The organism is Tepidimonas fonticaldi (assembly GCF_001675355.1).
Lineage (GTDB): Bacteria > Pseudomonadota > Gammaproteobacteria > Burkholderiales > Burkholderiaceae_C > Tepidimonas > Tepidimonas fonticaldi.
In genome coordinates, this window is the sequence record NZ_LZDH01000065.1 from 333667 (window position 1) to 388363 (window position 54697).

Genomic DNA, 54697 nt, shown 5'->3' on the forward strand with positions numbered 1-54697 from the left:
TGGGCGAGCGGCCTGTGGCGCGCGCTCGATGCCCTGTGCCCTGCGGTCTGCGAGGTCTGCGGACGCTGGCCCGACGGGCCGCTGTGCCCCGACTGCCGGCACGATCTGGCCCCAGTGCTTGCGCGCTGCCCCGGCTGCGCCCTGCCGCACGCGGACCCGGGGGCGCGCTGCGAAGCCTGCCAGCACGATCCGCCGCCGTGGCGATCGGTGGTGGCGCGGGTCGATTTCGACCATCCCTGGGATGCATGGATCCGGGCGCTCAAATCCACCGGTCCCCCCGGCCTGTCGGGCGCGCTGGCGCGCTTGTGGCTGGACGACCCCACCGTACCGACACTGCTGGCCCATGCCGATGTGTGGCTGCCCATCCCCCTGGCGCCCGCACGGCTGGCGGAGCGCGGCTACAACCAGGCGTGGTTACTGATGCAAGCGCTGGCCCGCCACCTCTGCACCCCGCCGGCGCTGCCGCAGGGCTTGCGACGGGCGCCGGACGCGCCCGTGCTGCATCACCTGGGCCGCCGCGAACGGCTGGCGCAGGCACAGGGGTTGTTTCACGTGCCGCCCGCTATGCGCGCCCGGGTGCGCGGACGGCGCGTGCTGGTGGTCGACGACGTGATGACCACGGGTGCGACTTTGCATGCAGCCACCCACGCCCTGCTGGATGCGGGCGCCACCGCGGTCGATGCGCTGGTCGTGGCCCGGACGCCACCCCCCATGGAATAATCCGCGCCCCATGTTCCGCATCGTCCTGGTCACCCCCGAAATCCCGCCCAACACGGGCAATGTGATCCGGCTGTGCGCCAACACGGGCTGCGCGCTGCATCTGGTGGAGCCGCTCGGGTTTTCCATGGACGACAAGCTGCTGCGCCGCGCCGGGCTGGACTACCACGAGTACGCGACGGTGCGCCGCCATGCCTCGTGGCCGGCTTTTCTGGCGGCCGAGCGCCCCGACCCCCAGCGCTGCTTCGCCTTCACGACGCACGGCACGGCGTCGGCATTCGCCACCGCTTACCAGCCCGGGGATTGGTTCGTCTTTGGCGCCGAGTCGCGCGGTTTGCCTGCCGACGTGTTGCAAGACTTCGACGCGCCCCGCCGCCTGCGCTTGCCCATGCGGCCCGGGCAGCGCAGCCTCAACCTGTCCAACGCCGTCTCCATCGTGGCCTTCGAGGCCTGGCGCCAGCACGGCTTTGCGGGCGCCGCGATGCCGGCCGGCGAAACCCGTCAGGCGTAGTGGCGCACCAGCATTTCCGCCACGCAGGCGGGTTTGGACTGGCCTTCGATCTCGACCGTCGCGTGCCAGCACAGGTGCACGCCGTTGGGCGCGATGCGCTCCAGCGACTGCAATTGCAGCCGCGCGCGGACCCGGCTGCCAACGGGCACCGGCGCGGTGAAGCGAACGCGGTTGGTGCCGTAGTTGACCGACATGCGCACGCCGGCGACGTGCACCGACTCACCCAACCACTTGGACAGCAGCGACAGGGTCAGAAAGCCGTGTGCGATCGGCGCACCGAAGGGGCCGCGCGCGGCCCGCTCGGCATCGACGTGGATCCACTGGTGATCGTCGGTGGCATCGGCAAAGCGATCGACCCGCTCCTGGGTGATCTGCAGCCAGTCGGTGATGGCGACCTCGGTGCCGACGGCGGCCTCGAGCGCGTCGAAGGATTCGAACGTCTTCATGGGGTGTGACTGTAGCGCCACGGGCGGGATGGGCGTGTCCGCCAGCGGACAGGTTGGGACTCAGCCATCGACCCATGCCAGCACGGACTGCCAAGGGGCCAGTTCGCGCTCCACCTGCCGCGGCCGCACGTCGAACAGCGTCAGGCCGTGCGCCGCCAGGTGCCGGTACACCTGCGCCTCGCGCACGAAGCCGGCCACCGGCAGGCCCAGCGCGGCAAAAAAATCCTGCAACTGCCGCGCCGCCAAGGTGCGGTCATCGACGCGCATCCCCACGACCGCCACGCGCAGCCCCTCGCGTCCGCGCTCGCGCACCAGCTGCAAAAAGTCGTGCGTGGCGAACATGTCGAACACCCCCGGCTGCACGGGCACGAGCAGGCGGTCGGCGCGCCGCAGCACCTCGCGCAGGCGCTGGCCGTGCAGGCCAGCCGGCGTGTCCAGCACCACGTGCGTCGTGCCGCGCGGGGGCTTGAGCACATCGTTGCGGCTGGCGTCCCACCCCGCGATCGGGCGCGCGGCGGCGGGCCGCAGCGCCAGCCATCGGGCACAGCTCTGCTGCCGGTCCACATCGCCCAGCATGACGGCGTGTCCGCACCGCGCCCAGTGGCCGGCGATCTGCGTGGCGAGCGTCGTTTTTCCGACGCCGCCTTTGGGGTTGGCGATGGCAAGCACGGGCATGGGCAAACTCCGGCCGGGGTGTGGTCATGGTAGCCCAGCGGCGGCGACAATGCGGGCATGTTTACCCCTTCGCAAGCCGATGTGCGCCGTTTCTTTTGCGGCGCATTCGATAAAGGCCGCCGCGGCCTGCCGCTCGAGCCCCTGGAAACCCTGGCCTACGAGTGGATGCTGCGCCACCCCGAATACCACGCAGAGCTGGCCGACCTGGACGCTGCGCTGCGCGCCATGACGACGGTCGACCCCGCGCGGGACAACCCTTTTCTGCACCTGTCGATGCACCTGAGCATCAGCGAACAGTGCTCGATCGACCAGCCGCCCGGCATCCGCCAGGCCGTGGAGCTGCTCGCCGCCCGGCGCGGCTCGCTGCACGACGCGCACCACGAGGTCATGGACTGCCTGGGGCGGATGCTGTGGGAAAGCCAGGTCCACGGCCGCCCGCCGGATGGGCAGGCTTACCTGGCCGAGGTGCGGCGGCGCGCGACCGCCGATTGACCCCACGGCCCCACCCGGCAAGACCAACCCAGCAAAAAGGCCCCGACGGGCTGCACCCGTCGAGGCCTTGGCACGGGGTTCACCGTGCCAGCCGAGGCAGCGTGGAGGGTCTTGTCACACACTGCCGGAAGCAACGGATTGCTTCCATTGGGGGTTGCCGGGCCAAGGCGTTCGCCGCCAAGGCGGGCCTGTCGGACCAGAAGGGCATCGAAGCCACCGTGTTTCTGATCGCGACGGTTCCACTGTACGCCACGGCACCGGCCCCTGGGCTGAATTTTTTCGATGGCAGCCGCCCCCTCATTGGGCAAAAAATATGACCGGCCTCGCCCGAGGGAAGAGCACCGAAGCCGTCTTATTTATGACTCATGGAAATAAAAATGGCAATCTAAAGTATTGACTCGTCATTACGAGCCCCCTACCATCGCGGCCGTTTCGTTCATCGCAACCCCGAGAAAGGTCGGTGCCACCCGCCACGCAGCGCGCGGCGATGCGGCATCCCGCCAGTCGGCCCCGCCGACGGCCCCTGGATGCCACCGGCCTTTTTCGCAAGCCGCCAGAGCCGGCACGCCGCTGCATCCGTCGCGGCCGTGCCGTGGAGCGCGCCCCAAGGGGCGACTCCGGGTCGGTCCCCGTTGCCCACCGCGGCACGCCCGATCGACCGCCCGACGCAACCCGCCCCGAGAGCGGGACCGCCGGACGGCTTGTTCATTCACAGAAAGGAGTGTGTGCATGACCACCACGTGCATCGACACCCAGGATCGCGCGCCGGCCTGCTCCCCGAGCGGGGCCCCGCGCGTCGTGCCCGCTCAAGGGCTGGTGCAGATCGTGGCGCGCGTCTGGGCGGCCGCTCGCCACGGCATGGCGCTGTTTGGCGTCGCGACCCTGGCCGCCGTCGTGCTGCTGGCCACCCAGCCGCCATTGCGCGCCGAGCTGGAGCGCGGCGCGACCGACTGGCTGCTGGGCCGCCAGGCCGCCACGGTCGAGGACGACGAGCTGGCCGCGCCCGAGCGCGTGCTGGCCGCCAACCTGAAGGATCTGCCGCCGGAGCAGGTGCGCGTGGCGCACTGGCTGGCGCGCAAATACCGCGTGGCCAGCGAACCGATCGGGGCACTGGTCGCCGAGGCCTACCAGCTCGGCCCGCAGTTGCGGCTGGATCCCGCGCTGATTCTGGCCGTGATGGCCATCGAATCCCGCTTCAACCCGTTTGCGGCCAGCCCCGTGGGCGCGCATGGCCTGATGCAGGTGGACACCCGTGTGCATGCCGACAAGTTCGAAGGCTTTGGCGGCACGCTGGCGGCTTTCGACCCTTTGAGCAACCTGCGCGTGGGCGCCGAGATCCTGCAAGACGCCGTGCGGCGTGCCGGCTCGGTCCCGGGCGGTCTGCGCCTGTACGTCGGCGCCGTCACCCACGACGGTCGCGACTACATCGTCAAGGTGCTGTCCGAGTACGAGCGACTCAAGCGCGTCTCGGGCGGGCAGCAGGTGGGTTTTCAGGCCACCATGCCGCTGCCGGCATCGATCGGCCCAGCGACCCCGGTGCTGCCGGGCGAGCCCGCCAGCGCCCCGCAGATCGAGGCGGACGCCGCCCCGCGCGCGACGGACACGCCGGTGGCCGCCCGGGCGTCCTGATAAAATCGCAGCGCGCGCGACTGGCGATAGGCCGCGGGGCCGGCTGTGGCCCCGGCACGATGCAATGGCCGACGTGGACCACCACGGGGGAGCGCGCAGCACACCGTCACCTGCGGTTTGCCGCCTCGCCGTTCGCCTGGGCAGCCCGTGAGGCGTGACCACCGCCGCGGGTCCACCGACCACGTCAGGACTGCCATGTTCAGCCGCCAGACCCTCATCGAACAGACCGACCCCGAGCTGTGGGCCGCCATCCAGGCCGAAAACGCCCGCCAGGAAGCCCACATCGAGCTGATCGCCAGCGAAAACTACGCCTCGCCGGCGGTGATGGCCGCGCAGGGCACGCAGCTGACCAACAAGTACGCCGAGGGCTACCCGGGCAAGCGCTACTACGGCGGCTGCGAGCACGTGGACGTGGCCGAGCAGCTGGCCATCGACCGCGTCAAGCAGTTGTTCGGCGCCGAGGCCGCCAACGTGCAGCCGCACTGCGGCGCCAGCGCCAACGAGGCGGTGTTCCTCGCGTTCTTGAAGCCGGGCGACACCATCATGGGCATGAGCCTGGCCGAGGGCGGGCACCTGACGCACGGCATGGCGCTGAACATGTCGGGCAAGTGGTTCAACGTCGTCTCCTACGGCCTGAACGACCGCGAGGAGATCGACTACGACGCGATGGAGGCCAAGGCGCGCGAGCACCGGCCCCGGCTGATCATCGCCGGGGCCAGCGCCTACAGCCTGCGCATCGACTTCGAGCGCTTTGCCCGTGTGGCGCGCGAGATCGGCGCCATCTTCATGGTCGACATGGCGCACTACGCCGGCCTGATCGCCGCCGGCGTGTATCCGAACCCGGTGCCGCATGCGGACGTGGTCACCTCCACCACGCACAAGAGCCTGCGCGGCCCGCGCGGCGGCATCATCCTGATGAAGGCCGCGCACGAGAAGGCGATCAACAGCGCCGTCTTCCCCGGCCTGCAGGGCGGCCCGCTGATGCACGTGATCGCCGCCAAGGCGGTGGCGTTCCAGGAAGCGCTCAGCCCCGGGTTCAAGGCGTACCAGCAGCAGGTGATCAAGAACGCCCAGACGATGGCCGAGACGCTGCAGCAGCGCGGCTTGCGCATCGTCAGCGGCCGCACCGAAAGCCACGTGATGCTGGTGGATCTGCGCGCCAAGGGCATCACCGGCAAGGAAGCCGAGGCGGTGCTCGGCCAGGCGCACATCACGGTCAACAAGAACGCCATCCCGAACGACCCGGAAAAGCCGATGGTCACGAGCGGCATCCGCCTGGGCACGCCGGCGATGACCACGCGCGGCTTCACCGAGGCCGAGGCGCGCCAGACCGCGCACCTGATCGCCGACGTGCTGGACGATCCGCGCAACCCGGCCACCGTCGAGCGCGTGCGCGCGCAGGTGGCGGAGCTGACGCGGCGCTTCCCCGTCTACGGGTGACGCGATGAAGTGCCCCTTCTGCGGACACGCCGACACCCAGGTGGTGGAGACGCGCGAGTCCGACGACGGGGTGTTCGTGCGCCGGCGCCGCCGCTGCGGCGTGTGCGACCGGCGCTTCACCACCTACGAGCGCGCCGAGGTGACGTTTCCGCAGGTGGTCAAGAAGGACGGCCGCCGGGTCGATTACGACGCGGCCAAGCTGCGCGCCAGCCTGGCGCTGGCGCTGCGCAAGCGGCCGGTCAGTACCGAGCGGCTCGACGCCGCCATCGCCCGCATCGAGGAGCGGCTGCTGGCCGAGGGCGCGCGCGAGGTGCCCTCGCAGCGCCTGGGCGAATGGGTGATGCAGGAGCTGCGCGAGCTCGACCAGGTGGCCTACGTGCGCTTCGCCAGCGTCTACCGCAGCTTCGAGGACGTGGACGCGTTCAGGTCGCTGATCGACGAGGTGCGGGGCTGACCCCCACTTCGGCGCCGGCGCGGATCGGCAAGCGCACCTGGGCGACGAACTCGCCCTCCGACTCGTACACGCGCAAACGCGCCTGCGTGTCGTAGTGCAGCTCGAGCCGCTCGCGCAGGTTGGCCAGTGCCAGGCCGTGCCCGTGGGTCACGGCATCCACGGGCGGCAGCGGATTGCGCACGAACAGCACCAAGTGGTCGTCGTCGCGGAACGCCTCCACCGTGACACACGCCCCCTCCAGGCGCGGCTCCACCCCGTGGCGAACGGCGTTTTCCACCAGCGGCTGCAGGGTGAGCGGCGGCAGCAGTGCATCCGCCGGCGCCGTGTCCACATGCCACGCCACGCGCAGCCGCTCGCCCAGGCGCACCTGCTCCACCGCCAGATAGGCCTGCGCCAGGGCCAGCTCCTCGCGCCAGGGCACCAGCGTGCGCGGCTCGGCCAGCAGGGCGCGGTAGAGTTCCGCCAGATCTTCCAACATGGCTTCGGCGCGCGCCGGGTCGCGGCGGATCAGCGCCAACACGCCATTGAGGCTGTTGAACAGGAAGTGCGGCCGCATGCGCGATTGCAGCGCCTGCAGCCGCGCCTCGGACAAGGCGGGGGACAGGCGGTGGTGGCGCCAGTCGAAGTAGCCCGCAATGCCGCCCCACACGGCCAGCGTGGCCACGACGACGGTGGGCGGCGTGGGCACCGCCAGCCCCCAGCCCTGCAGCAGGGCGCGCCAGGCCAGCGCCACCAACACCGCGACCAGCGCCGTGATCAGCAGCGCCCGCCAGGGGGGGCAACGCCGCAACCACGGCGACAGCAGCGCCAGCGCGGCGGCCACCGACAGCAGCGTCGGCTCGAACAGTGCGCCGGCGGTCAGCCAGCCCTGGAGGGTGGCGTCGGCGGGCGAGGCCTCCAGCACCCACCACAGGGCGCGCAACCCCTCGGCCAGCAGCAGCAGGCGCCATTGAACCCCGAGGTTGCGGAAGTCGGGGATGACAAACCGCGCGGCGGCCATACGATGGGGGATGGATTCCGGGGTCGGCAACGGGAAAGGGTCAGCGGGCCGGGCCATGGCGGCGGCACGCCATTCCGGCCCAGTCGATCCAATGGTAGCGCCCGCCACCGGCGCCGACCACCCCCTGACGAAACTGCGACAATCCCGGACATGTTCACCGGCATCATCACCCGCGTCGGGCGCATCGAGCGGCACCAGCCCCTCGGCACCGGCGCCGACCATGGCCTGCGGCTGCACGTGGCGGCCGGGGCCGACTATCTGGCCGATGTGGCGCTGGGCGACAGCATCGCCATCAACGGCGCCTGCATGACCGTCACGTCGCTGGACCCGGCGCAGGGGGGCTTCACCGTGGACGTGTCGGCCGAATCGCTCGCCCGCACCACGGGGCTGGACCGCCCCGGCCCGGTCAATCTGGAAAAGGCCATGCGCCCGGCCGACCGGCTGGGCGGGCACATCGTCAGCGGGCACGTCGATGGCGTGGGCACGGTGACCCGGCTGGCCGCCGTGGGCGAGTCCTGGAACCTGTGCGTGCTGGCGCCGCCCGCCCTGGCCAAATATCTGGCTTACAAGGGGTCGATCACCGTCAACGGGGTCAGCCTGACGGTCAACCACGTCACGGACCGGGCGGATGGCTGCGAGGTCAGCATCAACCTGATCCCGCACACCATGCAGCACACGGCGCTGGGCACATTGACGGTCGGTGCGCGGGTCAATCTGGAGGTGGATATGATTGCGCGCTATGTCGAGCGGATGCTGTCGCTCGCCGCGGTGCCACCGACCGCCTGACGGCGCCCGCGCGTCACCTGCCCACTCCGCGGCCCGCCGCGCCGCCTCCCCGCCAACCCCCACCATGAGCACTGACCCCAGCGCCACCGATGCGGTGGCCCCCATCGCCTCCGTGGAAGAGATCGTGGCCGAGCTGCGCGCCGGCCGGCTGGTCATCCTGGTCGATGAGGAGGACCGCGAAAACGAGGGCGACCTCGTCCTGGCCGCCGACCATGTGACCCCGGAGGCGATCAACTTCATGGCCAAGTACGGCCGCGGCCTGATCTGCCTGACCTTGACGCGCGAGCGCTGCGAGCAACTGCGCCTGCCGCCGATGGTGCCGCGCAACGGCACCAAAATGGGCACGGCCTTCACCGTGTCGATCGAGGCGGCCGAGGGCGTGACCACGGGCATCTCGGCCGCCGACCGGGCCCACACCATCCGCGTCGCCGTCGCGGCCGGCGCCCGCCCGGACGATCTGGTACAGCCGGGCCATGTGTTCCCGCTGCAGGCGGTGGACGGCGGCGTGCTGATGCGCGCGGGCCACACCGAGGCGGGCTGCGACCTTGCGGCCATGGCGGGCTGCACGCCGGCCGCCGTGATCTGCGAGATCATGAACGACGACGGCACCATGGCCCGGCTGCCGGATTTGCAGCGCTTCGCCGCACAGCATGGCCTGAAGATCGGCACCATCGCCGATCTGATCGAACACCGCAGCCGCACCGAAAGCCTGGTGCGGCGCGTCAGCAGCCGGCCGCTGGCCACCGCCTTCGGCGAATTCACCGCCCACGCCTACCGCGACCAGACCAGCGGTGGGGTGCATCTGGCGCTGATCAAGGGCCAGTGGGGCCCCGACGAGGCGGTGCCCGTGCGCGTGCACGAGCCGCTGTCGGTGCTGGACGCGCTGGAGACCGGCCGCCGCATGCACTCCTGGAGCCTGGAGGCCAGCCTGCGCCATCTGCAGCAGGCCGGCCGCGGGGTGGCGGTGCTGCTCAACTGCGGCGAATCGGCGGATCAGTTGCTGGCCCAGTTCGAGGGCACGGCCCGCTCGGCCCAGGCGCCGGAGCGTGGGCGCATGGACCTGCGCACCTATGGCGTGGGCGCCCAGATCCTGCGCGACTGCGGCATCCACCGCATGCAGCTGCTCGGTCACCCCCGCCGCATGCCCAGCATGACGGGCTATGGGCTGGAGGTGGTGGGCTTTCTGCACCCCCCAACCACGGAAGGAACCCCGACATGATGGGAGCCCACAAGGGCGACGGCCCGGCGCTGGACGGCCGCGGCCTGCGCATCGGCATCGTGCAAGCGCGCTTCAACCAGGGCATCACGGACGCGCTGGCCGCCGCCTGCCGCGACGAGCTGCGGGCATTGGGCGTGGCCGAGGCCGACGTGGCGCTGGAGCAGGTGCCCGGCGCGCTGGAAGTGCCCCTGGCCCTGCAGGCCATGGCCGAGAGCGATCGCTTCGACGCGCTGGTGGCGCTGGGCTGCGTGATCCGCGGCGAGACCTACCACTTCGAGCTGGTGTGCAACGAGTCGGCCGCGGGCATCACGCGCGTGGCGCTGGACCACCACATCCCGATCGCCAACGCCATCCTGACGACCGAGAACCTGTCGCAGGCCGTGGCCCGCCAGGACGAGAAGGCGCGCGACGCCGCCCGCGTGGCGGTGGAGATGGCGGCCCTGCTGCGGCGCTACCCGGCGGACTGATCCGCACGGCGCCCGCGCGGTCTGGGACAATACGGCCCATGACCAAAGCATCCGAAAAATCCGCCCGCACCCGCGCGCGGGAGTTTGCCCTGCAGGGGCTGTATCAGCACCTGGTGGGCCGCAACGACGCGCAGGACATCGACCTGTTCACGCGCGACCTCAGCGGCTTTCACAAAGCCGACAGCGCCCACTACGATGCGCTGCTGCACGGCTGCATCGCCGAAGGGGCCGAGCTGGACGCCCGTCTCGCCCCGCTGCTGGATCGCCCGCTGGCGGAGCTGTCGCCCATCGAGCACGCGGTGCTGTGGATCGGCGCCTACGAATTCCTGCACTGCGTGGACGTGCCGTGGCGCGTCGTCATCAATGAATGCATCGAGCTGGCCAAGTCGTTCGGCGGCACCGACGGGCACAAGTTCGTCAACGGTGTGCTCAACCGGCTGGCGCCGCAAATCCGCGGCGACGAGGTGGCCCGTGACCCCGCCCGCCGCGGCTGAGGCGATGGACGCCACGCCGGTACACGCCTGGCCCATCCGGGTCTATTGGGAAGACACCGACGCCGGCGGCATCGTCTATTACGCCAACTATCTGAAGTTTTTCGAACGGGCGCGCACCGAGTGGCTGCGCGGGCTGGGCCTGGGGCAGCAGGCGCTGCGCGAGCGCACGGGGGGCATGTTCGTCGTCAGCGCCGCCGAGGCCCGCTATCTGCGCCCGGCGCGGCTGGATGACCGGCTGGAAATCCGCACCCGCATCCGGGAACTCGGACGGGCCTCGCTGACACTGCAACAGCAGGCGTGGCGCACCGACCCGGCCCCGACGCTGCTGTGCGAGGGGACGGTGCGCATTGGCTGGGTGGAGGCCGAGGCGATGCGCCCGGGCCGCCTGCCCGCCGAGGTGACCGCGGCCCTGGCCCCGGCCTGGGCATCGAGCCGGCAGGCCGCCTCCGACAAGGACCTTTGCGCATGACGCACGACTTTTCCGTCATCGAGCTGATGCTCAACGCCTCCTGGGTGGTCCAGGCGGTGGTGCTGCTGCTGATCGGCGTCTCGGTCACGAGCTGGGCGGCGATTTTCCGCAAGGTGTTCGCCCTCAAGCGGGTGCGGCGCCTGACGGACGACTTCGAGCGCGAGTTCTGGTCCGGCGGCAATCTGCAGGATCTGTACGCCGCCGCGGCGCGCAACGCGCGCGAGGGCAGCCCGATGGAGCGCATCTTCGCCAGCGGCATGCGCGAATTCCAAAAGTTGCGCGAGCGGCGCATCACCCAGCCCGACGCGCTGCTCGACGGCGCTCGCCGCGCCATGCGCGCCGCTTATCAGCGCGAGCTCGACGCCCTCGAAGTCAATCTGTCCTTCCTGGGCTCGGTGGGGTCGGTGTCGCCCTACGTCGGCCTGTTTGGCACGGTTTGGGGCATCATGCACGCCTTCACCGGGCTGGCGGCGCTGACCCAGGTGACACTGGCCACCGTGGCCCCCGCCATCGCCGAGGCGCTGGTGGCCACCGCGATCGGGCTGTTCGCGGCCATTCCGGCCGTGCTGGCCTACAACCGGTTCGCGCACGACATCGACCGCCTGGCCAACCGGCTCGAGACCTTCATCGAAGAGTTCTCGAACATCCTGCACCGCCACGCCGGCGTGGCACCGGCCGGCCACTGACGCGGGCACCGTTTTTCCGACCGGAGGACCGCCCCGCATGCCCGCCATCGCCCCCCGCGGACAAGGCCGCCGCGCGATCACCGAGATCAACATGGTGCCCTTCATCGACGTGATGCTGGTGCTGTTGATCATCTTCATGGCGACCGCCCCGCTGATCGTGCCCAGCCAGGTCGAGCTGCCCCGCGTCGGTCAGGCGGCACGCCAGCCGGACCGCTTCGTGCAGGTGATCGTGGAGCGCGACGGCCGCCTGCGGCTGCGCGACAGCGCCCGCAGCAGTGGCGAGAGCGATGTGGTCACCCTCAAGGACCTGCCCGCCCGTGTGCAGGCCATTCAGGGCGCGCCGGGGGCGGACGGGTCGGTGAGCGTGCCGGTCATCATCAGCGGCGACAAGCGCGTCGCCTACGAACAGGTAATGCAGGTGATGGATGCCCTGCAGCGCGCAGGCGTCGCCCGCATCGGGCTGTCGGTGCAGACCGACGCCGCGCCCCGTTGATCCGATCCCCGCCATGCAGGCCACGGCCGACGATCTGGACCTGAGCCCGCCGCCCACCCCGGGCGGCTGGGCGCCCTGGGCGCTGGCGCTGCTGGCCCACGGGCTGCTGGCGCTGGCGCTGGCCTGGGGTTTGGCATGGCAGCGCGAGACAACCACGGTCGCCTCGGCCGAACTGTGGTCGGCGCTGCCGCAGGTGGTCGCCCCGCGTGCGCAGGAGCCGCCCCCCGAGCCCCCTGCCCCGCCCGTCACCCGCGCCCGCGCCGCGCCGCCACCGCCCCCACCGGCGGCCGAACCGGCCCGCCGCGACGCCGACATCGCCGTGCAGCGCCAGCGCGAGGAGCAGCGCCGCCGCGAGGAAGCCCGCCGCCTGGCCGAGCAACGCGCCGCCCAGGAGAAAGCCGCCCAGGAGAAAGCCGCCCAGGAAAAAGCCCGGCGGGAGAAAGCCGAACGCGAGAAGGCCGAGCGGGAAAAGGCGGCCCGGGAAAAGGCCGCGCGCGAACAAGCGCAACGCGAACAGGCCGCCAAGGCCAAGGCGGCGCAGGAGAAGGCTGCCCGTGAGCGCGCCGAGCGCGAGCAGGCGCAACTGGAGGCCGAGCGCCAGCGCAATCTGGAACGCATGCTGGGCCAGGCCCATGCCACCGGTGGCGCGCAGGCCCGCGGCACGGCGGAGCGCGACGCCGGCCCCTCGGCCAGCTACGCCGGCAAGCTGGTGGCGCACATCCGCCCGAACATCGTGTTCGCGGACACCGTGCCGGGCAACCCGCGCGCCGAAGTGGAGGTGCGCACCCTGCCCGACGGCACCATCCTGAGCAGCCGCCTGCTCAAGTCCAGCGGTCACCGCGCCTGGGACGACGCCGTGCTGCGCGCCATCGAGCGCACGGCCCGCTTGCCGCGCGACGAAAACGGCCGTGTGCCGCCGACGCTGATCCTGGGCTTCCGGCCCAACGAGTGATCGATCAGTCGTAGACGACTTCGGCCCGCTGGCCGTGGGCCTGGGCCATCCAGCGCGCCAGCGCCGCATCGGTCGGGTAGAAGCTGGCGCGGTCGTCCAGCTGCAGCTCGCAGCGCGCCGTCTCCCGCCAGACCGCCAGCCGCACGGGCAAGGCACGCAGCAGTTCGCCGTGCTCGGTCAGCTCGCGCTGCGGAGGAAAGTCCCGCACCAGGCCGGCGATGTCCGGCGCGCGGCCGTTGACCTCGACACGCAGGTACTTGCCGAAGCGGCAGCGTGCGGTCGGCAGATCCCAGAGCTGCTGCACCTTCAGCCGCAACCCGCCCGAGAAGCGATCCGGCTGCGCCAGCACCTGGGCGATGACCAGCTCGTCGTCCTTGAGCAGGGTGCGGTGGGCCTGGATCAGCCCCTCGTCGGCGGTGGCCTCCAGCACGGCGGTCTTGTCGTCGAGTTTGAAGATGGCCACCTTGCCGCGCTGGCCGTTGATGATGCGCAGGTCCCCGACGATGGCCGCGACCAGGAAGGGCTCGCGGCTGTCGACGACGTCGGCCAGCCGCACCTTGGCGAAACGGCGCACCTCCGCCTCCACCTCGTCGAACAGGTGGCCCGAGAAGTAAAAGCCCAGGGCGGCTTTCTCGTGCGCCAAGCGCTCCTTGACGGACCAGGGCAGCGCCTCCACCAGCGGCGGTGTCTCGGTCGCGGAGCCGTGCCCGCCGTCACCGAAGACGTCGAACAGCCCGCCCTGCTGGGCGTTGGCCTCCTGCGCCGCGGCCCACTCGAAGGCACGGTCGAGCGACGCCAGCAGCGCGGCGCGATTGAGGTGCAGGCGATCGAAGGCGCCGGCCTTGATCAGGGCCTCGACCGTGCGCTTGTTGACGCGCGAGCGGTCCACGCGCGAACAGAAGTCGAACAGGCTGGTGAAGGGCCCGGCCACGTGCCCGTTGGGCCCGACGCCACGGCCCTCGCGCGCGGCGACGATGGCCTCGATGGCCTGCTGGCCGGTGCCCTTGACGGCGCCCAGCCCGTAGCGGATCTCGCGGTCGCCGACCGGCTCGAAGCGGTAGGTGCCGCGGTTGACGTCCGGCCCCTCGAAACGGATGCCAAAGCTCTGCGCGTCCTCGACGAGCACCTTGAGCTTGTCGGTGTCGTCGAGCTCGATGGTCATGTTGGCGCAGAAGAACTCCGCCGTGTAGTGGACCTTGAGCCACGCCGTGTGGTAGGCCAGCAGCGAGTAGGCGGCCGCGTGCGACTTGTTGAAGCCGTAGCCGGCGAACTTCTCCATCAGGTCGAAGACCTCGTCCGCCTTGGCCTGATCGATGCCCTTGCGGGCCGCGCCCTCGCGGAAGATCTCGCGGTGCTTGGCCATCTCCTCGGGCTTTTTCTTGCCCATCGCACGGCGCAACAGGTCGGCGCCGCCCAGGCTGTAGCCGCCCAGCACCTGGGCGGTCTGCATCACTTGCTCCTGGTAGACCATGATGCCGTAGGTCTCGGCCAGCACCGGCTCGACCAGCGGGTGTGGGTACTCCACCGGCTCGCGGCCGTGCTTGCGCGCCACGAAGCTGGGAATCAGGTCCATGGGCCCGGGGCGGTACAGCGCGTTGAGGGCGATCAGGTCCTCCAGCCGGGTGGGCTTGGCGTCGCGCAGCATACCCTGCATCCCGCGCGATTCAAACTGGAACACGGCCTCGGTGCGCCCCTCCTGGAACAGCTGGTAGGTCGGCGCGTCGTCCAGCGGGATGCGCTCGAACGCGAAGTCCTTCTGGTCCGGATGGCGCGCGACGATGAAGTCCTTGGCCAGCTCCAGGATGGTCAGCGTCGCCAGCCCCAGGAAGTCGAACTTGACCAGGCCCACCGCCTCGACGTCGTCCTTGTCGTACTGGCTGACGGTGGAGGTGCTGCCGGGTTGCTGGTAGAGCGGACAGAAGTCGGTGAGCTTGCCGGGCGCGATCAGCACACCGCCGGCGTGCATGCCGACGTTGCGCGTCATGCCCTCGAGCTTCTGCGCGAGTTCGATGAGCTGGCGCACCTCCTCCTCCTTCTGCACGCGCTCCGCGAGCAGCGGCTCCATCTCGATGGCGTAGTTGTTTTTGTCGCCGTCTTTCTTGGGGTTGGGCGGGTACTGCAGCGTGACGCTCATGCCCGGCTTGTTGGGCACGAGCTTGGAGATGCCGTCGCAAAAACCGTAGGCGAAGTCCAGCACCCGGCCGACGTCGCGGATCGCGGCGCGCGCGGCCATGGTGCCAAAGGTGGCGATCTGGCTGACCGCGTCCTTGCCGTACTTGTCCTTGACGTAGTCGATGACGCGGTCGCGGTTGGTCTGGCAAAAATCGATGTCGAAGTCCGGCATCGACACCCGCTCGGGGTTGAGGAAGCGCTCGAACAGCAGGTTGTAGCGCAGTGGGTCGAGGTCGGTGATCTTCAGCGCGTACGCCACGAGCGAGCCCGCGCCGGACCCACGCCCCGGCCCGACCGGGCAGCCGTGCGTCTTGGCCCACTGGATGAAGTCCGACACGATCAGGAAGTAGCCCGGAAAACCCATCTTGACGATGGTGTCGAGCTCGAAGTCCAGCCGCTGCAGGTAGCGCGGGCGCTCGCGGTCGCGCTCGGCCTCGTCCGGGTAGAGGTGTTGCAGCCGCTCCTCCAGCCCTTGGCGCGAGACGTGGCGGAAGTAGGCCTCGGTGTCGAGCTGGCGGCCGTCGACCGGCGGAATCGGAAAGTCCGGCAGGCGCGGCTTGCCCAGCGTCAGCGTCAGGTTGCAGCGGCGCGCGATTTCCACCGTGTTGGCCAGCGCCGACGGCAGATCGGCAAACAACGCCGCCATCTCGGCCGCGGACTTGAAGTACTGCTCGCGCGTGAAGCGCCGCACGCGCTTGGGGTTGGCCAGGATTTCGCCTTCGGCGATGCACACGCGGGCCTCGTGCGCCTCGTAGTCCTCCGGGGCCAGAAACTGGACCGGGTGCGTGGCCACCACCGGCAGGCCCAGCCGCGCGGCCAGCGGTACCACCGCCTGCACATGGCGCTCGTCGTCCGGACGGCCGGCGCGGTGCACCTCCAGGTAAAACCGGTGCGGAAAGGCCTGCGCCAGGCGCAGGGCGCATTCGGCGGCGCGGGCCTCGTCACCGGCCAGCAGCGCATGCCCCACCGGGCCCGCGGCGCCGCCGGAGAGCAAGATCAACCCCTCCGAAAGCGACTGCAACCACGACCAGCGCACGAAGGCCTGGTCACGCACCACCCCCTGGGTCCAGGCGCGGGCCAGCAGTTCGCACAGGTTCAGATAGCCCTGGTGGGTTTGCACCAGCAGCAGCACGCGCTGCACGGCGGGCGTGGGCCCGCCAGCCGGCGGGGGGACGCGGGTGTCACCCTCCAGCCCCTCCAGGTTCACCTCGGCGCCCAGCACGGGCTTGACGCCGGCCGCCCGCGCCGCCTTGTAGAACTTGACGCCCCCAAACAGGTTGTTGAGGTCGGTGATGGCCAGCGCGGGCTGGCCATCCTCGGCGGCGCGCTCGATCGCGTCGTCGATGCGCGTCGTGCCATCGACGACGGAAAACTCGGTGTGCAGGCGCAGGTGGACGAACATGCGCCCGATTGTAGGGAGCGGGCCGCCCCCGGGTCTTCAGCCCCGCAGGCGGGCCGTCACCTCGGCCACGCGCTGGCCGAACAGGCGGGCGGTCTCCAGGTCACCCGGCAGCATCTCCTGCGCGCTGGCGTCCGACGGCGTGGTGGCCATGGCACCGGCCGACGAGCCGACATAGTTGACGTCGTTGCGCTGCGCGGCCTTGGCGTTCGACGGCATCAGGCCGGTGCCCACCCAGATGCCGCCGTGCTGCATGGCCAGCGTGAACAGGTAGTGCAGGGTGGAGAGCTTGTCACCGTTCATGGTCGCGCTGTTGGTGAAGCCGGCAAAGACCTTGTCCTTCCACTTCTGCACGAACCAGGCCTTGCTGGAGGCGTCGGCAAACTTCTTGAACTGCCAGCTCACGTTGCCCATGTAGGTCGGGCTGCCCATGACGATGGCGTCGGCCGCGTCGAGCTGCTCCCAGCCGCCTTCGGGCAGGTTGCCGTCGGCATCGATGGCCAGCAGTTGGGCGCCTGCGCCTTCGGCAACGGCCTGTGCCATGCGTTGGGTGTGGCCGTAGCCGGAGTGATAAACGACGACGATGTGAGACATGAGCAAACTCCTTCAGGACGATGAACGCCCCCCGGTGGGGGCGACGAGCGATCACCCGCGGGTGATCGGAAAAATCGGACACCGGCGCGGGGGCATCAGCGCGCCAGATCGAACAGCAACACCTCGGCATCCTCACCGTTGGCGAGGGTGACGGCCGGCTCGTCGGCCACCATGGCGGCATCCCCGCGGCCAAACGGCTGGCCGTTGATGGCGATGCGCCCGCGCACCACGTGCACATAGGCCAGCCGGCCGGGGGCCAGGGCATGCGTCGCCGACTCCGCCCCGTCAAACAGCCCGGCGTACAGCGCCGCGTCCGCGTGGATGCGCACCGGCGGATCGTCGCCGCCGGCCAGGGCTTCGGCCCGTTGGACCGGCACCGCGATCGGCCACAGCCGCCCGCGCTTGCTGGCCGCGGAAAAGGCCTTCTGCTCGTAGCCGGGGTCGATGCCGCGCACATTCGGCTCGATCCAGATCTGCAGCAGATGCGTCGGGCCCTGGTCGTGGTTGAACTCGCTGTGCATCACGCCGCGGCCGGCGCTCATGCGCTGCACCTCGCCGGCGCGGATGGTCTCGACATGGCCCATGCTGTCGCGGTGTGCCAGCTCACCCCCCAGCACGTAGGTCACGATCTCCATGTCCCGGTGCCCGTGCATGCCGAAGCCCGCCCCCGGCGCGATGACGTCTTCGTTGATCACGCGCAGATTGCCCCAGCCCATGTAGCGGGGATCGAAATAACCGGCAAACGAAAACGAATGGTGGGTCTGCAACCAACCGTGGTCTGCGTAGCCCCGCTCCTGACTGGCGCGCTTGGCGATCATGGCATGCTCCCGATGGGGGTGGCGATGGCTGAACTGTAGGGCGCCCGCCATGGGCCTGCGGCGCACGGGGTTTGATGGCATCATTCAAATCGTTTGAATACCGAACGCCAGATGCGCCCCCAGCCCCCGACCCCGACCGCCCACGCGGCGCGGGCCGCCCTCGGCCCGGACCAGCTCGCCCTGCTGGCGACCATCGCCCGCTGCGGCAGCTTTGCCGCGGCCGCGCGCGAACTGGGCCTGGTGCCCAGCGCGCTAACCTACCGCGTGCGGCAGATCGAGGACGCGCTGGATGTGCTGCTGTTCGACCGGCGCGCACGCCGCGCCCAGCCCACCCCCGCCGGCGAAGAGCTGCTGCGCGCCAGCGAACACCTGCTGCGGGAATGGGACGCGGTGGCGCAACGCGTGCGCCGCGTCGCGACCGGGTGGGAGTCGGAACTGACCATCGCCGCCGATGCCGTCATCGACCCGCGCACCCTGCTGGAGCTGTGCGAGGCCTTTTTTGCGCTGGGCGCGCCCACCCGCTTGCGGCTGCGCAGCGAGACGCTGTCGGGCACGCTGGAGGCGCTGCTGACGGGCCAGGCGGACCTGGCGCTGGGCGTGGCGCTGGACCGGCCCCCGGGCGGCGACGTGCGGATGGAGCTGCTGGGCGAGGTGGCCTTCTGGTTCGTGGTGGCACCGTGCCATCCGCTCGCCAACGCGCCCGAGCCGCTGACACCGCACCTGATCCGGGAGCACCGCATCGTCGCGGTGGCCGACTCGGCCCCGCGCGGCGGGCTGACCTTCGGGCTGCTGCCCGGCCAGGACGTGCTGACCGTGCCGACCATGCAGATGAAGCTGGAGGCCCAACTGCGCGCCCTGGGGTGCGGCTGGCTGCCCCAGCCCCTGGTGCAACCGTATCTGGATGCCGGCCACCTGGTCCTGCGCCAGACCACGCTGCCGCCGCGCACCGCGCGCACCGCCTACGCCTGGCGGGCCGGAGCGGCCCGGCGGGGCGCCAGCCGCCCGGTGGGCCCGGCGCTGCAGTGGTGGCTGCAACGACTGGCCGAACCCGTGACCCGCGAGGCCCTGCTGATGCGCCGACCGCGTGGCTGACCGTGGGGTCCCCCGCCACGGCCAGCCCCCCGCCACGGCCAGCCCCCCGCGCCGGCCGCCGTGGCCCCGCGGTCTGGCCCCGCGGTCTGCTAGATTGCGCCCCATCCCCCATCCGAAAGCCCGCCATGCCCCGCCGCCCCGCTCCCCCCGCCCCCCCGTCGCGCGCCCGGCGCCTGCGCCGACCCGCCGCCCCCGCGCCGGCGGCCCCGACCCCCGCTGCGCCGCGGCATGCGGCGGTGGTGGGGGCAGGGATCGCCGGCATCACGGCGGCGCGCACGCTGGCGCAGGCGGGGTGGCGGGTGACGGTGTTCGAAAAGAGCCGCGGCGCCGGCGGGCGCATGGCCACGCGCCGCACCGCCTTCGGCGGCTTCGACCACGGGGCGCAGTTCTTCACGGTGCGCGACGCGCGCTTTCGGCTCGCCCTCGACGCCACCGGCGCGCCGGTGGCCCCGTGGGACGCCAGCCTGGTGCGTGTGCTCGACGATCTGGGCCGCCACGTCGTCGCCGCACCCCTGTCGCGCGAGACGCGCTGGGTCGCCACCCCGGGGATGAGTGCGCTGGTCAAGGCCTGGGCCGAACCGCTGGTGGACGGCCCGGCCGGGCAGTGTCACTGGGAATCCCGCGTCGTGCGGCTGGAACCCGACGCCATCGCCCCGACGCGCTGGCAAATCCGGGTCGAAGGCCCCGACGACACGCCCGCCGTGCACGGCGGCTTCGACGCCGTGCTGCTCGCCATCCCCGCGCCGCAGGCGCTGGAGCTGCTGCGGGCCAGCGATCTGGCCACCGACTGGCAGGCGCGCCTGGCGCACGACGTCGCCATGGCCCCCTGCTGGACGCTGATGGCAGCCTGGCCGCAGGCCATGCAGCCCGGGCTGGACGGGCTGGGGCCGCGCTGGCACGCCGCCCGCAGCGACCACCACCGCATCGCTTGGGTGGCGCGCGAACCCAGCAAACCGGGGCGCGACCCCGTGGAGCGCTGGGTGGTGCAGGCCAGCCCGGCCTGGTCGGCCGAACACCTGGAGGACGACCCCGACCGCATCACTGCCAAGCTGCTCAAGGGCTTTGCGGAGATCACCGGCATCCACGCCACCCCCAACCACGCCGTCGCCCACCGCTGGCGGTATGCGCAAACCCAGCGGCCCCTGGGCGAGCCCTGCCTGTGGGACGCCCGGCGCGGGCTGGGTCTGTGCGGCGACTGGTGCCTGGGGCACCGGGTGGAGAGCGCATTCCTGTCCGGGCTGGAACTGGCGCTCACCGTGTTGGAGGGCTGAGGGTGCGGCCCGGCACGGCCTATCGCGGACGCTTCGCCCCCTCGCCCACGGGCCTGCTGCACGCCGGCTCGCTGGTCGCGGCCCTGGCCAGTTGGCTGGATGCACGCGCCCACGGTGGTGCTTGGCTGGTGCGCATCGAAGACGTGGACCGGCCGCGTTGCGTGGCGGGGGCCGATGCCGCCATTCTCGAGCAACTGCGCGCCTGCGGCCTGACGCCGGACGAACCGGTGTGGTGGCAGTCTCGGCGAGACGCCGCCTACGCCCACGCGCTGCGGCGCCTGGTCGACGCGGGATGGGCGTACCCGTGCGCCTGCACGCGGCAGGACATCGAGGCCGCCTGGCTCGCCCGCGGCGTGCCGCGCGAGCGCCACAGCGCCCGCCCCTACCCCGGCACCTGCCGGCCGGAGCACGGCGGCCTGCGCGGCCGCGCACCGCGCGCGTGGCGGCTGCACGTCGGGCGGGTGATCGCCGACCGGGGCCTGCCGGTGCCCTTGACCTGGCGCGACCGGCGCCTGGGCCCGCAAGCCCAGGATGTCGAAGCGGCCGTGGGCGACTTCGTGCTCAAACGCGCCGACGGCCTGTGGGCCTATCAGCTCGCCGTGGTGGTGGACGATGCGGCACAGGGCATTACCGACGTGGTGCGTGGCGAGGATCTGGCCGACAACACCCCGCGCCAGATCGTGCTGCAGCAGGCCCTGGGCGTGCCGACGCCACGCTACCTGCACACCCCGCTGGTGCGCGACGCCCGGGGCGAAAAGCTCTCCAAGCAAAACGGCGCGCAGGCGCTGGACCTGCGCGACCCGCTCGCCGCACTCGCGGCCGCTGCCGCCGTGCTCGGGCTGCCGGGTCCGGCGGCCCCCACGGCCCCGCGCAGCCTGCAGGGCTGGATCCATGCCTGGCGGGAGCGCTCTCTACAATTCGGTCCGTGACCGCATCCCCAACCCTCCCGCCCGCGCCCGCCTCTGCGCCCGCAGCCCCGCCCGGTGTGGCCCACCCCAAGACCATCCGCAGCTTCGTGCTGCGGGCCGGCCGCACCACCACCGGCCAGGCCAAGGCGCTGCAGACGCTGGGCCCTCGCTACCTGCTGCCCTATGCCCCGGCACCGCTGGATGCCGACGCGGCCTTCGGCCGCCACGCGCCGCTGGTGCTGGAAATCGGCTTTGGCATGGGCGAGGCCACGGCCCACATCGCGCGTGTGCGGCCCGACGACAACTTTTTGTGCTGCGAGGTGCACGAGCCCGGCGTCGGGGCGCTGCTCAAGCGCATCGGTGAGCAGGGCATCCGCAACATCCGCATCCTGCAACACGACGCGGTGGAAGTCCTCACCCACATGCTGCCCGAGGGGTCGCTGGACGGGGTGCACATCTTCTTTCCCGACCCGTGGCACAAAAAGCGCCACCACAAGCGCCGGCTGATCCAGCCGCCGTTCGTCGCGCTGCTGGCCAGCCGGCTCAAGCCCGGTGGCTATGTACACTGCGCCACCGACTGGCAGCCCTACGCCGAGCAGATGCTGGCCGTGCTGTCGGCCGAGCCGCGGCTGGTCAACACCAGCACCGATCCGGCGCTGGCCGGCTATGCGCCGCGCCCCGACTACCGCCCCTTGACCAAGTTCGAGCAGCGCGGCCTGCGCCTGGGCCATGGCGTGTGGGACCTGGTCTTTGCGCGCCGCCATGGATGAGGCCCGGATCTGGGACGACTTGACCGCGCTGGCCGAGCGCGCCGTGGGCCTGTCGGACCCCAATCCGCGCGTGGCCTGCCGGCTGGTGCTGCCCGATGGCCGCGCCTTCGACGGCCACACCCAGGCGGCTGGCCAAGCCCACGCCGAGGTGATGGCGCTGCGTGCCGCCCAGGCCGCCGGGGCCGACGTGCGCGGTGCGACCGCCTATGTGACGCTGGAGCCCTGCAGCCACCACGGGCGCACGCCACCGTGCTGCGATGCGCTGATCGCCGCCGGCGTGGCGCGGGTGGTCGTGGCCGCCATCGACCCCAACCCCCGCGTGGCGGGCAACGGCCTGCAGCGCTTGCGCGCCGCCGGGGTGGTGGTGGACACACTGCCCGACGACCACCCGGCCGCGCGGGCGACGCGCGAGCTCAACATCGGCTTTTGGCAGCGCATGCGCCACGGCCGCCCCTGGGTGCGCATGAAGGTGGCCGCCTCGCTGGACGGCACCACCGCACTGCCCAACGGCGTCAGCCAGTGGATCACGGGCGAGGCCGCGCGGACCGATGGCCACGCCTGGCGGCGCCGGGCCGGGGCGCTGCTCACCGGCATTGGCACCGTGCGCAGCGACGACCCGCGGCTGGACGTGCGGCACGTGCCCACGGCGCGGCAGCCGCTGCGCGTGGTGCTCGACTCGGCGCTGGAGATCGACCCCGCGGCGCGCATCCTGCAGCCGCCGGGGGCGGTGATCGTCTACACCGCCAGCGACCCGGCCACCGCGGCAGCCCAGGCCGACCAGCGGGCCGCGCTGGCGGCGCTGGGGGTGACGGTGGTCGACCGCCCCGGTCCGCCCAAGACGGCCGGCGGGCCACCCAAGGTCGATCTGGCCGCGGTGCTGGCCGATCTGGCCGCGCGGGAGGTCAACGAGCTGCACATCGAATCCGGGGCCAAACTCAATGCCTCGTGGTGGCGCGCGGGGCTGGTGGACGAGTTGCTGCTGTATCTGGCGCCGCGCCTGCTGGGCACCGGCGTCGGCCTGACCGACCTGGGACCGCTGACGCGGCTGGAGGACGGCTGGCCCCTGACCTTCACCTCGGTCCAGCCGGTGGGGCCAGACCTGCGCGTGCTGGCGCGCGTGCCCGGTCGCACCCCGTTTTGACGTCTGTCCCCCGCGATGGCCCGGCTGCCCAAGAACGCGGACATTCCCATGCGCGACGGAGTTTCGCCCAGTTGCGTCGCGCTACCGCGGCTGCGGCACAGCCCCTGGCCCACGCTGCTGGATTTTCTGGCCGAGCGGCTGCCGCGCATACCACGCGATGAGTGGCGGGCCCGCCTGCGCGCGGGCGAAGTGGTGGACGACGACGGGCGTGCGCTGGACGAGCACACCCCCTACTTGCACGGTCAGCGCGTGTACTACTGGCGCACGCTGGCCGAGGAGCCGCGCATCCCGTTTCGGGAAGCGGTCCTGTTTCGCGACGCGCATCTGCTGGTGGCCGACAAGCCGCACTTCCTGCCCGTCACGCCGGGCGGGCGCTATGTCCGCGAGACGCTGCTGGTACGCCTGAAGCAGGCGCTCGGCTTGCCGGAGCTCAGCCCGCTGCACCGCATCGACCGCGAGACCGCGGGGCTGGTGGTGTTCAGCGTGCGCGCCACCGACCGGGATGCCTACCAGCGGCTGTTTCGCGAGCGCCGGGTGGACAAGACCTACGAGGCCATCGCCCCGTGGCGCGACGATCTGGCCTGGCCGCAGCGCCGCGTGAGCCACCTGCGCGAGGACGAGACGGCCTTCTACCGCATGCGCGAGGCCACCGCCGAAGAAGCCCTGCCGCCCAACAGCGAAACCTGGATCGAGCCGCTGGAACGCCTGGGCCCGGACGGCCGCTACGCCCGCTACCGGCTGCGCCCGGTCACGGGCAAGCGCCACCAGCTCCGGGTGCATCTGCATGCGCTGGGGCTGCCCATCGTCGGCGACCAGTTCTACCCCGTGGCCCGGCGCGGCCCCGACGACCCCGAGGACTACGCGCAACCGCTGCAACTGCTGGCGCAGTCCCTCGCGTTCGACGATCCGGTCACCGGCGAGCGGCGGCAGTTTCAAAGCCGACTGCGGCTCGACGCGAACGCCCTCCTGACCGTTGGCACCCCGGCATGACCCACGCGCGCCAACCCCTGGTCGATGCGCTGAAGGTGCTGGCCGCGCAGTGCATCGTCTGGCACCACCTGTCGGCCTACGGCCCCCTGTCGGACGCCCTGTGGACCCAGGCGCCAGCCCTGGCCGACGCCCTGTACGACCACGCCCGCAAGGCGGTGCAGGTGTTTTTGGTGGTGGGCGGCTTTTTGGCGGCGGGCACGCTGCTGCGCGCCACCGATGGGCGGCTGCTGCGAACCGCGGTGCTCCAGCGCTACCGGCGTCTGGTGCCGCCATTCCTGGTCGCGATGGCGCTGGCGGCGGGAATGGCCACCCTGCTGCACCCCTGGCTGTCCGACGACCTGCGCTTGCAGTCGGCCACGCCGGGCACCTGGTTGGCCCACGCGCTGCTGCTGCACGACATCGTCGAGGTACCGGCCATTGCCGCCGGGGCGTGGTATGTGGCCATCGATTTTCAGCTCTACGCGCTGGTGGCGGGGCTGGCCTGGATCGCCACCCAACTGGCGCCCGCGCCGCGGCGCAACGCCCTGGCCCTGGCGCTGCTGATCGGCTGCATCGCCGTGTCGCTGCTGCACGTCAACCGCCACCCGGATCTGGATCTGTGGGCGCTCTACTTCATCGGCAGCTACGGGCTGGGGGTGCTGGCGGCCCAGGCGGTGCGCGGGCCGCGTTGGCCATGGTCGATGGCGATCGTCGCCATCGGTGCCGCGGCCTTGGCCGTGGAGTGGCGCGACCGCATCGCCCTCTCGCTGGGGGTGGCCGTGCTGCTGGCGGGGTGGGCGCGCCCGGGGACACCCCGCCCGGCTTCAACCGATCCGGCATCGCTCGCGCCGCGCAGCCAAGCGTCCGGCGTGGCGTCCAAGTGGGCGCGCGGGTGGGCCGCCCGGCTGACCGCCGCGCTGGCCGCTGGGATGGCCACCTGGGCGGACCGCTCGTATGCCCTGTTCCTCACCCACTACTCGATGGTGCTGGTCGGCAATGCGGCACTGGCGCGCTGGCCGATGCTCGCCGCGCACGCCTGGGCGTTGGCCGCAGCGTGCTGGGGCGCCAGCCTGCTGCTGGCCTGGGCGTTCGAGCGCGCGGTGGAGCGTCCGCTCGCTCGGCGGCTGCGCTGACCGCACGCGCAGCGCCACCGCCCGGGCGCGTCACTGCCCCTGGCCCAGCGCGTAGCCGCGCTCGCCGTCGAAGGTGCAGAGGTTTTCGGTCTTGATGACGTCGATGCCGCGCGCCGTCAGCGCCTGCAGCAGGCCGATGATGTCGGCATGGGTCACGGCCTGGCCCTGCGGCGCCACGAAGCGGCAGCGCCAGTGGTCGGTACAGAAGGTCTCCGGAAAACCGCCCGGCCAGACCTTGACACCGCGGTTGGTGATCATCTGCAAGGCAAACGGCGGGGTGAGCAGCGCGCTCAACTGGCCCGCCAGAAAATCCGCGCTGATGCCCGCCCCATGCACGAACACATCCACCCCCACCATCGCCTTGACCGCAGGCGCGCGCCGGGTCACCGCCACAGGGGGGGTGCTCGGCGCCGGCGCGTCGCGGTCCGTGTCGCCGTAATGCACGGCGGCCAGCTTCTCCGGCCGCTGACCCAGGCGGTCGATCACCGCGTCGGCGAAGTCCATGCTGCCGAACGGCCGGCCGATCGACAGCGTGCCGTGCAGCTCGGCGGTGTGCACGCCGTCCTCGATCGTGCGCAGCCAGGCGTTGTGGATCGTCTCGGCCACCGCCGGCTGGCCGATGTGCACCAGCATCAGCACGGCGGCCAGCAGCAGGCCCGACGGATTGGCGATGCCCTTGCCGGCGATGTCCGGCGCGCTGCCGTGGATGGCCTCGAACATCGCCACGTGGTCGCCGATGTTGGCGCTGGGCGCCAGCCCCACCGAGCCGGTCAGCTCCGCGGCGATGTCGGACAGAATGTCGCCGTAGAGGTTGGGCGTGACGATGACGTCGAAGCGCTCCGGCCGCGTGGCCAGCCGCGCCGCGCCGATGTCGATGATCAGATGCTCGGTCTCGATCTCCGGGTACTGCGGCGCGATCTCGTCGAAGACGCGATGGAACAACCCATCGGTCATCTTCATGATGTTGTCTTTGGTCATGCAGGTGACCTTCTTGCGACCGTGGCGGCGCGCATACTCGAAGGCGTAGCGCACGATCTTCTCGCAGCCCGGGCGGGTGATGAGCTTCAGGCACTGGAACACCTCGTCGGTCTGGCGGTGCTCGATGCCGGCGTAGAGGTCTTCCTCGTTCTCGCGCACGATGACCAGGTTCATCTTCGGGTGCAGCGTGCGCACGAACGGCGCGTAGCTCACGCACGGGCGCACGTTGGCGTACAGGCCCAGCGTCTTGCGGATGGTGACGTTGAGGCTCTTGAAGCCGCCGCCCTGCGGCGTGGTGATCGGGCTTTTCAGGAAGACGCGGGTGCGGCGCAGGCTGTCCCAGGCCTCCGGCGCGATGCCGGAGCTGTGGCCGGCCAGGTACTGCTGCTCGCCGATCTCGATGAACTCCGGCGCGATGCGCGCGCCGGCGGCCTGCAGCACGCGCAGCGTGGCGTCCATGATCTCGGGGCCGATGCCGTCGCCGCGCGCGACGGTGATGGGGACCAGTTCGCTCATCTCGATTCCTTGTCGAGGGGGTTGACGATGGGCGCAGTGTGGCCAATCATGTCATCGACTTCAAATCATCATTTTTGATTTTTTACATAGACGTTTTTCGATGAACAAAATCCGCCCCCCGCGCGTCACCTTCCACCAATTGCGCACCCTGGAGGCCGTGGTTCGACTGGGCTCCATCACCCGCGCGGCGGGCGAGCTGCACCTGACGCAGCCCACCGTATCCGCCCAAATCCACGAGCTGCAATCGGCGCTGGACACTGCGCTGGTGGAGCCGGCCGGGCGCGGCATCCGCCCCACCGAGGCCGCGCGCCTGCTGCAGGAGACGGCGCTGGACATGTTTGCGCGCTGGCAGCGCTTCGAGGAGGACCTGCAGGCCCTGCACGGCCTGGAGCGCGGTCTGCTGCGCATCGCCGGCGTGACGACGACGGAGTACTTCATCGCCCGCTGGCTGCGCCGCTACACCGACAGCCACCCGGGCATCGAAATCGAGCTGGCCGTGGACAACCGCGACGCGGTGGTGCGCCGCCTGCGCCAGGACGAGACCGAGCTGGCCGTGATGATGATGCCGCCGGACAACCTGCCCCTGCAGAGGGTGCCCCTGATGCGCAATCCGCTGGTGCTGATCGGGCCGGCCGGGCATCCGTGGGCCGGCGCGCGGCGCGTGCCCCGCAAGTCGCTGGACGGCCAGCCCATGCTGATGCGCGAAGCCGGCTCCGGCACCCGTCTGGCGACCGAGGCCTACCTGCGCACGCACGGCCTGACCCCGGCGCTGCGCGCGACGCTGGGCAGCAACGAGGCCATCAAGCACGCCGTGGCCGCGGGCCTGGGGCTGGCCGTGCTGTCGCGGCATGCCCTGGCCGAAGACCCGGCCCAGGACGGCGTGGCCGTGCTGCCCGTGGCGGGCTTTCCGATCGAGCGGCGCTGGCTGCTGGTCTGGCGCAGCGACCGGCGCCTGTCGCTGGCGGCGCGGCGCTTCGTCGAGCATGTGCAGGACCACCCGCCCGACGCGGACGCTGCCTCAGCAGGCAAAGGCCGAGCAGGCGACGATCGGGCGGGCTAGACCCCGCTGCCGCCGTCAGGCGCGCTCGGCCACCCAGGCCGCGACGCCCGCAAGCGCCTCGCCCAGCCGGCTGGCGTCGGTGCCACCGGCCATGGCCATGTCGGGCTTGCCACCGCCCTTGCCGCCCACCTGCTGCGCCACCGCATTGACCAGCTCGCCCGCCTTCAGCCCCCGGGCCACCGCGTCGGGAGTCACCCCCGCGGCCAGTTGCACCTTGCCGGCCTCCACGCTGGCCAGCACCACCACGGCGTGGCCCAGCTTGTCCTTGAGCTTGTCCACGGTCTCGCGCAGGGTCTTGGCATCGGCGCCTTCCAGGCGCGCGGCCAGCACGCGGATGCCCTTGACCTCCACCGCCTGCGCGGCCAGCTCGTCGCCCTGGGCCGACGCCAGCCGGCCCTTGAGCGCGGCGACTTCCTTCTCCAGCGCGCGGATCTGCTCCAGCGACTGGCCGATGCGGCCGACCAGATCGGGCACCGGCGCCTTGAGCGTGGCGGCGGCCTCGTGCACCTGCGCCTCCAGGCCCTGCAGATAGGCCAGCGCGTTCTCGCCCGTGACGGCCTCCACGCGCCGCACCCCGGCCGCCACCCCGCCTTCGGCGACGATCTTGAACAGACCGATGTCGCCCGTGCGCCGCACATGCGTGCCGCCGCACAGCTCGCGGCTACTGCCGATGTCGAGCACGCGCACGGTCTCGCCGTACTTCTCGCCAAACAGCATCATCGCGCCGGCGGATTTGGCGGACTCCAGGTCCATCACGCGCGCCTGCGTGTCGGTGTTGGCCAGAATCTCGGCGTTGACGCGCGCCTCGATCGCGCGGATCTGCTCGGCGGTGAGGGGCGCGTTGTGCGCAAAATCGAAGCGCGTGCGCTCGGCATTCACCAGCGAGCCCTTTTGCTGCACATGCTCGCCCAGCACCTCGCGCAGCGCCTTGTGCAGCAGGTGGGTGGCCGAGTGGTTGCGCATCGTCGCTGCGCGCCGCGCCAGATCCACCTGCGCCTGCACATGGTCGCCCACCGCCAGCGTGCCCTGCTCCAGCGTGCCGTGGTGGCCGTACACATCGGCCTTGATCTTCTGGGTGTCGGCGACCGCAAAGCGCGCCGAGCCGCTGGTGATGACGCCCGCGTCCCCAACCTGACCGCCGCTTTCGGCGTAGAAGGGCGTGGTGTCCAGCACCACGACGCCGCTTTGGCCGTGCTTGAGCTCCGCCACCGGCGTGCCCTCGACGTACAGCGCCACGACCTTCGCCGGGGCGTGCAGCGACTCGTAGCCGACGAAGGCATTCGACGGCCCCGCGTAATCCAGCACGCGGTCCATCTTGAACTTGCCCGCGGCACGCGCCTGCGCCTTCTGACGCTCCATCGCCGCCTCGAAGCCCGCCACGTCCACGCTCACCCCGCGCTCGCGGCACACATCGTTGGTCAGATCCAGCGGAAAGCCGTAGGTGTCGTGCAGCTTGAACGCTACCTCGCCCGGCAGCGTCCCTTGGCCACCGGCCAGCGCGCCGTCCAAGATCTCCATGCCGTGGGCCAGGGTCTCGAAGAAGCGCTCCTCCTCCGCCTTGAGCACCTCCACCACCCGCTGCGCGTTGGCGGCCAGGTTGGGGTAGGCCTCGCCCATCTGCGCCACCAGGTCCGGCACCAGCTTGTGGAAGAAGGGCGCCGTGCAGCCCAGCTTGTAGCCGTGGCGGATGGCGCGGCGGATGATGCGCCGCTGCACATAGCCGCGCCCCTCGTTGCTGGGGATGACGCCATCGGCCACCAGAAAAGCCGTGGCGCGGATGTGGTCGGCGATCACGCGCAGGCTGGGGCTGTCGAGGTCACGGGTGCCGGTGGCGCGCGCGGCCGCGGCGATCAGCGCACGGAACAGGTCGATCTCGTAATTGCTGTGCACGCCTTGCAGGATGGCGGCCAGCCGCTCCAGCCCCATGCCCGTGTCCACGCAGGGCGCCGGCAGCGGCCGCACCGAGCCGTCCGGCTGCATGTCGAACTGCATGAACACGTTGTTCCAAATCTCGATGTAGCGGTCGCCGTCGGCGTCGGGGCTGCCGGGCGGGCCGCCGGGCACCTCGGGGCCATGGTCGTAGAAGATCTCCGAGCACGGGCCGCACGGGCCGGTGTCGGCCATCATCCAGAAGTTGTCGCTCTGGTACTTGCCGCCCTTGTTGTCGCCGATGCGCACGACGCGCTCGGGCGGCAGGCCGATCTCCTGGGTCCAGATGTCGTAGGACTCGTCGTCCTCGTGGTAGACCGTCGCCCACAGACGATCGGGCGGCAGACGGAACACGCCGGTCAGCAGCTCCCACGACCACTTGAGGCTCTCGCGCTTGAAGTAGTCGCCAAACGACCAGTTGCCCAGCATCTCGAAGAAGGTGTGGTGGCGCGCGGTGTAGCCGACGTTTTCCAGGTCGTTGTGCTTGCCGCCGGCGCGCAGACACGCCTGCACCGAGGCCGCGCGCACATACGGGCGCTTGTCGGTGCCCAGGAACACGTCCTTGAACTGCACCATGCCCGAGTTGGTGAACATCAACGTCGGGTCGTTGCCCGGGACCAGCGGGCTGGAGGGCACCACCGTGTGCCCGCGCTGGGCAAAGAAGTCCAGAAACGTGCGCCGGATGTCGGCGACGGAAAAGAACGGTCGGTCGGCGGCTTGGCTCATGTCGGTCGGGAAGCGTTGGGGTAACCCTTCATTTTACGGGGCCCAGCCCGCCGCGAGGGCCCGGGTCAGATCCGCCGCAGGCTGCGGGCGGCACAGCGGCGCCGCCTGCCCCGCCCACAGCGGCGTCCAGTCGTCGCGCCCGGCCGCCTCGGCCTGTGCGCGCAGCGGTGCCAGCCCATGGGCGGCGAGCGGAAAGGCCGGCGCATCGGCACACCACCCCACCGCGCCGTCGGCCAGCGCGCGCATCGCGCGGTTGACGATGCCGCGCGCCGGCCGGCCGGTAAAGACATTGGTCAGCGCCGTATGCGCCGCGCCCGGCCCCTGCAGCGCGGCGCGGTGCAGCGGATGGGGCGAGGCCTCCGGGCACAGCAGGTAGGCGGTGCCGACCTGCACCGCGGCTGCGCCCAGCGCCCGCGCCGCCGCCACCCCGGCGGCGTCCGCTATGCCACCCGCGGCGATCACCGGCACCTGCACGGCCCGCACCACCTGCGGCAGCAGCGCCAGGGTCCCCAACTGCGTGGACGGGTCGTCGGTCAGGAACATGCCGCGGTGGCCGCCCGCCTCCAGCCCCTGGGCGATGATGGCGTCGGCACCGTGCGCCTCCAGCCAGCGGGCCTCGTCCACCGTAGTGGCCGACGACAGCACCACCGCGCCCCAGGACTTGACCCGGGCCAACAGATCCGGCGCCGGCAGGCCGAAGTGAAAGCTCACCACCGGCGGCCGGTAAGGCGCCACCAGCTCCGCCACCGCGGCATCGAACGGCGCTCGCGCGGCCACGGCCGGCCCGGCCGGTGGGGCCAGCCCCGCGGCACGGTAGTGCGGTGCCAGCCGCGCCATCCACGCGGCCTCGCGCGCCGCATCGTGCCCCGGCGGCGCGTGGCAAAAGAAGTTCACCGCCCACGGCCCGCGCGCCCCGTCGCGCAGCCGCCGCAGTTCCGCGCGCAGCGCGTCGGGTGACAGCGTCGCCGTCGGCAACGAGCCCAAGCCCCCCGCCGCCGTGACCGCCAGCGCCAGGTCGCTCCCCTGCGAACCCGCCATCGGCGCCTGGATGATGGGCAGGCGCAGGCCCAGCCGGTCGAGCAAATCGTCCATGGCCCGATTGTGGGGCACACGCTGGGGCACACCGAGGTCACCGAGGGCACACGGCCACCCACCGCCGGCCCGCCCTGGCTGCGGTATGCTGCCCGGATGCACACACCGCGCAACGCCTTCAAGCAGGCCCTGGCCGCCGGACAGCCGCAGATCGGGCTGTGGCTGGGTCTGGCCGACCCCTACAGCGCCGAACTGCTGGCGAGCGTCGGGTACGACTGGCTGCTGATCGACGGCGAACATGCCCCCAACGATGTGCGCCGCACGCTGGCGCAGCTTCAGGCCATCGCCAGCGGCAGCGCGGCCCTGCCCCCGGGACGTGCCGTGCCCCACCCCGTGGTGCGCGTACCGATCGGCACGGGGGACGTCGGCACCACGCTGATCAAACAGTATTTGGACATCGGCGTGCAGACACTGCTGGTGCCCATGGTGGACACCCCGGAGCAAGCCGCCCAGGTCGTGCGGGCGGCCCTCTACCCGCCGCAGGGCGTGCGCGGCATGGGCAGCGCGCTGGCGCGGGCTTCGCGCTGGCAGGACTACCCCGCCTATGTGCACGAGGCCAACGAGCAGATTTGCGTGCTGGTGCAGGCCGAGACGGTGCAGGCCCTGCACCACTTGGACGCGATCGCCGCCACCCCCGGCGTGGATGGCGTGTTCATCGGCCCGGCGGATCTGAGTGCGAGCATGGGCCACCCCGGCCACCCGGACCATCCCGAGGTGCAGGCGGCCATCGCCCAGGGCATCGCCCGCATCCGTGCCGCGGGCAAGGCCGCTGGCATCATCGCCCCGCCGCCCGAGGCGGCACGGCGCTGGCTGCAAGCCGGCGCCTGCTTCGTTGCCGTGGGCGTGGACGCCCTGCTGCTCAAGGCGGCCGCCGCCGCGGCGCTGGCGCCATTTCGAACCTGAACGCGCCCCTGAACGCGCGCGCCGCCATGCGACTGAACCTGATCCTCGCCCGGGCCGCCAACGGTGTCATCGGCTGCACCCGCGACGGCCACCCCGCAATGCCCTGGCACCTGCCGGAGGATCTGGCGCACTTCCGCCGGCTGACGCAGGGCTGCCCGGTCATCATGGGGCGCACGACGTGGGCATCGCTGCCGCCGCGCTTTCGCCCGCTGCCGGGGCGCGTCAACCTGGTGCTGACGCGCGACGCGGCGCGCGCGGCGGAACTGGCCGCCGCCGGCGCGGTGCCGGTGGAGAGCCTCGAGGCGGCGCTGGCGCACTGCCGCACGCTGCGCGGGCCGCACGGGCAGCCGCCTGCGGAGGTGTGGGTGATCGGCGGCGCGCAGGTCTATGCGCAGGCCGAGCCGCTGGCGCGCCGCGCCGTCGTCACGGAAATCGAGCGCGCCTTTGACGGTGACGCCTTCGCCCCGACGCTCGGCCCCGGCTGGCGCGAGACGGCGCGAGAGGCGCACGTCAGCGCCGACGGGCTGCCATTTGCTTTCGTGACCTACGAGCGGGATTGAAGCGCATCCGCATCACGCCTTGGGCGGCGGGCGCAGGTAGCGCTCGTCGGACCAGGTGGCCAGCCACTGCGGGGCAAACGCCACGAACACCGCGGCAAACAGCCCGGTCAGGAAGGCATCGCCCCAGGCCATCAGCCAGCGCGCCACCAACGCCTCGTGCACGGTGACGCCTTCCATCAGGTGGTGGATGCCCTCGTACAGCGCGCCGGAGGCAAACAACGCCACCGCGGTGCCCAGAAAGCCGCGCCCCAGCGTATAGAGGAACACATTGGGCGGCAGCCAGCGCCGCAGCGCCCAGCCGATCAGCAGGGCCAGCGTGGCCGGCACCAGCCCGACCCACACCCACTGCGACAGCACCGCCTCCCAGCCGGCGTGGCCCAGCAACCACACGGCGACCGCCACACCGCCCAGCACCGGCACGGCCAGCGGCCAGCCGAGCATCAGCACCAGCAGACTGGCCCCGGAAAACTGTACCGCCATGCCCTGCGGCAAATGCTGCGGCAACAGCCAGCACCACGGCAGCAGCGCCGCCGACGCCAGGGTGGGCGTGAGCAAGGGGCCGCGCAACAGCCGCCAGGGCCGCACGGCCAAGGCGGCCACCAGCGCCACCCCCGTCAGCAGGAGTTCGATCGTGACCACAGCGGTCGCATCCTACGCCGCCGAACGCCGGCGGGGCTTGCGATGGATCAATGGCCCTGCCCGCGCCCGCGAACCCGCCCCGCAGTCACAGGCCTGGCAGTCCGCCGGGCAGGCCCTTCATGCCGCCCAGGCGCTTCATCATCTTCATCAGGCCGCCGCCCTTCATCTTCTTCATCATCGCCTGCATCTGCTCGAACTCCTTCAGCAGGCGATTGACCTCCTGCACCTGCACGCCGGCGCCGGCGGCGATGCGGCGCTTGCGGCTGGCCTTGATGAGCTCGGGGCGGCGCCGCTCCTCGGGCGTCATCGAACAGATGATGCCCTCTTTGCGGCGGATGTCCTTCTCGGCGCGGTCGAGGTCGGCGTCGCCGGCCTTGGCCGCCAGTTGCGCCGGCAGCTTGTCCAACAGGCTGGACAGCCCCCCCATCTTCTTCATCTGCCGAATCTGCTCGAGGAAGTCCTCCAGGTCGAAGCCGCCGCTCTTGACCTTGGCGGCGAGCTTCTGCGCCTGCTGCAGATCGACCCCGGCGGTGACCTGCTCCACCAGCGCGACGATGTCGCCCATGCCGAGGATGCGCCCGGCGTGGCGCTCGGCGTCGAACAGCTCCAGCCCGTCGATCTTTTCGCTGACGCCCGCAAACTTGATCGGCGCGCCGGTGACGGCGCGCACCGACAGCGCCGCCCCGCCACGCGAGTCGCCGTCGAGCTTGGTCAGCACGATGCCGGTCAGCGGCAGCGCCTCCTTGAACGCGCGCGCGGTGTTGACCGCGTCCTGCCCCTGCATCGCGTCGACGACGAACAGCGTCTCGACGGGCTTGAGCTCGGCGTGCAGCGCGCGGATCTCCTGCATCATCGCCTCGTCGATCGCCAGGCGCCCGGCGGTGTCGACGATCAGCACGTCGAAGTAGTGCTTGCGCGCGTGGTCCAGCGCCGCGCGCGCGATGTCCAGCGGCTTCTGGTCCGGCGAGCTGGGGAACCACTCCGCCCCGGCCTGCTTGGTCACCGTGCGCAGCTGCTCGATCGCCGCCGGGCGGTAGACGTCGCCGCTGACGGTGAGCACCTTCTTCTTGCGCCGCTCGATCAGCCACTTGGCCAGCTTGGCGGTGGTGGTGGTCTTGCCGGCGCCCTGCAGGCCGGCCATCAGGATCACCGCCGGCGGCTGCGTGGCCAGGTTGACGTCGGCCACGCCCTCGCCCATCGTGGCGGCCAGTTCCCGGTGGATGATGCCGACCAGCGCCTGCCCGGGCGTCAGCGAGCCGACCACCTCCTGTCCCAGCGCCTTGTCCTTGACGCGGGCGATGAAGTCGCGCACCACCGGCAGGGCGACGTCGGCCTCCAGCAGCGCCATGCGCACCTCGCGCAGCATGTCCTGCACGTTGGCCTCGGTGATGCGGGCCTGCCCGCGGATCTGCTTGACCAGGCGCGACAGTTTTTCGGTAAGGGCGGATGCCATGGCGGGGCTTCGTTACACTAAGCGGATGATTGTACCGGTCAGCCCCTGGTGGACGGTGGCGCCCGCGCTGGGCGCTGCGGCGGGCTACGCCGCGCTGGCCGCCGCAGCGGCCCGGCTGGGCCGCTCCGCCGTCGCGTGGCTGACGCTCGGCACCGTGCTGCTGCACGGGCTGGCGCTGGCGGCGGCGTTCTCAGCCACGCCGGTGCGCTTTGGGTTTGCGCTCACCCTGTCGGTCACGGCGTGGCTGGTGCTGGCGGTCTATGCGGTCGAGACGCGGCTGTATCCCCAACTGGGCACCCGCTGGACGCTAGCGGGGCTGGGGGTGCCCGCGGTGCTGCTGGCGCTGATCTTTCCCGGCACGGCCTACCCGGCGCTGGCGTCGCCCTGGCTGCCGCTGCACTGGGCGCTGGGCTTTGCATCCTACGGGCTGCTGGGCGCGGCCGTGGCCCACGCCTGGATGATGCAGCGCACCGAGCAGGCCATCCGCCGCGGCCGGGGGCAACCCACGGCGCTGCCCCTGCTGGCGCTGGAGCGGCTCACCTTTCGCTTCGTGACCGGCGCCTTCGTGCTGTTGACACTGACGCTGCTGGCGGGGTGGTACTTCACCGAGCTGCTGCAGCCGACCGCCGGCTGGATCACCCACAAAACCGTCTTTACCGCGCTGTCGTGGGCGGTGCTGGCGGTGCTGCTGTGGGGCCGCTGGCGCTGGGGCTGGCGCGGCCGGCTGGCGGTGCGCATGCTGTACGCGGCGGGGGGGCTGCTGCTGCTCGGCTACGTCGGCTCGCACTTCGTGCTCGAGGTCATCCTGCGCCGCGGCGGCTGACCCCGGCGCCCGATCCCATGTTCAAGTGGCTGCTCGTCATCGCCGTCGTCGTGCTGGGGTACGTGTGGTGGCGACACCAACGCCAACTGGCGGCACACGAACGCGCCGCTGAACGGAACCGACAGACCAGCGCCCGCCCCGGCGCGGCACAGCCCGACACCATGGTCCGTTGCCGCCACTGCGGCGTGCACCTGCCGGCCGCCGACGCCGTGCGCGGCGGGCTCGGCCCCTATTGCAGCGATGAACACCGCCGCCTCGCCGAAGGCTGAGGACACCGACAGCCCCCCCTTCGCCCCGTCGTGGTACGCGCCGGCGGGCCCGGACGCCGCGATACACCCGTGGCCCCCTTCTGCGACGGGGGAGGACGGCCCCGTCTCCCCCCGGCTGTGGCGGCTGCTGATGGGCGCGCGGCTGCTCGTGGCCGCAGCGTTGCTCCTGCTGCAAGCCGCCGCCTGGTGGTACGGCAACGGCCCGGGCTGGATCGTCGCCGTGTGCGGCGCGCTGGTGCTGATCAGTGCGGCCGCCGTCGCCCTGCCGCCCGTGTCGGCGCGCGGCGGGGTCGGTGCGCCGCGCTGGCTGCTGACCGTCTGGGCCGATCTGGGCGTATTCGCGGTTCTGCAGGTCTTCGCGCCGGGCAACCTCAATTTCACGCCCTTGTTCGTGTGGCCGGTGCTGTTGGCCGCCGTCATCGGCCCGCGGCTGCTCGCGCTGGGGTGCGCCGCCGCCGGCACGCTGACGCTGCTGGCGGCGGCCTGGCACGACGGCCGCGGCGCGCTGGCCACCGCCGAATGGATGCAGGCGGGCGTGACCGGCAGCGGCCTGTTCATCGTGGCGTGGCTGGCCAGCCACCTGACCGCGCGCCTGGTCGGCGAGCACGACGCCGCACGGCGCAGCCAGCAACTGGCCGATCTGCACCGCCAAATCAATCGCCTGATCGCCACCGGTCTGGGCGAAGGCATCGTCGTCATGGCGGCGGGCGGCGCCATTTGGTACGCCAACCCCGCGGCCGCGCGCATGGTGGGAGTGGACCTCCCGGCATCCGACCCCACACGCGAAGCCGACGACGCCACGGGCGCCGGGCGCTGGCTGCGCCAAACCCCGGCATGGCCGCCGCTGGCCGCCTGGGCCCGCGCAAGGCTGCGCCGGCTGTCGGGCCCTGCCCCCAGCGGTCGGCCCGTCCCGTCGAGTGAACTCACCCTGCCCCTGCCCAGCGGCGCGCAGAGGCGCGTGCGGGTGCGCTTGCACCCACTGGGCGCGCCCCAGCGGCCGGAGGCGGCCGTGCTGTTCCTGGAAGACCTGCACGCCATCGAGCAGCGCGTGCGCACCGAAAAGCTCGCCGCCATGGGCCGCATCTCCGCCGCCGTCGCGCACGAAATCCGCAACCCGCTGGCCGCCATCGCCCAGGCCAGCGCCCTGCTGCATGAGGACGAGGCCACGCCGGCCCAACGGCACCTCATCGGCTTGATCGAGCAGAACGTGCGGCGCCTCAACCGCACCGTGGACGATGTGCTGGAGACCGCGCGCATCCCCTGGCCCGACCACCAGCCGCCCCTGCCCGCGCTGCCACTGGATCAGGCGGTGGACGACGCCTTGGCGGACTGGCTGCGCCAGCGGCCCCAGGGGGCGCGGCTGCAGCGCGACGCCCGGGCGGGTGAGGCCACCATCGCCTTCGACCCGGAACACCTGCGGCGCGTGTTGGTCAACCTGCTGGACAACGCAGACCGCCACGCCAGCGCTGCCGCAGGCGCCATCCGGGTGGAAACCGCGGTCGATGGGGGACAGGCCCGCCTGACCGTCTGGAGCGACGGCGACGACATCCCCGCCCCGGTGCGCGAGCACCTGTTCGAGCCGTTTGCCTCCTCCTACAGCCGCTCCAGCGGGTTGGGTCTGTACCTGTCGCGGGAGCTCTGCCAGCGCTACCATGCCGACCTGAGCCACGAACGCAGCCCGCGCGAGGGCCGCCCCGGCAATGCCTTCGTGATCCGCCTGCCCGCCGCCGACGCCACCGCATGACCCCCCGCGAGGCCCCCACCCTGCTCATCGTCGAGGACGAACCCGACCTGCGCCAGTTGTACGAGTTGGCGCTGGTCAAGGTGGGCCTGGCCGTCGACGCCGCGGGCGATCTGGCGCAGGCGCGCGCCCACCTGGCCCAGCGGCGCTACAGCGCCGTCGTGACCGACATGCGGCTGCCCGACGGTACGGGGCTGGACCTGCTGCGCGACCTGGCGCGTGACGGCCGCGGGGAGCGCGCCATCGTCATCACGGCCTACGGCTCGGCCGACAATGCGGTGGAAGCGCTCAAGGCCGGCGCCTTCGACTACCTGACCAAACCGGTCGCGCCCGCCCGGCTGCGGCAGGCCATCGCCACCGCCCTGGCCGCCGCTCAACCGGGCGGGGGCACCCTGGGCACGGCCAACCCGGCAGAGCGCCCCGCGGGGGCGGCGGGGGGCGAGGCCGTCCTACCCCCCGGTGACGGTCCGGCCGCGCTGCAGCGCCTGATCGGCACTTCCCCCGCCATGCAGGCGGTGCGGCAGACCATCCAGCGCGTCGCGCGCACCATGGCGCCGGTGCTGGTGACGGGCGAATCCGGCACCGGCAAGGAGCTGATCGCCCGCGCCCTGCACGCCTGCAGCCACCGCGCCGGCGGCCCGTTCGTCGCCGTCAACTGCGGTGCGATCCCGGCCGACCTGCTGGAGAGCGAACTGTTCGGCCACCGCCGCGGTGCCTTCACCGGCGCAAGCGCCGACAAGCCCGGCCTGTTCCAGGCCGCCGCGGGCGGCACCCTGTTTCTGGACGAGGTGTCCGACCTGCCGCTGCCCATGCAGGTCAAGCTGCTGCGCGCCCTGCAGGAGCGCGCCGTGCGCCCGGTCGGCGCCACCGCGGAAGAGGCGGTGGACGTCCGCATCGTCAGCGCCACCCACAAGGATCTGGCCCGGCTGGTGCAGACGGGACAGTTTCGGCACGACCTGTACTACCGCCTGAACGTCATCCCCATCCACGCCCCGGCGTTGCGCGAGCATCGCGAGGACCTGCCGGAGCTGGCCGCCGCCCTGCTGACCCAGTTGGCCCAGCGCGACGGTCTGCCCCAAACCCCCAGCCTCACCCCCGCGGCGCTGCAGCGCCTGCAGGCGCACCCCTTCCGCGGCAATGTGCGCGAGCTGGAAAACCTGCTGGAGCGAGCGCTGGCGCTGCACCCCGGCCCCACGCTGGACGCGCCGGCGTTCGACCTGGAGGCCGCCGCGGACCCCTTTGGGGCTGACCCCGGCCCTCACCCCCCACCACCACCCGGCACCGACCCCGCCCCCGACGGCGAAGCGCCCCTGCCGCGCGCGCAACTGGAGGCCCTGCTGCACCGCAACCGCTGGAACCAATCGCGCACCGCGCGCGAGCTGGGCTGGACGCTGGCCAAGCTGCGCTACTGGATGCAGCGCATGGGGTTGGGGTGATCCGGCCATCTTTGACGAACCCGCGCCAGGACGCCCATGACCTCTCCCCTCGAAGGCCGCCTCGTCGTCGCCATTTCCTCCCGCGCGCTGTTCGACTTCGAGGCCGAAAACCGCGTCTTTGAGGAGGGCGACGACCGCGCCTACATGCAACTGCAACTGCAGCGGCTGGACCAGCCGGCCGCGCCGGGCGTGGCGTTTTCGCTGGTGCGCAAGCTGCTGGGCTTCAACGACGCGCGGGCGCAGCGGGTGGAGGTGGTCATCCTGTCGCGCAACGATCCGGTGTCGGGCATGCGGGTGTTTCGCTCCGCCACGCACTACGGGCTGCCCATCCAACGCGGTGTATTCACGCGCGGCGCGCCGCCGTGGCGCTACCTGCGCCCGCTGCGGGCCAACCTGTTCCTGTCGGCCAACCTGGACGATGTGCGCGCGGCGCTGGACGCGGGCGTGCCCGCCGCGCAGGTGTATCCGCACGCACAGCGCGCGTCGGAGGCGCACCCGCACGAGGTGCGCATCGCCTTCGACGGCGACGCGGTGCTGTTTTCCGACGAGGCGGAGCGGGTGTTTCAGGCCCAGGGCTTGGACGCTTTTCAGGCGCACGAAAGCGCCAAGGCCACGCAGCCGCTGCCGGGCGGGCCGTTCAAGCCGCTGCTGCAAGCGCTGCACCGGCTGCAGCAGGAGGGCACCGACACCATGCGCATCCGCACGGCGCTGGTCACGGCGCGCAGTGCCCCGGCGCACGAGCGCGCCATCCGCACGCTGATGGATTGGCACATCGAGGTGGACGAGGCACTGTTTCTGGGCGGCTTGCCCAAGGGCGAATTCCTGCGCGAGTTCGAGCCGGACTTCCTCTTCGACGACCAGACGCGCCATGTGCACAGCGCCGCCGAGCATGTGCCGGCCGGTCATGTGGCCGCGGGCGTGGCGGGCGGCATCGCGGTGGGATAATGCCCGCATGATCACCTCGGTTCTGGCCATTGCCGCCGGTGCCAGCGTGGGGGCCCTTGTGCGCTGGAGGCTGGGGCTCGCGCTGAATGCCGTGCTGCCGCACCTGCCGCTGGGCACGTTGACCGCCAACTGGATCGGCGGCTATGCCATCGGGGTGGTGGCGGCGTTTTTTCTGCACCACCCGGACATCGCGCCGGCGTGGCGGCTGTTCGCCGTCACGGGCCTGCTCGGCGGGTTGACGACGTTTTCCAGCTTTTCCATCGAAATGACCTCGCTGCTGCAGGACGGCAAGCTGCTGTGGGGGCTGGCCGGCATCTGCCTGCACGTGGGGGGATCGCTGGTGCTGACGGCGCTGGGCATGGCCACCTACGCCTGGTGGCGCGCCGTGTGACCAGACCCGCCCCGACCTTCGCCCGTTTTTCGCGATGACGACCTCCTCCCCCTCCCCCGACCCGCTGGCCCAGCGCTTCGTGCAGTTTGCGCTGGAAGCCGGCGTGCTGCGCTTTGGTGAGTTCAAGACCAAGGCCGGGCGCCTGAGCCCCTACTTCTTCAACGCCGGCTTGTTCGACGACGGTGCCAAGCTCGGGCGGCTGGCGGAGTATTACGCCGAGCGCATTCTGGCCAGCGGCGTGGCGTTCGACATGATCTTCGGCCCCGCCTACAAAGGCATTCCGCTGGCCGCGGCGGTGGCGGTGGAACTGGCGCGGCGCGGCCACAACAAGCCCTTTGCCTTCAACCGCAAAGAGGCCAAAGACCACGGCGAGGGCGGCACGCTGGTCGGCGCCCCGCTGCGCGGGCGGGTGCTCATCATCGACGATGTGATGAGCGCGGGCACCGCGGCGCGCGAGTCGATCGCACTCATCCGTGGCGCGGGCGCCACACCGCACGCCATGGCGATCGCGCTGGACCGGCAGGAGATGGCCACCGAGGTCGGCCCCGATGGCACCGTGCGCGACGTGCCCTACAGCGCCGTGCAGTATGTCCAGCGCGAGCTGGGCCTGGCGGTGTGCGCCATTGCCAAGTTGGACGATTTGCTCCAATATCTGCTGCAGCAGGACGACTCTGCCGTGCGGGCCCACCGCGAACGGGTACAGGCCTACCGCGCGCGATACGGCGTGGCGTGATCCGGCGCGCCGTCGGCGGGATCGGCCCCTTTCACCCGTTTGCACAAAGATAACGGGGTAGCACCCCGCCCGCCGATCATGCCCATGCCCCGTCCGCCCTGCCCGGTCCGCGTCCGCGCCCCCCACGGTTGGTTGATCGCCGGGGCCGTGGCGTTGGGGGTGCCGTGCGAAGCAGGGGCGCAAAGCACCGCGCCCCGGCCCGCCTCCGGGGCCATTTACACCTGCATCGACGCACAGGGCCGGCTGCTGTCGTCGGACCGGCCGATTGCCGAGTGCCGCGACCGCGTGCAACGGGAGCTGACCCCGACCGGCACGGTGCGGCGGGTCATCCCGCCCCCGCCCACGCCCGAGGAGCGCGAGCGCGAGGCCGCGCGTCAGCGCAGCGAGGCCGAGGCCGCCGCACGCGCGGCGGAAGAACGCCGGCGCGAACAACTGCTGCTGGCGCGCTACCCGGACGAAGCCACGCACCAACGTGCCCGCGCCGCCGCCTTGCAGCAGGTGCAGGCCGTCATCGACAGCGCCCGGCAGCACACCGCGCAGCTCGAGCGCGAAAAACAGCGGCTGGACGAGGAACTGGAGTTCTACCGCCGCGACCCGGCGAGCGCACCGCCGGCGCTCAAGCAGCGCATGGCGCAAAACGCCGAGCAGCGGCAACTGCAGGCGCAGTTTCTGGCCGATCAGGAGCGCGAGAAGACCCGCATCGAAGAACGCTACGACGCCGAGCTGCGCACCCTGCGCCGGCTGTGGGCCGCCCCCGATGCAGGCCCCTCTGCGCCCGCCGCGAGCGGGCCGGCGCAGGGGCCCGCCCCAACCCCTATCCGCTGATCCCCGCTCGGCACCGTCGGCCGCCGCCCGGCGTCACCCCAGCGCGCGCTTGAGCAGTTCGTTGACCTGCTGCGGATTGGCCTTGCCCTGGGTGGCTTTCATCACCTGCCCGACCAGCGCGTTGAAGGCCCTGTCCTTGCCGGCGCGGTATTCGGCCACGTTCTTCTCGTTGGCGGCGATCACCTGGGCAATGATCGCCTCCAACGCGCCGGTGTCGTTCATCTGCCGCAGGCCCTTGGCCGCAATGACCGCATCCACCCGGGCCAGCGCCGCCGATCCATCTTGCACGCCCACCGGCTCGGCCCAGAGCGCATCGAACACCTGCTTGGCCGCATTGTTGGACACCGTGCCGTCGCTGACGCGCTGCAGCAGCGCCCCCAGCAGCACCGGCGCCACCGGACAGGCCTCGATGCCGATCTCCGCCGCGTTGAGCCGGCGCGAGACCTCGCCCATGATCCAGTTGCTCGCGGCCTTGGGCGCGGCGCCGGCGCGCACCGTGGCTTCGAAGTAGGCCGCCATGGCCGGGCTCTGGGTCAGGGTGGTGGCATCGTAGTCGGGCAGGCCGTGTTCGCGCACCAGGCGCTCGGCCATCGCCCGCGGCAGCTCGGGCATCTCGGACTGCACACGGGCCACCCAGTCGGCAGGGATCACCAGGGGCGGCAGGTCCGGGTCGGGGAAGTAGCGGTAGTCGGCCGCATCCTCCTTGGTGCGCATGGCGCGCGTCTCGCCCGTGTCGGGGTCGAACAGCACCGTCGCCTGCTCGATGGCATGGCCATCCTCCAGCTGCTCGATCTGCCAGCGCACCTCGTAGTCGATGGCCTGCTGCATGAACTTGAAGCTGTTGAGGTTCTTGATCTCGCGGCGCGTACCCAGCGGCTGGCCGGGCTTGCGCACGGACACGTTGGCGTCGCAGCGGAACGACCCCTCCTGCATGTTGCCGTCGCAGATGCCGATCCAGGTGACGATTTTGTGCAGCTCTTTGGCGTAGGCCACGGCCTCGGCGCTGGAGCGGATGTCCGGCTCGGTCACGATCTCCAGCAGCGGCGTGCCGGCGCGGTTGAGGTCGATGCCGCTCATGCCGTGGAAGTCCTCGTGCAGCGACTTGCCGGCGTCCTCCTCCAGGTGGGCGCGCACCAGGCGCACGGTGCGCAGCTCGTCGCCCAGGTAGAACTGGATCGCCCCGCCCTGCACCACGGGGATCTCATACTGGCTGATCTGGTAGCCCTTGGGCAGGTCCGGGTAAAAGTAGTTTTTGCGCGCGAACACGCTGCGCGGCGCCACATGCGCCCCGACCGCCAGGCCGAAGCGGATCGCGCACTCGACGGCGGCGCGGTTCATGACCGGCAGCGTGCCCGGCAGCGCCAGATCGACGGCGCAGGCCTGGGTGTTGGGCGCGGCGCCAAAGGCCGTGGCGGCGCGGCTGAAGATTTTGCTGCGCGTGGCGAGCTGGGCATGGGTCTCGAAGCCGATGACGACCTCGTAGCCCTGGACGAGAAACGATGCGCTGGTCATGGATCAGGCCTGACGCGAGAGGGTGACGCTGGCCGGGGCACGGGTGTGCCAGTCGGTCGCGCGCTGGAACTGATGGGCCGCGTGCAGCAGGCGCGACTCGGCCAGGTGCGGCCCGATGAGCTGCAGGCCCACCGGCAAACCGCCCGCGCCAAAGCCGGCCGGCACGCTCATGCCCGGCAACCCCGCCAGCGACGCCGGCAGGGTATAGATGTCGGCCAGATAGGCCGACAGCGGATCGTCCGCCTTGTCGCCGATGGCCCAGGCGACGGTGGGCGCCACCGGCCCGGCGATCAGGTCGCATTGCTCGAACGCGCGCAGGAAGTCCTCCGCGATCAGGCGGCGGATCTGCTGCGCCTTGAGGTAGTAGGCGTCGTAGTAGCCGTGGGAGAGCACATAGGTGCCGATGAGGATGCGGCGCTGCACCTCGGCCCCGAACCCCTCGCTGCGCGAGCGGCGGTACATGTCGAGCAAATCGGTGTACTCGGCCGCGCGGTGGCCATAGCGCACCCCGTCGTAGCGGCCGAGGTTGGAGCTGGCCTCGGCCGGGGCGATGATGTAGTAGGCCGGGATGGCCAGTTCGGTGCGCGGCAGGCTGACGTCCACCAGCGTCGCGCCCAGGCGCTCGAACTCCGCCAGCGCGGCGCGCACGGCGGCCTGTACATCGGCGCTGCAACCGGCACCAAAAAACTCCGTCGGCAGGCCGATGCGCAACCCCTGCAGCGGGCGGCCCGCGCTGGCCCCGGGCAGCGGCTCGTCCAGCCCACGGGTGTAGTCCTCGGCCGGGCGATCCAGGCTGGTGGAGTCGCGGTCCGGGTCGGGCCCGGCCATGGCCGACAGCAGCAGCGCACAGTCCAGCGCCGAGCGCGCGATCGGCCCGGCCTGATCCAGGCTGGAGGCATAGGCCACCATGCCGTAGCGCGAGCAGCGGCCGTAGGTCGGCTTGATACCGGTGACGCCGCAAAATGCGGCCGGCTGGCGGATCGAGCCGCCCGTGTCCGTGCCCGTCGCACCCGGCACCAGCCGCGCGGCCACCGCGGCGGCCGAACCGCCGGACGATCCCCCCGGCACGCGCGCGGGATCCCAGGGGTTGCGCGCCGGGCCGAACGCGGAATTGTCGTTGCCCGAGCCCATGGCGAACTCGTCGCAGTTGAGCTTGCCCAGCGTCACCGCGCCGGCGCCGGGGTGCCCGTCGGCACCCCCGCCCAGCCGGGCCACCACGGTGGCATCGAACGGGCTGCGGTAGCCGGCCAGCATGCGGCTGCCCGCCGTGGTCGGGAAGTCGCGCGTGACGAAGACGTCCTTGTGCGCGATCGGCACGCCCAGCAGCGGGGTGTGCTCGCCGCGCGCGCGCCGCTCGTCGGCCTGGCGCGCCTGGGCGAGACTGGCCGCCTCGTCCACGGCCAGGAAAGCGCCCAGCCCCTCGTGCGCGCGCACGCGCTGCAGCAGCGCCTGGGTGGCCTCGACGCTGGAGACCCGGCCCGCGGCCAGCGCGGCCGCCAGCTCGGCCACGCCCATCTGGTGCAGATCCATGCTCATTCGATCACCCGGGGCACGAGGTACAGGCCGTCCTCGACGGCGGGGGCGCTGGCCTGGTTGGCCTCGCGGCGGTCGGGCTCGCTCACGACGTCGTCGCGCAGCCGCAGCGCCACGTCGGTGAACACCTCCACCGGGTGCGCGAGCGGCACGACGCCCGTGGTGTCCACGGCCTTCATCTGCTCGACGATGTCGAAAAACGCATTGAGCTGGCCAAGCATGCGCTCGGCCGTCGGGCCGTCGAGCGCCAGCCGCGCCAAATGCGCGAGGCGGTCGACATCCTGTAAGGTCAGTGACATGGTGTAACGCGGCGCGTTGGTAAAGCGGGTGAGAAGTGCCTTGCGGTATTATCTCGGGTTTCACGATACGGCCTGCCCGCTTCCTGGCGCCCACCCCTTGCAGGCAGGCTGCACAGGACCTCACACACCATGTTCGAATCCCTGCGTCGGCATTTTTCGACCGACCTTGCCATCGACCTGGGCACGGCCAACACGCTCATCTATGTGCGCGGCAAGGGCATCGTGCTGGACGAGCCTTCCGTCGTGGCCATCCGCCACGAGGGCGGCCCCACCGGCAAAAAGACCATCCAGGCCGTCGGCAAAGCCGCCAAGGCCATGCTTGGCAAGGTGCCGGGCAACATCGAAGCCATCCGCCCGATGAAGGACGGGGTCATCGCCGACTTCACCGTCACCGAGCAGATGCTCAAGCAGTTCATCAAGATGGTGCACCCGCGCTCCATGCTCAAGCCGAGCCCGCGCATCATCATCTGCGTGCCGTGCGGCTCCACCCAGGTGGAGCGGCGCGCCATCCGCGAGTCGGCGCTGGGCGCCGGCGCCTCGGAGGTCTACCTGATCGAAGAACCGATGGCCGCGGCCATCGGCGCCGGGCTGCCGGTGGCCGATGCGGCCGGCTCGATGGTGGTGGACATCGGCGGCGGCACCACCGAGGTCGGCGTCATCAGCCTGGGCGGCATGGTCTACAAGGGCAGCGTGCGCGTCGGCGGCGACAAGTTCGACGAGGCCATCATCAACTACATCCGCCGCAACTACGGCATGCTGATCGGCGAGCCCACCGCCGAGCTGATCAAAAAGACCATCGGCAGCGCCTTCCCTGGCTCCGAGGTCAAGGAGATGGAGGTCAAAGGCCGCAACCTCTCCGAGGGCGTGCCGCGCAGCTTCACCATCAGCTCCAACGAGGTGCTGGAGGCGCTGACCGACCCCATCAACAACATCGTCAGCGCCGTCAAGACCGCACTGGAGCAAACCCCGCCGGAGCTGGGCGCCGACATCGCCGACCGCGGCATGATGCTGACCGGCGGCGGCGCGCTGCTGCGCGACCTGGACCGCCTGCTCAACGAGGAGACCGGCCTGCCCGTGTTCGTGGCCGAGGACCCGCTGACCTGCGTGGTGCGCGGCTGCGGCATGGCGCTGGAGCAGATGGACCGGCTGGGCCACAGCATCTTCACCAGCGAGTGACGGACCGCTCGCGGCCCCCGTCGCCGACCGCCGCTTAGCCATCCGCCATGCCGCTGGGCACCGTCGACCGCACGCCGCCCCCCTTCTTCAAGCAGGGCACACCGGCTCTGACGAAGCTGCTCGTCCTGAGCGCCCTGGCGGTGCTGCTGATGGTGGTGGACGCCCGGCTGCGCTGGGCGGCCCCCTTGCGCGCGGGGGTGGCGACGGTGCTCTACCCCGTACAATGGCTGGCGCTGCAGCCCGTGCGCGCCGTGCAGTGGGTGGGGCAGCACTTCGCGTCGCTGCAGGCCGCCCAGCGCGATGCCAGCGAGGCGCGCGCGCAGCTCGCGCAGCAGGCCGAGCGCGCCGGCTTGGTCGAACACCTGGCTCAGGAAAACCGCGAGCTGCGTCGCCTGCTCGGCCTGCGCGAGCGCGTCTCGCCATCGGCCCAAGGGGCCGAAATCCTGTACGCGCTGCCGGACCCCTATGTACCCGCCGTGGTGATCGACCGCGGGGCGCTGCAGGGCGTGCGCGAGGGGGCGCCGGTGATGGACGGCTTTGGCGTGCTGGGGCAGGTCACGCGCGTCTACCCCGGCACCAGCGAGGTGACGCTGCTGGCCCACCGCCAGCTCGCCATCCCCGTGCTCAACACCCGCACCGGCGAGCGCTATCTGGCCTACGGCAACGGCAGCCGCGACGAGCCCGGGCTGAGCCTGCGCTTCGTGCCGGTGCAGACGGCCACCCGAGCCGGCGACGCGCTGGTGACCAGCGGCATCGATGGCCTGTATCCGCCGGGGCTGCCGGTGGCGACCGTCAGCACGGTCAGCACCGAGGGGCATGAGGGCTTTGCCCAGGTATTGGCCGAGCCCGCCGCCCGCATGCGCGACGCGCTGCACGTGCTGGTGCTGCAGCCGGCGCAGGGGGATGCGCCGGCCCCGACGACGGAGCGCCGTCCATGATCCTGCCGCGCGGACAGGCGCTGCTGCTGCCGGCCAACCCGGTCTTCATCTGGGGATCGCTGGCTGCGGCGTTTTTGCTGCAGGTGCTGCAGGGGCAGCTCACGGCCGCGGCGTGGCTGCCGGACTGGGTGGCGCTGGTGCTGGTGTTTTGGACCATCCACCAGCCGCTGCGCATCGGCGTGGGCGTGGCGTTCGTCGCCGGGCTGTGCGTGGATGTGCACCAGGGGGTATTGCTGGGCCAGCATGCGCTGGCCTACACCGCCATGGGCTATCTGGCCGTGACGCTGCACCGGCGGGTGCTGTGGTTCGACCTGCGCGGCCAGACGCTGCATGTGCTGCCGCTGTTTGCGGTGGCGTTTGGTTTGCAGGCGCTGGTGCGGCTGCTCGCCGGCCACGGCGATCCCCCCGCGCTGGCCTGGATCGCCCCGCTGCTGACGGCCGCGTTGTGGATGCCCGCGACCTGGATCCTGCTGGCCCCACAGCGTCGCGCGCACGACCCGGACGAGACCCGTCCCCTCTGACCACCCTCACCCCCTGCCAGCGGCGATGACCGAGTACCAAGACGCCGATATCCGCATCGCGCGCTTTCGCTGGCGCGCGTGGGTGGCGCTGGCGGCGGTGGTGGGGGCGTTCGGTCTGCTGGCGCTGCGCGCCTGGCATCTGCAGATCCGCGAGCACGAACGCTACGCCGCCCAGGCCGAGGGCAACCGCACGGCGGTGCTGCCCATCACCCCCCCGCGCGGGCGCATCGTCGATCGCAACGGCATCGTGCTGGCCGAAAACCTGCCCGTCTATGCGCTGGAGATCGTGCCCGCCCGCACCCCGGATCTGGACGGCACGATCGAGCGCTTGAGCGAATGGGTGTCGATCACGCCGCGCGACGTGCAGCGCTTTCGCCGCCTGCTCGCGGAGTCCAAGCGCTTCGATTCCATCCCGCTCAAAACCCGCCTGAGCGAGGAGGAGATGGCCCGGATCGCCGCCCGCCTGTGGATGCTGCCTGGGGTGGAAATCCAGGCCCGGCAACTGCGGCGCTACCCGCTGGGCCCGACGGCGGCGCATGTGCTGGGCTACATCGGCCGCATCAGCCAGCGCGACCGCGAAGCGATGGACGACTGGCCCGAGGACAAGGTGGCCAACTACCGCGGCAGCACGCACATCGGCAAGCTGGGCGTGGAGCTGGCGCAGGAGGACCGGCTGCACGGCCGCACGGGGTTCGAGCGGGTGGAGACCTCTGCCTCGGGACGCGCCGTGCGCCGCCTGGACGTGACCCCACCCCAGGCGGGCGAGACCGTGCGGCTGTCCATCGACGTGCGCCTGCAGCACCTGATCGAGCGGCTGTACGGCGAGCGCCGCGGGGCGCTGGTGGCGCTGGACACCCAGACCGGCGAGGTGCTGGCCCTGGTCAGCATGCCCAGCTTCGACCCCAACCTGTTCGTCGATGGCATCGACGTCGACAACTGGCGCGCACTCAACGAATCGCTGGATCGCCCGCTGCTCAACCGGGCGCTGCGCGGCACCTATCCGCCCGGCTCCACCTACAAGCCGTTCATGGCGTTGGCGGCGCTGGAGCTGGGCCTGCGCACGCCGCAGACCGCGATTCACGACCCCGGCTACTGGATGCTGGGCAACCACCGCTTCCGCAGCCACGGCGAGCACGCGCTGGGCATGGTGGACCTGCGGCGCAGCATCGTCCTGTCCAGCAACGTCTACTACTACACGCTGGCGCACGAAATGGGCGTGCAAGCCATCCACGACTTCATGGCGCCGTTGGGCTTTGGGCAGCTCACGGGCATCGACCTGCCTGGCGAGGTGCGCGGCATCCTGCCCAGCCCGGCGTGGAAGCGCGCCACCTACCGCACGCCCGAGCAGCAGCGCTGGCACCCGGGCGAGACGATCTCGCTGGGCATCGGCCAGGGCTACAACAGCTTCACCATGATGCAGCTCGCCACCGCCATGGCCGCGCTGGCCAGCGGGGGGACGCGGCAGACGCCGCACGTCGTGCTGGAGACGCTCGCCCCCGGACCGGACGGGGGCGTGACCTCGTCGCGGGTGCAGCCGCCGGGCCGGCCGCTGGGCTACCGGCCCGCGCATGTGCAGACCGTGCTGGACGCCATGGCCGCCGTGACCACCGAGGGCACGTCGGCGCGGGTATTCGCCGGCGCGCCGTACCGCAGCGGCGGCAAGACGGGCACGGCACAGGCCGTTACCATCGGCCAGCGCGAGAAGTACGACGCCCGCCGGCTCGCCGAATTCCAGCGCGACCACTCGCTCTATGTCGCGTTCGCGCCGGCCGAAGCGCCGCGGGTGGCGCTTGCCGCCATCGTGGAAAACGCTGGCTTTGGCGCGACCCACGCCGCCCCCATCGCGCGCCGGGTCTTCGACTACCTGCTGCTGGGCCTGTACCCGAGCGAGGAGGACATCGCAGCCACGCAGCGGGGCCAGAGCGCCGCGCCCATCGGCGTGCCGCGCCGCATCCAGGACGTGCCCTGGCCGCCCGCGGATCAGGGCGCGGCGCCGTAAGCGTCCCAGGTGGTTTTGGCAATCAGGACGGCGACCACGGTGATGAACACCCCGCGCACGAAGCCCGTGCCGTGCTTGAGCGCCAGCCGCGTCCCCAGCAGGCTGCCGGCCACGTTGGCGACGGCCATGGCCAGGCCGTAGTGCCACCAGACGTGCCCCTTCCACGCAAACAGCGCCACCGCCGCCACGTTGGACGTGGTGTTGAGCAGCTTGGCCGAGGCGCTGGCGCTCAAAAAATCGTAACCCAGCCAGCGCACGAACAAAAACACGAAGAAGCTGCCCGTGCCCGGGCCGAAGAAGCCGTCATAGAACCCGATGGTGCCGCCCACCGCACACGCGGCCAGCGTCTCGGCCCGGCCGGCGTAGCGGGGCCGGTGGTGCAGGCCCAAATCCTTTTTGGCCAGGGTGTAGAGCAGCACGGCCCCCAGGATGAAGGGCAAGGCCCGCCGCAGCAGCTCCGCCGAGACCTGCGTCACCACCCACGCGCCCAGCCAGGCGCAGACCAGGCACACCACCGCCGCGGGCAGCAGGGCCGACCAGCGCATCTGCACCCGCCGCGCATAACGCCACGTGGCGGTCGCCGTGCCCCAGACCGAGGCGCTTTTGTTGGTGCCCAGCAAGGTCGCCGGCGGCGCGTGCGGAAACACCGCAAACAGCGCCGGCACCAGAATCAGCCCGCCGCCGCCCACGATGGAATCCACAAAGCCAGCCAGCAGCGAGGCGCTCGTCAAGATCAGCCATTCCATCCCCCCGATTGTCGCCTGCGCCCCCGCCGCCCCCTGTCGCACACACCATCGCGCGCACAAAAAAGGCCCGGGTGCCTGTGGCAGCCCGGGCCCAACCCCCAGAGACGATGGGTGTCTGGCGAGACGATATCGATCAGCGGTTGTAGGCCGACTCGCCGTGGCTGGTGATGTCCAGACCCTCGCGCTCTTCCTCTTCGGTGACGCGCAGGCCCAGGATCATGTCCACGATCTTGTAGGCGATCACGGCCACGACCGACGACCACACCATCGTGATGATCACGCCTTCGGCCTGCACCCAGAGCTGGTGCGCGATGCTGAAGTCCTCGGCCCCGGTGCCGCCCAGGCCCGGCGCGGCAAACACGCCGGTCAGCAACGCGCCGACGATACCGCCCACCCCGTGCACGCCGAACACGTCCAGCGAATCGTCCGCGCCCAGCATCTTCTTGAGGCCCGTCACGCCCCACAGGCACAGGAAGCCCGCGGCCAGACCGATCACGATGGCACCCATCGGGCCCACCGAGCCGCACGCCGGCGTGATCGCCACCAGGCCCGCCACCGCGCCGGAGGCCGCGCCCAGCATCGAGGCCTTGCCCTTCAGCAGCGCCTCTCCGATCGCCCAGGCCAACACCGCCGCGGCCGTGGCCACCAGCGTGTTCAGGAAGGCCAGCGCCGCACCGGCGGACGACTCCAGGTTGGAGCCGGCGTTGAAGCCGAACCAGCCCACCCACAGCAGCGAGGCGCCCACCATCGTCAGCGTCAGGCTGTGCGGCGGCATGGCCTCACGGCCGTAGCCGATGCGCTTGCCCAGCATGTAGGCGCCCACCAGGCCCGCCATGGCGGCGTTGATGTGCACCACCGTGCCACCGGCGAAGTCCAGCGCGCCCTTGCCGAGCAGGTAGCCGCCCGGGCCCCAGACCATGTGCGCGATCGGCAGGTAGCTGAACGTGAACCAGATGGCGCTGAACAGCAGCACCGCGCCAAACTTGATGCGCTCGGCAAACGAGCCCACGATCAGCGCGCAGGTGATGCCCGCGAACGTGGCCTGGAACGCGACGAAGATCAGCTCGGGGATCTTGACGTTCTCGGTGAAGGTGTCGGCCAGCGACGCCGTCGTCACCCCTTTGAGGAACACCTTGTCCAAGCTGCCGATGATGGCCCCCTCGCCGCCAAAGGCCAGGCTGTAGCCGTACAGCGCCCACAACACGGTGATCAGCGAGAACACCATCAGCACTTGCATCAGCACCGACAGCATGTTCTTGCTGCGCACCAAGCCGCCGTAAAAAAGCGCCAGGCCCGGAATCACCATCATGATGACCAGCAAGGTCGAGGTCATCATCCAGGCCACGTCGCCCTTGTCCACCGTCGGCGCGGCGGGGGCCGCGGGCGCCGCCTCGGCCGCGGCGGGGGCCGCTTCCGCAGCCGCCGGTGCGGCGGCCGCGCCATCGGCCGGCGCGGCCTGGGTGGCCACCGGCGCATCTTTGGGCGCCTCGGCCGTTTGGGCCAGCGCAGCGCCGCCCCACATCAGTCCGAGGCCTAGACACAGGCTCATCAGCAGTTTTTTCATGGGAATCCCCTTGAGGCTTTGGGAACGTGAGGGTTCGGTGGAATCAGAGGGCGTCGGCGCCGGTCTCGCCGGTGCGGATGCGGATGACCTGCTCGATCGGGAAGACGAAAATCTTGCCGTCGCCGATCTTGCCGGTGCGGGCGGCCCCTTCGATGGCCTCCACCACCCGATCGACGAGGGTGTCGGCCACGGCCGCCTCGACCTTGACCTTGGGCAGAAAGTCGACCACGTACTCCGCGCCGCGGTACAGCTCGGTGTGGCCCTTTTGGCGACCGAAGCCCTTGACCTCGGTGACGGTGATGCCCTGCACGCCGATGGCCGAGAGCGCCTCGCGCACCTCGTCCAGCTTGAAGGGCTTGATGATGGCGGTGACCAGTTTCATGGCAGTCCTTTCCTTGGGGTTGCTCGCCTTGCTGCTTGGCTCCGCAACCCGTCAAGCACAAGCCGTGCCAACCACCGAACGCCCGCCGGTCACCGGTGCCGTGGCATCATGTCGATGAGCAGCGATCGAACGGACAGGGAGGACGACCGACCATGGGTTTGTGCGTGGTGCGCAGCCGCACCCTCGTGGGGCTTGCGGCGCAGCCGGTGCATGTCGAGGTGCATCTGGCCAATGGCCTGCCCAGCTTCACCCTCGTGGGGCTGGCCGACACCGAGGTCAAAGAGGCGCGCGAGCGCGTACGCTCCGCCATCCAGAACAGCGGGCTGGAGTGGCCCTCCTCCCGGCGCATCACGGTCAACCTGGCGCCGGCCGATCTGCCCAAGGAGTCCGGCCGCCTCGATCTGCCCATCGCCCTGGGCATCCTCGCGGCCAGCGGCCAGCTCGATCCGCAAGCGCTGGCCCACCACGAATTCGCGGGGGAGCTGTCCCTCAGCGGCGCCTTGCGCCCCGTCCGCGGCGCGCTGCCCATGGCACTGGCGCTGCGCACCGAGATGGCCCGTGGCGCCCCGGAGGCCGCGCTGGTCCTGCCCGCGGCGAGTGCGGAGGAGGCCGCGCTCGTCCCCGGGGTGACCGTCTACCGGGTGGAGCATCTGCTCGACGTGGTGCGGCGCTACCCGGCGGCCGGCACCCCCGCGGTGGACGGCACCGGGTTGGGGTGGCAGCGGGCCGCCCGATGCACCACATCAGTGCATGACGACGCCCCAGTCCCGGATCTCGCGGACATCAAGGGCCAGGCGGCGGCCCGCCGCGCGCTGGAGATTGCCGCCGCCGGTGGCCACAGCCTGTTGCTGTCCGGCCCGCCGGGGACCGGCAAGTCCATGCTGGCGCACCGGCTGGCGGGTCTGCTGCCGCCGCTGAGCGACGACGAGGCGCTGGAGACCGCCGCGATCGCCTCGCTGGTGGGGCGGTTTCGGCCCGAGGCCTGGCGCCGTCGCCCGATGGCTGCCCCGCACCACAGCGCCAGCGCCGCGGCGCTGGTCGGCGGCGGCTCGCCGCCGCGGCCCGGCGAAATATCGCTCGCCCACCACGGCGTGCTGTTTCTGGACGAACTGCCGGAGTTTGCGCGCGGTGCGCTCGAAGCCCTGCGCGAGCCGCTGGAAACCGGCACGGTGCGGCTGTCGCGCGCCGCGCGGCAGGTCGAATACCCGGCGCGCTTTCAGCTCGTGGCCGCCATGAACCCCTGCCCCTGCGGCTACCTGGGGTCCACCACCCGCGCCTGCCGCTGCACGCCGGATCAGATTCAGCGCTACCGCAACCGGCTCAGCGGCCCGCTGCTCGACCGCCTCGACCTGCAGGTCGAGGTCCCGGCGCTGCCCGCCGACGTGCTGCTGTCCGCGCCCCCGGGCGAGCCGTCGGCCACCGTGCGCGAGCGGGTGCGCGCCGCCCGCGACCGGGCCCAGGCGCGCCAGGGCCACCCCAACCACGCCCTGCAGGGCGATGCGCTGCTGCGCCACGCCGCAGCCGACGAGGCCGCCCGCCGGCTGCTGCAACAGGCGGCCGCCCGGCTGGGCTGGTCCGGCCGGGCCACGCACCGCGCGCTGCGCGTGGCGCGCACCATCGCAGATTTGGCCGGCTGCCCGCAGGTGGAGCCCGCCCATGTGGCCGAAGCGCTGCAGTACCGTCCTGCCGCGGCGGGAATGCCGCCATAATCGCTCGCACCGCCTCGACCACGCTGCCGCCCCATGCTTGCCGCCGCCTCGGCCGACCCCGCCCCCCAACCGACTGCCGCCGACGGCAAGCCCCTGCCTCCG

The 54697-nt window shown here is 71.5% G+C and carries 55 protein-coding genes (2 of these 55 running past the window's edge); 38 read left to right on the top strand and 17 right to left on the bottom strand.

Annotated features, from left to right (window positions below):
- Together A9O67_RS11820 and trmL are read left to right on the top strand one after the other, a co-directional pair.
- Positions 1 to 720: the 3' portion of a ComF family protein gene (locus A9O67_RS11820; protein ID WP_068610706.1), read on the top strand. 24 nt of this gene lie to the left of the window's left edge; only the last 720 of its 744 coding nucleotides appear in the window; its start codon lies off the left edge, out of view; it ends in the stop codon at positions 718 to 720.
- 10 nt (positions 721 to 730) lie between these two features.
- A complete protein-coding gene (gene trmL / locus A9O67_RS11825) occupies positions 731 to 1228 on the top strand; it encodes a tRNA (uridine(34)/cytosine(34)/5-carboxymethylaminomethyluridine(34)-2'-O)-methyltransferase TrmL (protein WP_068610506.1) in 498 nt (165 codons plus the stop codon).
- On the opposite strand, the gene A9O67_RS11830 is transcribed toward trmL, so the two are convergent.
- Together A9O67_RS11830 and A9O67_RS11835 are read right to left on the bottom strand one after the other, a co-directional pair.
- Positions 1219 to 1674: a MaoC family dehydratase gene (locus A9O67_RS11830; protein WP_068610508.1), complete on the bottom strand. Its 456-nt coding sequence runs from the start codon at positions 1672 to 1674 to the stop codon at positions 1219 to 1221. The genes trmL and A9O67_RS11830 overlap by 10 nt on opposite strands.
- 60 nt (positions 1675 to 1734) lie before the next feature.
- Positions 1735 to 2349, bottom strand: a complete 615-nt coding sequence (locus A9O67_RS11835; RefSeq protein ID WP_068610510.1) for a ParA family protein — start codon at positions 2347 to 2349, stop codon at positions 1735 to 1737.
- 57 nt (positions 2350 to 2406) lie between these two features.
- On the opposite strand from A9O67_RS11835, the gene A9O67_RS11840 reads away from it, so the two are divergent.
- The 4 genes from A9O67_RS11840 (at position 2407) to nrdR (ending at position 6364) form a co-directional block, all read left to right on the top strand.
- Complete coding sequence (locus A9O67_RS11840; protein ID WP_068610512.1) at positions 2407 to 2841, top strand: DUF1841 family protein; 435 nt, start codon at positions 2407 to 2409, stop codon at positions 2839 to 2841.
- A 729-nt stretch (positions 2842 to 3570) separates the two neighbouring features.
- Positions 3571 to 4470: a lytic transglycosylase domain-containing protein gene (locus A9O67_RS11845; protein ID WP_068610514.1), complete on the top strand. Its 900-nt coding sequence runs from the start codon at positions 3571 to 3573 to the stop codon at positions 4468 to 4470.
- 195 nt (positions 4471 to 4665) lie between these two features.
- Positions 4666 to 5910, top strand: a complete 1245-nt coding sequence (gene glyA, locus A9O67_RS11850; protein ID WP_068610516.1) for a serine hydroxymethyltransferase — start codon at positions 4666 to 4668, stop codon at positions 5908 to 5910.
- Between the two features lie 4 nt (positions 5911 to 5914).
- Entirely contained in the window at positions 5915 to 6364 is a 450-nt protein-coding gene (gene nrdR / locus A9O67_RS11855) for a transcriptional regulator NrdR (protein WP_068610518.1), read from the top strand.
- Here the strand turns inward: nrdR and A9O67_RS11860 are convergent.
- A complete protein-coding gene (locus tag A9O67_RS11860) occupies positions 6333 to 7364 on the bottom strand; it encodes a sensor histidine kinase (RefSeq protein ID WP_068610520.1) in 1032 nt (343 codons plus the stop codon). The genes nrdR and A9O67_RS11860 overlap by 32 nt on opposite strands.
- 150 nt (positions 7365 to 7514) lie before the next feature.
- Here A9O67_RS11860 and A9O67_RS11865 point away from each other — a divergent pair, with 150 nt between their 5' ends.
- From A9O67_RS11865 to tolA, 8 genes are all read left to right on the top strand, one after another.
- Positions 7515 to 8150, top strand: coding sequence for a riboflavin synthase (locus tag A9O67_RS11865; RefSeq protein ID WP_068610522.1), 636 nt, complete (start codon positions 7515 to 7517; stop codon positions 8148 to 8150).
- A gap of 64 nt (positions 8151 to 8214) precedes the next feature.
- Positions 8215 to 9369 carry a bifunctional 3,4-dihydroxy-2-butanone-4-phosphate synthase/GTP cyclohydrolase II gene (ribBA, locus tag A9O67_RS11870; RefSeq protein ID WP_068610524.1) on the top strand — a complete coding sequence of 385 codons (1155 nt, stop codon included), beginning with the start codon at positions 8215 to 8217 and terminating at the stop codon, positions 9367 to 9369.
- Complete coding sequence (gene ribH, locus A9O67_RS11875) at positions 9366 to 9836, top strand: 6,7-dimethyl-8-ribityllumazine synthase (protein ID WP_068610526.1); 471 nt, start codon at positions 9366 to 9368, stop codon at positions 9834 to 9836. The genes ribBA and ribH overlap by 4 nt, the downstream gene beginning before the upstream one ends.
- 38 nt (positions 9837 to 9874) lie before the next feature.
- A complete protein-coding gene (gene nusB / locus A9O67_RS11880) occupies positions 9875 to 10330 on the top strand; it encodes a transcription antitermination factor NusB (RefSeq protein ID WP_082955559.1) in 456 nt (151 codons plus the stop codon).
- A 4-nt stretch (positions 10331 to 10334) separates the two neighbouring features.
- The gene (gene ybgC, locus A9O67_RS11885) at positions 10335 to 10799 is read left to right on the top strand and encodes a tol-pal system-associated acyl-CoA thioesterase (RefSeq protein ID WP_068610710.1); all 465 of its coding nucleotides are present in this window, start codon (positions 10335 to 10337) and stop codon (positions 10797 to 10799) included.
- Positions 10796 to 11485, top strand: coding sequence for a protein TolQ (tolQ, locus tag A9O67_RS11890; protein ID WP_068610527.1), 690 nt, complete (start codon positions 10796 to 10798; stop codon positions 11483 to 11485). Before ybgC ends, tolQ begins: the two co-directional genes overlap by 4 nt.
- Positions 11486 to 11522: 37 nt before the next feature.
- Positions 11523 to 11978 (top strand): biopolymer transporter ExbD, encoded by a 456-nt coding sequence (locus A9O67_RS11895; protein ID WP_068610529.1) that lies wholly within the window; start codon positions 11523 to 11525, stop codon positions 11976 to 11978.
- Between the two features lie 13 nt (positions 11979 to 11991).
- On the top strand, positions 11992 to 12930 hold the full coding sequence (gene tolA, locus A9O67_RS11900; protein WP_068610531.1) for a cell envelope integrity protein TolA: 939 nt from the start codon (positions 11992 to 11994) through the stop codon (positions 12928 to 12930).
- Between the two features lie 4 nt (positions 12931 to 12934).
- On the opposite strand, the gene dnaE is transcribed toward tolA, so the two are convergent.
- From dnaE to A9O67_RS11915, 3 genes are all read right to left on the bottom strand, one after another.
- Positions 12935 to 16504: a DNA polymerase III subunit alpha gene (dnaE, locus tag A9O67_RS11905; RefSeq protein ID WP_068610532.1), complete on the bottom strand. Its 3570-nt coding sequence runs from the start codon at positions 16502 to 16504 to the stop codon at positions 12935 to 12937.
- Positions 16505 to 16540: 36 nt separating this feature from the next.
- Positions 16541 to 17095 (bottom strand): flavodoxin family protein, encoded by a 555-nt coding sequence (locus tag A9O67_RS11910; RefSeq protein WP_068610534.1) that lies wholly within the window; start codon positions 17093 to 17095, stop codon positions 16541 to 16543.
- A 95-nt stretch (positions 17096 to 17190) separates the two neighbouring features.
- Complete coding sequence (locus tag A9O67_RS11915; protein ID WP_068610536.1) at positions 17191 to 17913, bottom strand: pirin family protein; 723 nt, start codon at positions 17911 to 17913, stop codon at positions 17191 to 17193.
- Between the two features lie 111 nt (positions 17914 to 18024).
- On the opposite strand from A9O67_RS11915, the gene A9O67_RS11920 reads away from it, so the two are divergent.
- From A9O67_RS11920 to A9O67_RS11950, 7 genes are all read left to right on the top strand, one after another.
- Complete coding sequence (locus tag A9O67_RS11920; protein WP_068610538.1) at positions 18025 to 19005, top strand: LysR family transcriptional regulator; 981 nt, start codon at positions 18025 to 18027, stop codon at positions 19003 to 19005.
- A 125-nt stretch (positions 19006 to 19130) separates the two neighbouring features.
- Entirely contained in the window at positions 19131 to 20276 is a 1146-nt protein-coding gene (locus tag A9O67_RS11925; RefSeq protein ID WP_082955560.1) for an NAD(P)/FAD-dependent oxidoreductase, read from the top strand.
- 2 nt (positions 20277 to 20278) lie between these two features.
- Positions 20279 to 21205: a tRNA glutamyl-Q(34) synthetase GluQRS gene (gene gluQRS / locus A9O67_RS11930; RefSeq protein ID WP_068610540.1), complete on the top strand. Its 927-nt coding sequence runs from the start codon at positions 20279 to 20281 to the stop codon at positions 21203 to 21205.
- Complete coding sequence (trmB, locus tag A9O67_RS11935; protein ID WP_231960343.1) at positions 21193 to 21954, top strand: tRNA (guanosine(46)-N7)-methyltransferase TrmB; 762 nt, start codon at positions 21193 to 21195, stop codon at positions 21952 to 21954. Before gluQRS ends, trmB begins: the two co-directional genes overlap by 13 nt.
- On the top strand, positions 21947 to 23095 hold the full coding sequence (gene ribD / locus A9O67_RS11940) for a bifunctional diaminohydroxyphosphoribosylaminopyrimidine deaminase/5-amino-6-(5-phosphoribosylamino)uracil reductase RibD (RefSeq protein ID WP_068610542.1): 1149 nt from the start codon (positions 21947 to 21949) through the stop codon (positions 23093 to 23095). The genes trmB and ribD overlap by 8 nt, the downstream gene beginning before the upstream one ends.
- A 15-nt stretch (positions 23096 to 23110) precedes the next feature.
- Positions 23111 to 24085: a pseudouridine synthase gene (locus A9O67_RS11945; protein ID WP_068610543.1), complete on the top strand. Its 975-nt coding sequence runs from the start codon at positions 23111 to 23113 to the stop codon at positions 24083 to 24085.
- A complete protein-coding gene (locus A9O67_RS11950) occupies positions 24082 to 25197 on the top strand; it encodes an acyltransferase family protein (RefSeq protein ID WP_068610546.1) in 1116 nt (371 codons plus the stop codon). The genes A9O67_RS11945 and A9O67_RS11950 overlap by 4 nt, the downstream gene beginning before the upstream one ends.
- Positions 25198 to 25227: 30 nt before the next feature.
- Here the strand turns inward: A9O67_RS11950 and A9O67_RS11955 are convergent, their stop codons facing one another.
- Complete coding sequence (locus A9O67_RS11955; RefSeq protein ID WP_068610549.1) at positions 25228 to 26691, bottom strand: NADP-dependent isocitrate dehydrogenase; 1464 nt, start codon at positions 26689 to 26691, stop codon at positions 25228 to 25230.
- Between the two features lie 100 nt (positions 26692 to 26791).
- Here A9O67_RS11955 and A9O67_RS11960 point away from each other — a divergent pair, with 100 nt between their 5' ends.
- Positions 26792 to 27751 (top strand): LysR family transcriptional regulator, encoded by a 960-nt coding sequence (locus A9O67_RS11960; protein ID WP_068610551.1) that lies wholly within the window; start codon positions 26792 to 26794, stop codon positions 27749 to 27751.
- A gap of 15 nt (positions 27752 to 27766) precedes the next feature.
- On the opposite strand, the gene alaS is transcribed toward A9O67_RS11960, so the two are convergent.
- Together alaS and A9O67_RS11970 are read right to left on the bottom strand one after the other, a co-directional pair.
- On the bottom strand, positions 27767 to 30406 hold the full coding sequence (alaS, locus tag A9O67_RS11965; RefSeq protein WP_068610553.1) for an alanine--tRNA ligase: 2640 nt from the start codon (positions 30404 to 30406) through the stop codon (positions 27767 to 27769).
- A 33-nt stretch (positions 30407 to 30439) separates the two neighbouring features.
- Positions 30440 to 31498, bottom strand: coding sequence for an NAD(P)H-dependent flavin oxidoreductase (locus tag A9O67_RS11970; protein WP_068610555.1), 1059 nt, complete (start codon positions 31496 to 31498; stop codon positions 30440 to 30442).
- 96 nt (positions 31499 to 31594) lie between these two features.
- On the opposite strand from A9O67_RS11970, the gene A9O67_RS11975 reads away from it, so the two are divergent.
- On the top strand, positions 31595 to 32401 hold the full coding sequence (locus tag A9O67_RS11975) for an aldolase/citrate lyase family protein (RefSeq protein ID WP_068610715.1): 807 nt from the start codon (positions 31595 to 31597) through the stop codon (positions 32399 to 32401).
- A 26-nt stretch (positions 32402 to 32427) separates the two neighbouring features.
- Positions 32428 to 32961: a dihydrofolate reductase gene (locus tag A9O67_RS11980; RefSeq protein ID WP_068610557.1), complete on the top strand. Its 534-nt coding sequence runs from the start codon at positions 32428 to 32430 to the stop codon at positions 32959 to 32961.
- A 12-nt stretch (positions 32962 to 32973) separates the two neighbouring features.
- On the opposite strand, the gene A9O67_RS11985 is transcribed toward A9O67_RS11980, so the two are convergent.
- Both A9O67_RS11985 and ffh read right to left on the bottom strand, forming a co-directional pair.
- Entirely contained in the window at positions 32974 to 33600 is a 627-nt protein-coding gene (locus A9O67_RS11985) for a hypothetical protein (protein ID WP_068610559.1), read from the bottom strand.
- Positions 33601 to 33685: 85 nt separating this feature from the next.
- Positions 33686 to 35053, bottom strand: coding sequence for a signal recognition particle protein (gene ffh, locus A9O67_RS11990; protein WP_068610561.1), 1368 nt, complete (start codon positions 35051 to 35053; stop codon positions 33686 to 33688).
- A gap of 25 nt (positions 35054 to 35078) precedes the next feature.
- Between ffh and A9O67_RS11995 the strand changes: the two genes are divergently transcribed.
- The 8 genes from A9O67_RS11995 (at position 35079) to A9O67_RS12030 (ending at position 42216) form a co-directional block, all read left to right on the top strand.
- Positions 35079 to 35876 (top strand): cytochrome C assembly family protein, encoded by a 798-nt coding sequence (locus A9O67_RS11995; RefSeq protein WP_068610563.1) that lies wholly within the window; start codon positions 35079 to 35081, stop codon positions 35874 to 35876.
- A 17-nt stretch (positions 35877 to 35893) separates the two neighbouring features.
- Positions 35894 to 36145 carry a PP0621 family protein gene (locus A9O67_RS12000; protein WP_068610565.1) on the top strand — a complete coding sequence of 84 codons (252 nt, stop codon included), beginning with the start codon at positions 35894 to 35896 and terminating at the stop codon, positions 36143 to 36145.
- Entirely contained in the window at positions 36117 to 37889 is a 1773-nt protein-coding gene (locus A9O67_RS12005) for a two-component system sensor histidine kinase NtrB (protein ID WP_156682313.1), read from the top strand. Before A9O67_RS12000 ends, A9O67_RS12005 begins: the two co-directional genes overlap by 29 nt.
- Entirely contained in the window at positions 37886 to 39322 is a 1437-nt protein-coding gene (locus tag A9O67_RS12010; RefSeq protein ID WP_068610568.1) for a sigma-54-dependent transcriptional regulator, read from the top strand. Before A9O67_RS12005 ends, A9O67_RS12010 begins: the two co-directional genes overlap by 4 nt.
- 36 nt (positions 39323 to 39358) lie before the next feature.
- Entirely contained in the window at positions 39359 to 40267 is a 909-nt protein-coding gene (locus tag A9O67_RS12015) for a 5'-nucleotidase (protein ID WP_068610570.1), read from the top strand.
- A gap of 7 nt (positions 40268 to 40274) precedes the next feature.
- Positions 40275 to 40658, top strand: a complete 384-nt coding sequence (gene crcB, locus A9O67_RS12020) for a fluoride efflux transporter CrcB (RefSeq protein ID WP_068610572.1) — start codon at positions 40275 to 40277, stop codon at positions 40656 to 40658.
- A gap of 34 nt (positions 40659 to 40692) precedes the next feature.
- Positions 40693 to 41391 carry an orotate phosphoribosyltransferase gene (gene pyrE / locus A9O67_RS12025; protein WP_068610574.1) on the top strand — a complete coding sequence of 233 codons (699 nt, stop codon included), beginning with the start codon at positions 40693 to 40695 and terminating at the stop codon, positions 41389 to 41391.
- Between the two features lie 84 nt (positions 41392 to 41475).
- Positions 41476 to 42216 (top strand): DUF4124 domain-containing protein, encoded by a 741-nt coding sequence (locus A9O67_RS12030; RefSeq protein ID WP_143969527.1) that lies wholly within the window; start codon positions 41476 to 41478, stop codon positions 42214 to 42216.
- Positions 42217 to 42249: 33 nt separating this feature from the next.
- Here the strand turns inward: A9O67_RS12030 and gatB are convergent, their stop codons facing one another.
- From gatB to gatC, 3 genes are read right to left on the bottom strand one after another with little or no spacing between them, the layout of a single operon-like run.
- A complete protein-coding gene (gene gatB / locus A9O67_RS12035) occupies positions 42250 to 43728 on the bottom strand; it encodes an Asp-tRNA(Asn)/Glu-tRNA(Gln) amidotransferase subunit GatB (RefSeq protein ID WP_068610577.1) in 1479 nt (492 codons plus the stop codon).
- 3 nt (positions 43729 to 43731) lie between these two features.
- Positions 43732 to 45264, bottom strand: a complete 1533-nt coding sequence (gene gatA / locus A9O67_RS12040) for an Asp-tRNA(Asn)/Glu-tRNA(Gln) amidotransferase subunit GatA (protein WP_068610579.1) — start codon at positions 45262 to 45264, stop codon at positions 43732 to 43734.
- The gene (gene gatC, locus A9O67_RS12045) at positions 45261 to 45560 is read right to left on the bottom strand and encodes an Asp-tRNA(Asn)/Glu-tRNA(Gln) amidotransferase subunit GatC (RefSeq protein ID WP_068610581.1); all 300 of its coding nucleotides are present in this window, start codon (positions 45558 to 45560) and stop codon (positions 45261 to 45263) included. The genes gatA and gatC overlap by 4 nt, the downstream gene beginning before the upstream one ends.
- Before the next feature lie 129 nt (positions 45561 to 45689).
- On the opposite strand from gatC, the gene A9O67_RS12050 reads away from it, so the two are divergent.
- Genes A9O67_RS12050 through mrdA form a run of 4 tightly spaced genes read left to right on the top strand, consistent with a single transcriptional unit; the run spans position 45690 to position 50194 of the window.
- Entirely contained in the window at positions 45690 to 46736 is a 1047-nt protein-coding gene (locus A9O67_RS12050) for a rod shape-determining protein (RefSeq protein WP_068610583.1), read from the top strand.
- A 47-nt stretch (positions 46737 to 46783) separates the two neighbouring features.
- Positions 46784 to 47674: a rod shape-determining protein MreC gene (mreC, locus tag A9O67_RS12055; protein ID WP_068610584.1), complete on the top strand. Its 891-nt coding sequence runs from the start codon at positions 46784 to 46786 to the stop codon at positions 47672 to 47674.
- Positions 47671 to 48195 (top strand): rod shape-determining protein MreD, encoded by a 525-nt coding sequence (mreD, locus tag A9O67_RS12060; RefSeq protein ID WP_068610587.1) that lies wholly within the window; start codon positions 47671 to 47673, stop codon positions 48193 to 48195. Before mreC ends, mreD begins: the two co-directional genes overlap by 4 nt.
- Before the next feature lie 25 nt (positions 48196 to 48220).
- Complete coding sequence (gene mrdA / locus A9O67_RS12065) at positions 48221 to 50194, top strand: penicillin-binding protein 2 (protein WP_068610589.1); 1974 nt, start codon at positions 48221 to 48223, stop codon at positions 50192 to 50194.
- Here the strand turns inward: mrdA and A9O67_RS12070 are convergent.
- From A9O67_RS12070 to A9O67_RS12080, 3 genes are all read right to left on the bottom strand, one after another.
- The gene (locus A9O67_RS12070; protein WP_068610591.1) at positions 50176 to 50940 is read right to left on the bottom strand and encodes a TSUP family transporter; all 765 of its coding nucleotides are present in this window, start codon (positions 50938 to 50940) and stop codon (positions 50176 to 50178) included. The two genes, mrdA and A9O67_RS12070, sit on opposite strands and share 19 nt — an antisense overlap.
- Positions 50941 to 51073: 133 nt before the next feature.
- The gene (locus A9O67_RS12075; protein WP_068610593.1) at positions 51074 to 52504 is read right to left on the bottom strand and encodes an ammonium transporter; all 1431 of its coding nucleotides are present in this window, start codon (positions 52502 to 52504) and stop codon (positions 51074 to 51076) included.
- Positions 52505 to 52547: 43 nt separating this feature from the next.
- A complete protein-coding gene (locus tag A9O67_RS12080; RefSeq protein ID WP_068610594.1) occupies positions 52548 to 52886 on the bottom strand; it encodes a P-II family nitrogen regulator in 339 nt (112 codons plus the stop codon).
- A 152-nt stretch (positions 52887 to 53038) separates the two neighbouring features.
- Between A9O67_RS12080 and A9O67_RS12085 the strand changes: the two genes are divergently transcribed.
- The gene (locus A9O67_RS12085) at positions 53039 to 54595 is read left to right on the top strand and encodes a YifB family Mg chelatase-like AAA ATPase (RefSeq protein WP_068610595.1); all 1557 of its coding nucleotides are present in this window, start codon (positions 53039 to 53041) and stop codon (positions 54593 to 54595) included.
- Positions 54596 to 54628: 33 nt separating this feature from the next.
- Positions 54629 to 54697, top strand: partial view of a GspE/PulE family protein gene (locus A9O67_RS12090; RefSeq protein ID WP_082955561.1) — the 5' end (the start) only. It continues 2439 nt past the right edge of the window; only the first 69 of its 2508 coding nucleotides appear in the window; its start codon is at positions 54629 to 54631; its stop codon lies beyond the right edge, outside the window.

What these genes read in the sequence shown, in the direction of transcription:
- trmL (WP_068610506.1), top strand. Translation starts at nt 731, where the DNA reads ATGTTCCGCATCGTCCTGGTCACCCCCGAAATCCCGCCCAACACGGGC.
- A9O67_RS11830 (WP_068610508.1), bottom strand. Translation starts at nt 1,674, where the DNA reads ATGAAGACGTTCGAATCCTTCGACGCGCTCGAGGCCGCCGTCGGCACC.
- A9O67_RS11835 (WP_068610510.1), bottom strand. Translation starts at nt 2,349, where the DNA reads ATGCCCGTGCTTGCCATCGCCAACCCCAAAGGCGGCGTCGGAAAAACG.
- A9O67_RS11840 (WP_068610512.1), top strand. Translation starts at nt 2,407, where the DNA reads ATGTTTACCCCTTCGCAAGCCGATGTGCGCCGTTTCTTTTGCGGCGCA.
- A9O67_RS11845 (WP_068610514.1), top strand. Translation starts at nt 3,571, where the DNA reads ATGACCACCACGTGCATCGACACCCAGGATCGCGCGCCGGCCTGCTCC.
- glyA (WP_068610516.1), top strand. Translation starts at nt 4,666, where the DNA reads ATGTTCAGCCGCCAGACCCTCATCGAACAGACCGACCCCGAGCTGTGG.
- nrdR (WP_068610518.1), top strand. Translation starts at nt 5,915, where the DNA reads ATGAAGTGCCCCTTCTGCGGACACGCCGACACCCAGGTGGTGGAGACG.
- A9O67_RS11860 (WP_068610520.1), bottom strand. Translation starts at nt 7,364, where the DNA reads ATGGCCGCCGCGCGGTTTGTCATCCCCGACTTCCGCAACCTCGGGGTT.
- A9O67_RS11865 (WP_068610522.1), top strand. Translation starts at nt 7,515, where the DNA reads ATGTTCACCGGCATCATCACCCGCGTCGGGCGCATCGAGCGGCACCAG.
- ribBA (WP_068610524.1), top strand. Translation starts at nt 8,215, where the DNA reads ATGAGCACTGACCCCAGCGCCACCGATGCGGTGGCCCCCATCGCCTCC.
- ribH (WP_068610526.1), top strand. Translation starts at nt 9,366, where the DNA reads ATGATGGGAGCCCACAAGGGCGACGGCCCGGCGCTGGACGGCCGCGGC.
- nusB (WP_082955559.1), top strand. Translation starts at nt 9,875, where the DNA reads ATGACCAAAGCATCCGAAAAATCCGCCCGCACCCGCGCGCGGGAGTTT.
- ybgC (WP_068610710.1), top strand. Translation starts at nt 10,335, where the DNA reads ATGGACGCCACGCCGGTACACGCCTGGCCCATCCGGGTCTATTGGGAA.
- tolQ (WP_068610527.1), top strand. Translation starts at nt 10,796, where the DNA reads ATGACGCACGACTTTTCCGTCATCGAGCTGATGCTCAACGCCTCCTGG.
- A9O67_RS11895 (WP_068610529.1), top strand. Translation starts at nt 11,523, where the DNA reads ATGCCCGCCATCGCCCCCCGCGGACAAGGCCGCCGCGCGATCACCGAG.
- tolA (WP_068610531.1), top strand. Translation starts at nt 11,992, where the DNA reads ATGCAGGCCACGGCCGACGATCTGGACCTGAGCCCGCCGCCCACCCCG.
- dnaE (WP_068610532.1), bottom strand. Translation starts at nt 16,504, where the DNA reads ATGTTCGTCCACCTGCGCCTGCACACCGAGTTTTCCGTCGTCGATGGC.
- A9O67_RS11910 (WP_068610534.1), bottom strand. Translation starts at nt 17,095, where the DNA reads ATGTCTCACATCGTCGTCGTTTATCACTCCGGCTACGGCCACACCCAA.
- A9O67_RS11915 (WP_068610536.1), bottom strand. Translation starts at nt 17,913, where the DNA reads ATGATCGCCAAGCGCGCCAGTCAGGAGCGGGGCTACGCAGACCACGGT.
- A9O67_RS11920 (WP_068610538.1), top strand. Translation starts at nt 18,025, where the DNA reads ATGCGCCCCCAGCCCCCGACCCCGACCGCCCACGCGGCGCGGGCCGCC.
- A9O67_RS11925 (WP_082955560.1), top strand. Translation starts at nt 19,131, where the DNA reads ATGCCCCGCCGCCCCGCTCCCCCCGCCCCCCCGTCGCGCGCCCGGCGC.
- ribD (WP_068610542.1), top strand. Translation starts at nt 21,947, where the DNA reads ATGGATGAGGCCCGGATCTGGGACGACTTGACCGCGCTGGCCGAGCGC.
- A9O67_RS11945 (WP_068610543.1), top strand. Translation starts at nt 23,111, where the DNA reads ATGGCCCGGCTGCCCAAGAACGCGGACATTCCCATGCGCGACGGAGTT.
- A9O67_RS11950 (WP_068610546.1), top strand. Translation starts at nt 24,082, where the DNA reads ATGACCCACGCGCGCCAACCCCTGGTCGATGCGCTGAAGGTGCTGGCC.
- A9O67_RS11955 (WP_068610549.1), bottom strand. Translation starts at nt 26,691, where the DNA reads ATGAGCGAACTGGTCCCCATCACCGTCGCGCGCGGCGACGGCATCGGC.
- A9O67_RS11960 (WP_068610551.1), top strand. Translation starts at nt 26,792, where the DNA reads ATGAACAAAATCCGCCCCCCGCGCGTCACCTTCCACCAATTGCGCACC.
- alaS (WP_068610553.1), bottom strand. Translation starts at nt 30,406, where the DNA reads ATGAGCCAAGCCGCCGACCGACCGTTCTTTTCCGTCGCCGACATCCGG.
- A9O67_RS11970 (WP_068610555.1), bottom strand. Translation starts at nt 31,498, where the DNA reads ATGGACGATTTGCTCGACCGGCTGGGCCTGCGCCTGCCCATCATCCAG.
- A9O67_RS11975 (WP_068610715.1), top strand. Translation starts at nt 31,595, where the DNA reads ATGCACACACCGCGCAACGCCTTCAAGCAGGCCCTGGCCGCCGGACAG.
- A9O67_RS11980 (WP_068610557.1), top strand. Translation starts at nt 32,428, where the DNA reads ATGCGACTGAACCTGATCCTCGCCCGGGCCGCCAACGGTGTCATCGGC.
- ffh (WP_068610561.1), bottom strand. Translation starts at nt 35,053, where the DNA reads ATGGCATCCGCCCTTACCGAAAAACTGTCGCGCCTGGTCAAGCAGATC.
- A9O67_RS11995 (WP_068610563.1), top strand. Translation starts at nt 35,079, where the DNA reads ATGATTGTACCGGTCAGCCCCTGGTGGACGGTGGCGCCCGCGCTGGGC.
- A9O67_RS12000 (WP_068610565.1), top strand. Translation starts at nt 35,894, where the DNA reads ATGTTCAAGTGGCTGCTCGTCATCGCCGTCGTCGTGCTGGGGTACGTG.
- A9O67_RS12005 (WP_156682313.1), top strand. Translation starts at nt 36,117, where the DNA reads ATGAACACCGCCGCCTCGCCGAAGGCTGAGGACACCGACAGCCCCCCC.
- A9O67_RS12010 (WP_068610568.1), top strand. Translation starts at nt 37,886, where the DNA reads ATGACCCCCCGCGAGGCCCCCACCCTGCTCATCGTCGAGGACGAACCC.
- A9O67_RS12015 (WP_068610570.1), top strand. Translation starts at nt 39,359, where the DNA reads ATGACCTCTCCCCTCGAAGGCCGCCTCGTCGTCGCCATTTCCTCCCGC.
- crcB (WP_068610572.1), top strand. Translation starts at nt 40,275, where the DNA reads ATGATCACCTCGGTTCTGGCCATTGCCGCCGGTGCCAGCGTGGGGGCC.
- pyrE (WP_068610574.1), top strand. Translation starts at nt 40,693, where the DNA reads ATGACGACCTCCTCCCCCTCCCCCGACCCGCTGGCCCAGCGCTTCGTG.
- A9O67_RS12030 (WP_143969527.1), top strand. Translation starts at nt 41,476, where the DNA reads ATGCCCCGTCCGCCCTGCCCGGTCCGCGTCCGCGCCCCCCACGGTTGG.
- gatB (WP_068610577.1), bottom strand. Translation starts at nt 43,728, where the DNA reads ATGACCAGCGCATCGTTTCTCGTCCAGGGCTACGAGGTCGTCATCGGC.
- gatA (WP_068610579.1), bottom strand. Translation starts at nt 45,264, where the DNA reads ATGAGCATGGATCTGCACCAGATGGGCGTGGCCGAGCTGGCGGCCGCG.
- gatC (WP_068610581.1), bottom strand. Translation starts at nt 45,560, where the DNA reads ATGTCACTGACCTTACAGGATGTCGACCGCCTCGCGCATTTGGCGCGG.
- A9O67_RS12050 (WP_068610583.1), top strand. Translation starts at nt 45,690, where the DNA reads ATGTTCGAATCCCTGCGTCGGCATTTTTCGACCGACCTTGCCATCGAC.
- mreC (WP_068610584.1), top strand. Translation starts at nt 46,784, where the DNA reads ATGCCGCTGGGCACCGTCGACCGCACGCCGCCCCCCTTCTTCAAGCAG.
- mreD (WP_068610587.1), top strand. Translation starts at nt 47,671, where the DNA reads ATGATCCTGCCGCGCGGACAGGCGCTGCTGCTGCCGGCCAACCCGGTC.
- mrdA (WP_068610589.1), top strand. Translation starts at nt 48,221, where the DNA reads ATGACCGAGTACCAAGACGCCGATATCCGCATCGCGCGCTTTCGCTGG.
- A9O67_RS12070 (WP_068610591.1), bottom strand. Translation starts at nt 50,940, where the DNA reads ATGGAATGGCTGATCTTGACGAGCGCCTCGCTGCTGGCTGGCTTTGTG.
- A9O67_RS12075 (WP_068610593.1), bottom strand. Translation starts at nt 52,504, where the DNA reads ATGAAAAAACTGCTGATGAGCCTGTGTCTAGGCCTCGGACTGATGTGG.
- A9O67_RS12080 (WP_068610594.1), bottom strand. Translation starts at nt 52,886, where the DNA reads ATGAAACTGGTCACCGCCATCATCAAGCCCTTCAAGCTGGACGAGGTG.
- A9O67_RS12085 (WP_068610595.1), top strand. Translation starts at nt 53,039, where the DNA reads ATGGGTTTGTGCGTGGTGCGCAGCCGCACCCTCGTGGGGCTTGCGGCG.